Source organism: Microbacterium sp. 05N427 (assembly GCF_056397105.1).
The window spans coordinates 227,084-283,060 of the sequence record NZ_JBFTMT010000006.1 but is presented as its reverse complement, the minus strand read 5'-3'; the positions used below and the strand labels follow the sequence as shown (position 1 = coordinate 283,060).

Sequence of the window (55,977 nt, the reverse complement as noted above, 5' to 3'; positions counted from 1 at the left end):
CGGTGCGGGTGGGCAACGCCGCGGCCGAGCAGTTCCAGGCTGATGTCTTCGGCGAGGTGATGGTGACGCTCGCGGCCGCCCGTCGCGCGGGTCTCGAGGAGTCCGAGCGGTCGTGGTCGTTGCAGCGGGTGCTGCTGCGGCACGCCGAGAAGCAGCTGGACCATCCGGACAACGGCATGTGGGAGATCCGCGGGGATCCGCAGTTCTTCACCCACTCCCGAGTGATGCTGTGGGCCGCGTTCGACCGCGGGGTGCGCGCGGTCGAGGAGGACGGCGCGCACGGCTCCGCGGAGCGCTGGCGGGGCGTGCGCGACCGGCTGCGCTCCGAGATCGACGAGCACGGGGTGCGGGACGGACGCTTCGTGCAGCACCGCGGCACGGATGAGGTCGACGCCGCGCTGCTGCTCATCCCGCGCACTGGATTCTGCGCGCCCGACGACCCGCGCATGCTCGCGACGGTGGAGCGGATCGAGCAGACCCTGATCCACGGCGGCCTCGTGAACCGGTACCGCACCGGCTCGGGCGTGGATGGTCTGCCCGGGGGAGAGAACACGTTCCTCGCCTGCTCGTTCTGGCTCGTGGAGCAGTACGCGGTCACCGGTCGCATGGCCGAGGCGCGGGAGCTCATGGACCGGCTGTGCGCGCTGCGCAACGACGTCGGCATGCTGAGCGAGGAGTACGACCCGGTGGAGCATCGGCATGCCGGGAACACCCCGCAGGCGTTCTCGCACCTGTCGCTGGTGCGTGCCGCGGACGCGCTCGCCGCAGGCCTGCACCGCAAGCGCTGACCCCCTCGGAGCACCCCTCCACATGCGCTGCCCCGCTCTGGCGCACCCTCGCCCCGCCGGAGCACCCCTCCACATGCGAGTCGTCCCCGTCAGCGGGGCCTATGGCGTGCGCTGGCGGGGACGACTCGGAGGTGGGGGATCCGGGGTGGGGGATCCGGGGTGGGGGATCCGGGGATCAGGCGTTGACGAGGAGGGTGTCCGCGATCGGGCGGCGCTCGCGGGGGGCGTTCTCGCGCTGCTGCAGCTCCTCGGGAGCGGTGCGGATGTCGCCCAGCTCGCCGACGGCCATGACCGCGATCGGGGTGAAGTCGGCGCTCAGGTCGAAGGCGGCGGAGATCGCGTCGCGGTCGAAGCCGCCCATCTGGTGGGTGGAGAGGCCGTTCGCGTGCGCCTGCACGGTGAAGTGCGCGGCCGCCTGACCGGTGTCGTAGAGGGCCCAGGTCATGGGCTTGCCGTCGCGCGTGGTCTCGGCCACGAACACCACGAGCAGGGCGGCGTCGCCCGCCCAGGCGCTGTTGAACCCGGCGAGCGTGCCGAGGACCTTGGCGTGCTCCTCGGATCCGCGGCGGACGACGATCGCGCGCCACGGCTGCGTGTTGGCGGCGGTCGGCGCCCAGCGAGCGGCCTCGAGCGCGCTGGCCAGGGCCTCCTCGTCGATGGTCGAGGTCGCGTCGAAGATGCGGGTGCTCCAGCGCTCGGCGAGCACGTCGAGGATCGGGGCATCGGTGACCGCGGTGCGGTCGGTGGCGGGGGTGCTCATGGCGATGAGGCCTTTCGGGTCGGTGATCTGCTGCCGGACCCCATCGTCCGCACCCTCACCGCAACAATCCATGCACCTGAATATTCCCGCGGTCCGGATCCGGGTCCCGCGCCCTCGCCCGCGCCCGCGCCGTCGCCCGCGCCGTCGCCCTCGCCCCGTTGGCCGCGAAACCGAACCTGCGTCCCGAGACGCACGATCATTTCGTCGGTCTCGGGACGCAGGTTCGGTTTCGCTGTCGACGGCTTGCGGCGCGGAGCCGGCGCGGCGCGGGCGCGGAGCCGGCGCGGGGCGGCTCAGCGTCCGGAGAGAGCCTCGGACAGCTTCACGCGCGCCCCCATGCGCAGCAGGGAGTTCTCGTAGATCTTCGCCGCCACGAGGATCGCGGCCACGCACGCGACGAGCAGGATCGCCAGCGACGCCAGCGGCTCCCACCACTGCGCCTCGCCGACGAACAGTCGTACCGGCATCGCGACCGGCGCCGAGAACGGGATGTACGACAGGATCGTCATCACGACGGGGTTGTCGTTGAAGATGATCACCAGGATGTACGGGGCCATCACGAGCATCGTGATCGGCATGGTCGTGGATCCGATGTCCTCCTGGCGCGAGACCAGGGCCGCGGCCGCGGCGAACAGCGAGGCCAGCAGCACGAAGCCGAACAGGAAGAACACCGCGAACCACACGAGCGGGGATCCGAGCCCCTGCAGCACGGTGTTCTGTCCCGTCACGATGAGTCCGACCACGGCGATCGCCGCCAGCAGCAGGATCTGCGCCATCGCGAGCACCGTGTTGCCGATGACCTTCCCGGCCAGGAGCACGCGGGCGGGGATCGCGGCGAGCAGCAGTTCGACCACGCGCGTGGACTTCTCCTCGACCACGCTCTGCGCCATGGTCGCACCGAACGTCGATGCGGCCATCAGGAAGACCACGCCGAAGCCGATCGCGACGAGGTAGCGCAGGAGGGGATTGGTCGTGTCCGGTTCGAGGATGGTGACCTTCGGCGTCTTCGCGAGCAGGCTCTGCAGGCTGTTCGGCGCGCTCTTCAGGGCCACGATCTCGAAGCCGAACGCGCTGTCGCCGGGGGCGGGGATGAGGGCCGCCTCGACCGTCCCCTCGCGGACCAGCTTCTCCGCGGCGGTCGCGTCGGCGACCTCGGTCGGCGCGAGTCCCGGCAGGCCGTGCACGGCCTGGGCGGTTTCCGCGGTCACCGCGATCTTCGTCTCCGACGTGTTCTTGCTCATGAACCCGCCGATCAGCACGCCGGCGAGGGCGATGAGCAGCAGGATGCCGGTCGAGATCAGGAACGCCTTGCTGCGCAGCTTGGATCCGATCTCGCGCTCGGCGACGAGGAAGATCCCGCTCGATGCGGAGAGCGCCCCGTTCTGGGCGGTCGAAGTGCTCACTGGATGACCTCCTTGAAGATCTGGGCGAGGGACGGATGCTGCGGGCTGAAGGCGTGCACGACGCCGTGGCCGAGGGCGGTGCGCAGCACGCGCTGCGCGTCCTCCGGGGTGTCGGCGTCGAAGACCGCGGTCCCTCGTTCGAAGTCCACGACGGTGATGCCGGGTTCGGAGCGGATCCATCCGGCATCGGCGTCGGAGACCAGCTCGTAGCGCGGGGCGGAGTGCTGCGCGCGCAGCTGCTCGCGGGAGCCGGCGGCGCGGATGGTGCCGCCGGCGATGATGACGAGGTCATCGCAGAGTCGTTCGACGACGTCGAGCTGGTGCGAGGAGAACAGGATCGCCGCCCCCTGCGCCGCCCGCGCCTGCAGCACGCCGGCGACGACGTCGACCGCGAGCGGATCCAGCCCGGAGAACGGTTCGTCGAGGATGAGCACCTCGGGGTCGTGCACGAGCGCGGCGGCGATCTGCGCGCGCTGCTGGTTGCCGAGGGAGAGCGACTCGATCGAGTCGTGCAGCCGCTCGCCGAGTCCGAGCTCGGCCAGCAGCGCCTCGCCGCGGGCCGTCGCCTCGGTCTTGCCGAACCCGTGCAGCCGCGCGAGGTACGCGACCTGCTCGAGCACCTTCATCTTCGGGTACAGGCCGCGCTCCTCCGGCATGTACCCGAAGTGGCGCCGGTCGGTGGCCGCGACATCGTGCCCGCCGAGGCGCACGGTGCCGCCGTCGGAGCCGAGCACGCCCAGCACGATCCGCATCGTGGTGGTCTTGCCGGCGCCGTTGCCGCCGACGAAGCCCGTGAGCCGGCCCGGCTCGACGCGGAACGAGACGTCGTCGAGAACGCGCCGGGTGCCGTAGCTCTTGGTGAGGCCCTCGAGTTCGAGCAGCCCCGTGGTCGTGGTGCGGGTGAGCACTGTGGTCATGGCTCCACGGTATTCAGCCCCGCGGCCCGGGGCATCCCCCCTACGGCGGATCCCGGACCGCCCTTGCGGCGGATCCGGGGGCTCTTTGCGGTGGGTCCGGGGGGAGCAGCCCTCCATTTTCGGGTCGTCCCCGTCAGCGGAGCCCGTAGCGTGCGCTCGCGGGGACGACGCGGAAGTGGCGGCCGTTGGCCGTGGGAGCGTCCCTCCATTTTCGGGTCGTCCCCGTCAGCGGAGCCCATAGCGTGCGCTCGTGGGGACGACGCGGAAGTGGCGGCCTCCGTCTTCGGGTCGTCCCCGTCAGCGGAGCCCATAGCGTGCGCTCGTGGGGACGACTCGGAAGTGAGGGGGGCCGGAAGCGGTGGGAGAGCGCGGGAGGGCGCGGGACGGGAGGGAGCGGGGTCAGCGGCGGCCGAGATGCAGGACGGCGCGGACGAGCAGGCCGGCCAGGAGCGCCCAGAACGCGGCGCTCACGCCCCAGAACGCCATGCCGGAGGCGGCGACGAGGAACGTCACCACGGCCGGGGTGCGCTCGCCCGGGTCGTCGATCGCCTGCTGGACGGCGGATCCGAACGCGCCGAACAGCGCGAGACCGGCGACGGCCGGGATCACGGCGACGGGGGCGAGCACCACGAGCGCGGCGAAGGCGGCGGAGAACCCGCCGAGCACCAGGTACGACGCCCCTGTCGAGACGCCGGCGATCCAGCGGCGCTTCGGATCCGGTTCCGCATCGGGGGCGGCGGCGAGGGCCGCGCTGATCGCGGCGAGGTTGATCGCGTGCCCGCCCGCGGAGGCGCCGAGGGCGCTGCCGATACCGGTCGCCAGCATGGCCGGGCGCCAGGGCACCTCGTAGCCGAAGCTGCGCATCACGGCCACGCCGGGCACGTTCTGCGACGCCATGGTCACGATGAACAGCGGCAGGGCGATGCCGACGAGCGCCCCGACTGTGAACGTCGGCATCGTGAGCTCGAGGTGCGGCAGGAGCGCGACCGGATCCAGGGTCGTCCCCGAGCCCGTCGAAGCGCCGCTGGTCACGATCCCGATGACGATGACGACCGTCGCCGTGAGGAACGCCAGCGGCACCGCCCACCGTGGCGCGAGCCGGGCGAACACCAGCCACGTGAGCATCACAGGGATCACGGCCCACGGGTTCTTGCCGAGCCCGGTGATCGGGGCGATGCACAGCGGCAGCAGCACGCCGGCGAGCATGGCTTGCGCGATCGATGGCGGGATCGCGGCGATGAGGGATCCGAGCTGAGGCACCAGAGCGGTGAGCAGGATCAGCCCGGCCACGATGAGGAAGGCCCCGACCGCGGCGGGCCAGCCTCCCTCGATCGCGCCAGAGGCAGCGAGCAGCGCCGCGCCCGGAGTCGACCAGGCGGAGGTGATCGGCATGCGGTAGCGCCAGGCCAGCACGATGCCGGCGACGCCCATCGTCAGGCAGAGCGCGAGCAGTCCGCTTGCGGCCTGAGCGTGGGTCGCGCCCACCGCTGCAAGGCCGGTGAGCACCACCGCGAACGAGCTCGTGAACCCGACGAGTGCCGTGACGACGCCGGCCATGATCGCGCGGGACGGCGACGTGCGAGGGCGGAGTGCCGGAGGGCTCGGGATTTCGGGCATGGGGAGAGGCTAGCGGGGACCGCGGGTGCGCCGGGACGCGGGTTAGCCGGTCAACTCGGCAGGACGTTTGCAACTCCGCAGGACGGAGAACGCCGGATCCTCCTGCAGAGTTGCGAACGTCCTGCGAAATGGAGCCCCGCGACCGGGCGCGCCCGCGCCCCGACTAGGCCAGACCCAGCCGGTGCGCCAGCACGACGGCTTGCACGCGGTCGCGCGCGCCGAGCTTCTGCAGGATCCGCGACACGTGCGTCTTCACCGTCGCCTCGCCGATGAACAGCTCCGCCGCGATCTCGGCGTTGCTCCAGGCCTCGGCCACGAGCCGCAGCACCTCGGCCTCCCGGTCGGTGAGCGGCTCGGGAAGTTCCGCGCTCGGCAGGGCGACGGATCCGGCGACGGGAGCGGATCCCCCCGCCGGAACGGCCCCGCCTGCCGGAACGGATCCGCCTGCTGGAACGGATCCGCCGACCGGAACGGATCCCCCTGCCGGAACGTATCCGCCCGAGGAAGGCGACCCGCCCGCGGGGTCCGTGCTCGACGCAACCGTCCCCGCGCTTCGCACCGCGAACCGCTGCAGCACTCGGCGGGTCACCTCGGGCGCGAGCATGCCGTCGCCGGCGGCCAGCGCGCGCACGGCGGCGACGAGCTCTTCGGGGCCGGCGTTCTTCAGCAGGAATCCGCTTGCGCCGGCATCCAACGCATCGAACAGGTAGTCGTCGCGGTCGAAAGTCGTCACGATGGCGATCGACGCGCAGATCCGGCCATCCGCCCTGATCCGCCGGGTCGCTTCGAGCCCGTCCATGTCGGGCATCTGCACATCCATCGTGATCACGTCGGGCAGCAGGGATGCGGCGAGGTCCACCGCCTCGGATCCGGTGCCGGCCTCGCCGACCACCTCGATGTCGGGCTGCAGATCCAGGATCGTGCGGAATCCCGCGCGGAGCATGGCGTGGTCGTCGACGATCAGCACGCGGGTCGGAGCGGTCACGTCGACTCCCTCGGGTCGCTTGTCGCCGTGGCTGGCGGGCCTGGAGGCCGCGAAACCGAACTTGCGTCCCGAGACCCACGGAACGATCGTCGGTCTCGGGACGTGGGTTCGTTCTCGCGGTCCCCCGCGCCGTCCGCGAGCAACGCGCCCGCGCCGCCGTCCGCGAGCAGCGAGCCCGTGAGCAGCGAGTCCGCGCCCAGCGAGCCCGCGGGCTGCGTCGCGGCCAGGGGGAGCGTCGCCCGCACGCGGTATCCGCCGGCCGGCCGGGCCACGAGCTCGATCGACCCGCCGGACGCGGTCGCCCGCTCGCGCATGCCGAGCTGGCCGAGGCCGGGCCGAAGCCCGGTGACCACCCGCCCCGTGTTGACGACTTCGAGTTCGACGGATCCCTGTTCGTAGCGGATCCGCACGTCCGCGACGGCGTCGGGGCCGGCATGACGGCGGGCGTTCGTCAGCGACTCCTGGGCGATCCGGTAGAGGTTGACCGCGGTCACGCGCGGCACCGGCACGGCTTCGCCGACCACCTGCAGCCGCGTGGGCAGGCCCGCCGCCGTCGACGCTGCGGCGAGGTCTGCGATGTCGTCCATCCCGACGGTCGAGGAGTCGTCGTCGCTGTCGCCGGGGGCGCGCAGCGTGTCGAGCAGCTGATGGAAGTCGCGGATGGCGTCGCGGGCCGCGGTCTCGATGCCGGCGACGATCGCGGTGGCGGCCTGCGGATCCTGCGGGATCATCATGCGCGCGGCACCCGCTTGCACGCCCATGACCGACACGTGGTGCGCGACCACGTCGTGCAGCTCGCGGGCGATGCGCACCCGGTCCAGGGCGACGGCCTGGGCGGCGCTGAGCGCGCGCTCGCGCTCGAGTTCGGCGGTGCGCTGCTCGAGTGCGGCGCGTTGACGGGCCGCACTCCAGCTGCGCTCGCCGAAGTAGTACGCGCCGCCGAAGTACAGCACGTTCAGCAGCACCTGCAGCATGAGGAACGCCACCAGCGGCGAGAACATCCCCGCCACGACCTCCGCCTTGTGCGCCTGATCGATCGCCTGCCGGTACATCTCGATGACGAGCCACACGGCCATCGCCACGATGATCCCCGCGCGCACCAGGAACGCCCTGCGGCGCGCGTTCATCCACGCGCCAACGGTGTACAGGGCGATGAACATCGCGATGTTGCCGGCGTAGATCTCCGGGACGTGCAGCGAGGTCGCCACCACGAACGCGAGGGACACCACGACGGCGACCGCGGCAGGCCACCGCCGTCGCATCGCGAGCGCCGCCGAGATGACGACGACGTACGGGATCGCCGTCCACAGCTCGGCCTGCGCGGTGCCGTAGACCTTCGCGATCGATGAGAGGCCGGCGCTGAGGATCCCGCCCACGAGCACGACGCCGGCCAGGAGCACGTCCTGCCGCAGTTCGCGCGAGGTAGGGGTGCGGAGGAACGGCGGCATCCCTCCACCGTAGGGCGGCTGTCGCCGGACGGCATCCCCCGCACGACGGATGGGCCGGAAAGCGACGGATGGGTCGGAAAGCGCCGGATGGGCCGGATGCGACACTGGAGCGTGCCCTCGCCGCGCCCGCGCCTCGCCCCGCTGTATCTCGCCGGATTCACGACCGCGTTCGGCGCGCACGGGATCGCCGCCGCCCTCGGCGCGGAGACCGAGGACATCGGCTGGACCCTGCTCGCATTCGGTTTCACCCTCGCGCTGTACGACCTGGCAGAGGTGCTGCTGAAGCCAGTGTTCGGCGCGCTCAGCGACCGGATCGGCGCGCGCCCGGTCATCGTCGCGGGGCTCCTCGCGTTCGCCGTGTTCTCCATCGTGGGCGCGCTCGTGCCCGGCACCGCCGGACTCATCGTGGCGCGGTTCGGGCAGGGGGCGGCGGCTGCGGCGTTCTCCCCTGCCTCGTCCGCCGCAGTCGCACGGCTCGCGGACGACACCTCCCGCGGCCGCTACTTCGGGCGCTACGGATCATGGAAGGCCCTCGGCTACGCGCTGGGCCCGCTGCTCGGTGCCGGACTGGTCGTCTGGGCCGGCCTGCCCGCCCTGTTCTGGGCGCTCGCCGCGGTGGCGCTGGTCGCCGCCGCCTGGGTGCGGTTCGGGGTGCCGGTGGTTCCCGTGCTGCCCCGCAAGCGAGTGACGGTCGCCGACCTCGCGCGAGAGCTCACCGCACCCGGATTCCTCGTGCCGACCCTCGTGCTCGCCGCAACGACCGGCGGCCTCGCTGTGGCGGTCGGCTTCCTGCCCCTGCTCGGCCGGTCCAGCGGCATCGGAACGGTCGGGAGCATGGCGCTCGTCACGGTGCTGGCCGTCGTCAGCAGCATCGTGCAGCCGCTCGCCGGATCCCTGCATGACCGCGGCCGCCTTCCTGTGCGGCTCGGCGCCGTCGGCGGGCTGGCGCTGCTGGCGGGCGGGATCCTGGTCGCGGGACTGTGGCCCGAGCTGCCGACGCTCGTGGTCGCGGCCGTGCTCATCGGCGCAGGGGTGGGACTCGCGACGCCGGTGGCGTTCTCGCATCTGGCCGCATCCACGCCTCCGGAGCGGATGGGACGCACGATGGGATCCGCGGAGATGGGGAGGGAGCTGGGGGACGCCGGAGGGCCTCTCGTCGCCGGTGCCGTAGCGACCGCGACGCTCCCCGGTGTGGGACTCGTCGTGGTCGCGGGGCTCACCGCCGTAGCCGGGGTCCTCGCCGTCTGGGGGCTGCGGACGCCGCGGGCGGACTGAGTCGAGGGCGAACAGTTGCTTGCTATTGACAAGCGAGCTTGTTAAAAGCAAGCTGTTTCGCAACGGACCCGACGGAGGGCCCACCGACAGAGGAGTCATCGTGACGAACGTCTTCATCAGCCTTCCCACGTCCGACCTCGAGCGCGCGAAGGCCTTCTACGTCGCTCTCGGCTGCGAGATCCGACCGGAGTTCTCCGACGAGAACGGCACGTGCTTCGCCTGGGACGACAATGTCTTCCTGATGCTGATCACGCGCGAGTTCTTCGCGACCTTCACCGACAAGCCGATCGTGGATCCGAACACCGCGGTGCAGGTCTCGATCAACTTCTCCCGCGATTCGCGCGAGGAGGTCGACGCGATGGTGGCCAAGGGCCTCGCCGCGGGCGGCGCCGAACCGCAGCCGGCGCAGGACTACGGCTTCATGTACATGCGCGATCTGAACGATCCCGATGGCAACGCCCTCGGCTTCCTGTACTCCGTGCCGGAGGGTGCGGAACAGGGCGCCGAGACGCAGCCGGCGACCCAGGCCGCCGGGGCCTGATGCGGGGCCGGTGCTGACATGGCCGCACGAAGTTACGGCCAGTACTGCGGCGTCACCACGGCCGTCGAGCTGATCGGCGAGCGCTGGGCGCTACTCATCGTGCGCGATCTGCTCGTCGGACCGCGTCGCTACACGGATCTCAAACAGGGGCTGCCGCGCATCCCGACGAACATCCTGTCCACGCGGCTCAAGGAGCTGCAGGAGGGCGGGGTCGTACGCCGGGTGCCACTGCACGGCTGCGGGCTCGTGTACGAGCTCACGCCCTACGGACAGGCGCTCGAACCGGTGGTGCTCGCGCTCGGGCGCTGGGGCTTCCAGACGATGGGCGACCCGGGCGAGGGCGATGCGATCACACCGGATTCGCTCACGATGGCGCTGCGCACCGCGTTCCGCGCCGAGCACGCCCGGGGGCTGGATGTGGAGCTGCACGTCGGAGACGTCGCGCTGCGGGCGATCGTCCGTGACGGCGTGCTCGCGGTCACGCAGCTCGCGCCACCCGCTCCGCCGGTCGGCGGGGCGGTGCCGTCCGGTGACCCGGAGGCGGTCATCGTCGCCGGTCCCGGCATCCGGCATCTCATCGCCGGGGACGTCACCCCGGCGGAGGCGATCGCCCAGGATCTCGTCGCAGTCGTCCGCGGCGACGAGCGGATCCTGAACGACTTCGCGAAGACCTTCCACATCGCACCTCTCGCGGCGTAGCGTCGCCGTGGGCGCGTGCGCCACGGATCGTGCGCCGCGCCCCGCGAAACCGAACACTGACCGCGAAACCGAACCTGCGTCCCGAGACCGCAGAACAGAACTGCTGTTTCGGGACGCGCCTTCGGTCTCGCGGTCAGCTGAGCGAACTCGAATCATGAACGACCGAACCGGATCCGGGATCCACGAGGAGCAGACATCATGACCGGACGCATCATCATCGACCTGTTCACGACGCTCGACGGCGTCGCCCAGGCCCCGGGGGGACCGGAGGAGGACACCAGCGATGGATTCCGCTTCGGCGGGTGGCAGGCGACGCTCCCGAGCGAAGCCGTCATGCGCAGCGTGACCGAGGGGATGGAAACCCTCGACGCGTTGCTGCTGGGGCGACGCACGTACGACATCTTCGCGGGCTACTGGCCGGAGCACACCACGGGACCGGAGGGCTTCATCGGTCAGCTCTTCGACCGCGTGCCGAAGTATGTGGCGTCCCGCGATGCCGGGATCGCACTGGACTGGCAGGGCAGCAGCAGGGTCGGCGCAGACCTGCCCGCGGAGATCGCCGCGATGCGTGAGAACCATAGGGACGTGCACGTGATCGGGAGCGTCGATTTCGTGCAGACCCTGCTCTCCGAGCAGCTCTATGACGAGCTGCAGCTCTGGGTGTATCCGATCGTGCTCGGCCAGGGCAAGAAGGTGTTCCCCGACGGTGCCCGCCCCGCGAACATGCGGCTCGTGCACGCCGAGTCCGGCGACGGCGGCACGCTGCTGCTGCGCTACGCGCCGCTTCCGGGGGAGCCCACCACCGGCACGATGTGACGACGAGCGCCGCCGTGATGAGCAGGGGGCGCACCGTGTCGGATTCGTGACCGGAATATCGCGTATCCGTCTAGCTGACGGACCGCCGCGAAACTACAGTCGTCGGTAACGCGCGGGGACGCTGACGCGAACAGCCGCACCCAAGGGTGCGGCTGTTCCCTTGTCGGGATCCGGTCCCGGAGATTGCCACTTTCCTGAGAGAACCCTATGCCGATAGATTGCATCGACGCCTGTTCCTCAGGCTCCGGTCCGACCCTATGGAGGGCGGCCGCTGACCCGATGGGGGGACAAGGATGTCTGCAGGTGTGTCAAGGCGCCGACGCTGGAAGGGAGCGCTCACCGCGCTGCTCGCCGCGGCGCTGATGTTCACAGGGGTAGGGGCTGCGAATGCCGACCCGACGCCCGGGGCGGGAGGCTCGATTTCGGGCGTCGTCACGAGCGACGTGGACGGCTCCCCGATCGCAGGTGTCTACGTCGAGGCGCAGAACGATGATGCGTCGTCCCTCGCCGGAGCGACGACCGGCCCGGACGGCACCTACCGCATCGACGGATTGCTCGCGGGGGCGCATCGCGTGCATTTCCTGACCTCTGGCACGCCGTACATCTCCGAATACTGGAACAACTCGACGGACTACTTCGGCGCGACCACCGTGGACGTGCAGGACGGCGCGGTCGCCACGGGCATCGACGCGGGGCTCAGCGTGGGCGCATCGATCAGCGGGGTCGTCACTCGCGACGACGGATCACCCGTGACGCAGGCTTTCGTCGCTGCGAGCGGCACAAACGGCGGGTTCGGCAATGCGGTGACGGATTCCAACGGCGCCTACACGCTTCAAGGCCTCGCCGCCGATAGCTACACCGTGCAGTTCTCGGCGAGCAGGGACGGCCTCGTCAGCGAGTACTGGGACAACGCGCCCGACTACTCGACCGCGACGAAGGTTCCTGTGGCATCCGGTGGCGCTGTCACGGGAATCGATGCCGTGCTCACGGCAGGCGGGTCGCTCCAGGGCGTGGTCACGCTCGCCTCCGACGGCTCCGCGGTCACCAATGGCGGGGTCTCCGTGCTGGACGCGGGCGGCAACTTGGTCGCAAACGGATGGCTCGCCCCCGACGGCTCGTACCGGATCGACGGTATTCGTCCCGGCGACTACACGGTCAGGTTCGTCTCGTACGACCCGAAGGTGCTGAGCCAGTACTGGGACGGGGCTGCCTCGGCGGCCGACGCCACCCCCGTCACGATCGTCGCGGGCCAAACGGTGAGCGGTATCGACGCCGCGCTGCGCGCCATCTCGTCGCAGATCAGCGGCACTGTGACGCGCGCATCCGATGGCCTCCCCGCAGTGGGCATCTCCGTGAACGTAGAGGGCATCAGCGGGGACTTGTCCGCGGTGACCGATGAGGCGGGTATGTACCAGATCCCTGCGGGCCCTGGAACGTACACGGTCATGTTCCGCGATCCGTCGGAAAAGCTCGCCACCCAGTGGTGGAGCGGCGCGTCGAACGCGAATGACGCGACGCCGGTCACCGTCGTCGACGGCGCGGACAGCACGGGAATCGATGCGCAGCTCGCCGCGAACGTCACCATCAAGGGCTCTGTGCTCATCGACGGCTCGACGGACCTGCGCGGACGCTCCTCGAGCATCGCGGTGATCGCCGCGGTGGGCAATGAGAACGTCGGCATGTCGTACGTCCACCCGGACGGGACCTACAGCATCACGGTCAGCCCCGGCACCTACACGGTCAAGGTCGAGCCCACGGAGGGCCTGGAATACGCGATCGCACCGCAGTACTACTCGCACGCGAGTTCGGCGAGCGATGCGACCCCGGTCGTCGTTTCGGACACGGCCGATACCACGGGAATCGACTTCGACCTGTCGTCGCGCAGGGCGGAGGTCACGCTCGCGGCGGCCACCGTCCAGCCCGGCGGTGCCATTCACGTGACCGGGTCCGGTTTCATACCGGGAGAGTCCGTCGCGGTCGAGCTGCACTCCACCCCGATCTCCCTCGGGACGGTCACAGCCGGCGCCGACGGTGTCGTCGATACCACCGTCACGATTCCGGCGGATGCGCCCGCGGGGGCGCACCGGATCGTGCTCACGGGGCAGATGTCGACGCTGACCGGCGATTCAGCGCTGACCGTGGCCGGCGCGACCACTCCCGGCGGATCCGACGGACCAGGAACGGGTGGCACGGGGCAGGGATCGGGCTCGACGCCTGCGACCGGCTCGGGCACCGCGCAGCTCGCGGCGACCGGCGCGGAGTTCCCGGAGGCGGCGCTGCTGCTCGGGGCACTGATGCTGCTGATCGGCCTCGCCGCGGTCCGCATTCGTCGTCGGGCCTGACCCGACGCGCGACGAGGCCGGATGGGAAGACCCGTCCGGCCTCGTCGTCGTTCAGCCCGCGAGCACCCGCTCCAGCACGACCGCGACGCCGTCGTCGGCGTTCGAGGGGCTGATCTCGTCCGCGGCGGCGAGGRCTTCGGGCTCGGCGTTCGCCATCGCGACGCCGCGGCCGGCCCAGCGCAGCATCTCGACGTCGTTGAGGGCGTCGCCGAACGCGAGGACCTCGCTGCGGTCGATGCCGAGCCGGTCGCACAGGTGCGCGAGCCCGGTGGCCTTGGTGACGCCCTCCGCCATGACCTCGACGAACGGTGCGCCGGACAGAGTGGCTTCGAAGCCGTTTTGGTCCAGGGTGCGGAGGGCGTCGAAGATCTCGGCCGGGGTGATGTCGGCGTGCCGGATCACGAGCTTCAGGCTCGGCGCGCCCAGAACCTCGGCGAGCGGGACCGCGCCCATCGACGCGGGATCGCGTTTGTGGTCGCCGTGCGCAGCGACGTCGGCATAGCCGGCCTGAGCGACGAAGACCTCACCGGCCTCGCGCACGCTCGCGAACAGCAGGGAGTCGATCCGCGCGTCCAGCTCGCGCGCGATCCGTTGCTGCACCGGCACGGCGATCTCGGTGGCGAACAGTTGTTCGTGCGTGTCCAGGCGGATGCCGTACGCCCCGTTGCCGCACAGCGCCCAGCCGTCGAAGCCCGCTTCCGCGGCGATCGCGCGCAGGCCGATCGGCTGGCGCGCGGTCACCGGCACCACGACGATGCCCGCGGCCCGTGCGGCGTCGAGGGCGGCGCGGGTGCGCGCGCTCACGCGGCCCGCCGGATCCAGCAGGGTGCCGTCGAGATCCGTCGCGATCAGCCGGATCCGGGATCCTGATGCCTCCGGGGCAGCGGATCCCGCGAGCGGACTCGCCGAGCGCACGGGATCCTGCCGCGTGTACGGCTTGTTCATGCCGGCATCCGGTGTGCTCGACAGGTTCCCGTGCGCTCGGCGGGACGCGCTGCGGCCGTGCTCATCAGGCGAAGATCATCGGCATGTCGCCGTCGTCTTCGGCACTGCCGAGTTCGAGGTCGACGACCACCGGCACGTGGTCGCTGGGCTGCTCGCCCTTGCGCTCCTCGCGATGGATCGAGGCGCCCTTCACGGCGTCGGCGAAGGTCGTGGATCCGAGCACGAAGTCGATCCGGATGCCCTCGTTGCGCGGGAACTTGAGCCGCTGGTAGTCCCAGTACGTGTAGCCCTCGGGGAGCAGCGGTCGCACGACGTCGTGCACGCCCGCCGACTCCAGCGCGAAGAACGCCGCGCGCTCCTCGGGGGAGACGTGCGTGGAGCGTCCGACGACGATGTCCGGATCCCCGTTGTCGTGGTCGAACGGGATGATGTTGAAGTCGCCGACGAGCGCGAGGGGCAGGCCGGGCGAGGTGGCGAGCTCGGCCGCGGTCGACGTGCGCAGCGCGTCGAGCCAGTGCAGCTTGTACGCGAGGTGCGGGTCGTCGAGCGAGCGCCCGTTGGGTACGTACAGGCTCCAGACGCGGACGCCGTTCACGATCGCGCCGAGCGCCCTGGCCTCGAGCGGTGCATCGGGGCCCTCGTGGCCCTTGGCGAAGCCGGGCATGCCGTCGAAGGACGTGCGCACGTCGGTCATCGGCTCGCGGCTCGCGATCGCGACGCCGTTCCACTGGTTCAGGCCGTGCACCTCGACGTGATAGCCGGCCTCCTCGAAGGGCGCGTACGGGAACTGCTCCGGCTTGCACTTGATCTCCTGCATCGCGAGCACGTCGATGTCCTCGCGCACGGCGAACTCGACGGTGCGGGCGACGCGGGTGCGGATGGAGTTGACGTTCCAGGTGGCCAGGCGCATGGATCCAGCCTACGGGCGGGCGACGACATCGCCGGTCGTGGGGCGGTTCCAGGAGGTGCCGGCCGCGGACGTCCGAGCGCCCCCCTGGGTAGCCCGATCTCAGAGTCGTCCCCGTGAGCGGACCCCATGGGGTCCGCTCACGGGGACGACTCGGAAGTGGAGGGGTCAGACTCGGGCGAGCTGGGCTGCCTTCTTTTCGCGGCGCAGGCCGTGCAGCAGGGGCTCGGTGTAGCCGCTCGGCTGCGCGGCGCCCTCGGTGATGAGGCGGCGGGCGGCGGTGAACGCGATGCCGGGCTCGGATCCCTCGGCGAACGCGAGCGGCTCGTAGTTCTCATCGCCCGCGTTCTGCGCGTCGACGACCACGGCCAGGCGGCGGAGGCTGTCGTCGATCTGCGCCTCCGTGATCACGCCGTGCTGCAGCCAGTTGGCCAGCAGCTGGCTCGAGATGCGCAGCGTGGCGCGGTCCTCCATGAGGCCGACGTCGTGGATGTCCGGCACCTTCGAGACGCCGATCCCCTGATCGATCCAGCGCACGACGTAGCCGAGGATCGACTGCACGTTGTTGTCCACCTCCGTCGCGACGATCTCGGGCGTCAGCGAGCCCTCGGGAGCGAGCGGCGGGACCAGCAGGCGGTCCAGTGCCTCGTCCGAGACCGCCGGCAGCGCGGCCCGCGCGGCGAACGCGTCGACCTGGTGGTAGTGCAGGGCGTGCAGGGTCGCGGCGGTGGGCGACGGCACCCAGGCGGTCGAGGCCCCGGAGCGCGGGTGCGCGATCTTCTTCTCGAGCATGTCGTGCATGAGGTCGGGCTCGGCCCACATGCCCTTGCCGATCTGGGCGCGTCCGTTGAGGCCGCTCGCGACGCCGATCGCGACGTTGCGGTCCTCGTACGCCTGCATGAACGGCTGCGCCTTGATCCCGGCCTTCGGCAGGAACGGGCCGGCGTGCAGCGAGGTGTGGATCTCGTCGCCCGTGCGGTCGAGGAATCCGGTGTTGATGAAGACCACGCGGTCGCTCGCGGCGGCGATCGAGGCGGCGAGGTTCGCCGATGCGCGGCGCTCCTCGTCCATGATGCCGATCTTCATCGCGCCGGCGGGCAGGCCCAGCAGCTCCTCCACGCGGCCGAACAGCTCGGCGGCGAATGCGACCTCCTCCGGCCCGTGCATCTTCGGCTTCACGATGTACATGGATCCGGTGCGCGAGTTGGTTCCCTTGTTCGCGCCCTCGAGCTCCGGCAGGGATCCGAGCGCGGTCATGATCGCGTCGAGGATGCCCTCGAAGACCTCGTCGCCGTTGCGGTCGAGCACGGCGGGGGTGCGCATGAGGTGGCCGACGTTGCGGACGAAGAGCACGGCGCGGCCGGGGAGGGCGACCTCGCCGCCGTCGGCCGTGCGGTACACGCGGTCCGCAGCCAGCGAGCGGGTGAACGTCTTGCCGCCCTTGGTGACGGACTCCGTGAGGGTGCCGTCCATGAAGCCGCGCCAGTTGCGGTAGCCGAGCGCCTTGTCGTCGCCGTCGACCGCGGCGACCGAGTCCTCCAGGTCGAGGATCGCGGTGAGTGCGGACTCGAGGATGATGTCCTGCACGCCCGCCGCGTCGGTGCGGCCGATGGGGCCGGTGCGGTCGACGAGGATCTCGGCGTGCAGGCCGTTGTGCACAAGGAGCACGGTGGCGGGCGCCCCGGCCTCGCCCGTGTAGCCGACGAAGCGCTCCGGATCGGCGAGCCGGCGGTCGCCGGACGCGGTCGGCACGACGAGCCCGTCGGCGTCCACGCGGTAACCCGTGGCGTCGCGGTGCGACCCCTCGGCCAGCGGCGCGATCTCGTCGAGGAGCTCGCGTCCGAACGAGACCACGGCGGCGGCGCGCGCCGGATTGAACTCGGTGCCAGGGGCGAGCTCGCCCGTGCGCTCGATCGCGTCGGTGCCGTAGAGCGCGTCGTACAGGGATCCCCAGCGGGCGTTCGCCGCGTTCAGGGCGAAGCGGGCGTTCAGCAGCGGGACGACGAGCTGCGGGCCCGCCATGGTGGCGATCTCGGGGTCGACGTTCTCGGTGGTCACGGAGACCTGCTCCGGCACCGGGACCAGGTAGCCGATCTCGGTGAGGAAGGCGCGGTAGGCGGCCGGATCCGGCTGCCCGGGATTCCGGCGGTGGAACTCGTCGATCTGCTGCTGCAGCTCATCGCGCCGGGCGAGCAGCGCGGCGTTGCGCGGCACCAGGTCGTGCACGATCTCGCTCACGCCCGCCCAGAACGCCGTGGCGTCGCGACCGGAATCGGCAAGCGACGCTTCAGCGAACTCGACGATCGGCGCGGCGACCGACAGGTCTGCGCGGGAGAGGTACGAGGTCATAGTTCCATTCCTTCTGTGCGGGCGCCGAGGCGCTTGAGGGTTTCCAGGGCGATCTCCGCGTCGATTGCGGGGGGACCTCCGGCGATGCCGAGGCCGCCGACGTGGTGCTCGCCGAAGAAGATCGGCACGCCCCCGTCGATCGTGGTCATGGCTCCGCCCGTGCCGAGCGGCAGGGTCGCCGAGAGCGCCTCGGCGATCTGCCCGGTGCGGCGGCGGATCGAGGCGCTGCTCTTCGCCTTGCGCTGGGACGTGTCGGCGCTGTGCGGGGTCGAGCCGTCGGCCATGCCGTAGGCGATGAGCGTCATCGACGGATCCGCGACAGCGGCCACGGTGGGCAGGCCGCGCTCCGCACCGATCTCGAGGGCGAGGGCCACGGCGCGGGCGGCCGTCTCGTACGTGATCGTGACGGTCTGTCGGTGCGTGGACATCGGCGTCTCCCTGGGCGTGATTTATCTCGATGTCGAGATTACCTTCGCGAGGAGGTTACCACAATGTGAAGCTTAAGTTCCACATGTCGAAAGAAAGGGTCGCGAGTTGGTATCCCTTCCGGACCGCTCAGCGCTCGGAGGGATCCGCCGTGCCGACCAGGATCCCGCGCGCCAGCACGTGGAAGTGCCGGTTGAAGCCGAGGTAGGCGGGCGTCTCGTCGCCGTCCAGCTCGATCTCCTCGATATCGAGCGCATCGACCGTGATGACGTAACGGTGCACGCCGGTGCCGGCGGGCGGAGCGGCGCCGATGTAGCGCTGCAGCCGGGCCTCGTTCGGCACGGTGATCGCCGGGGCGGGGAGGGATCCGGGTTCGCCGTCTCCCGCTCCGGCGGGCAGCGAGCGCACGTCGACGGGGATGTTCGCGACGGCCCAGTGCCAGAAACCGGATCCGGTCGGGGCGTCCGGGTCGTAGACGGAGAGGGCGAAGCTCTTGGTGCCGGCCGGCGGCTCGCCCCACACCAGGGCGGGGGAGCGGTCGTCTCCGCCGCGGGATGCCGACCACGCCCAGACCGGCAGCGGCCCGTCCGCGTCGAAATCGGGGCTGGAGAGCTCCAGCGGGGGCACCGGCTTCAGCCGGGCGAGGGCGGCGTAGGTGTCGACATCGAGCATGCGATCCTCCTCTGAGCGCGGACACGGCCACTCTAGGCCGCGCATCCCGTGCTGTCGCCTGCCTGAGCGCCGTTCTCCTCTGCTCGGGCCGGAAGGGTGCGCCCTAGACTTGAGGCGTGACGCTCAGCACCCCCGAACTCGAAGCCGACCGCCAGGCCCTCATCGCCCTGATCAAGGACGAGGCGGTGTTCCACGGAGACTTCACACTGGCCAGCGGCAAGCAGGCGACCTACTACGTCGACATGCGCCGTCTCACACTCGACCACAGGGCCGCGCCCGCGATCGGGCGCATCGTGCTCGATCTGATGCAGGGGCTCGACGGCATCGCCGCCGTCGGCGGTCTCACCCTGGGAGCGGACCCGATCGCGAACGCCGTCCTGCACGAGTCGGTGCGCGCCGGATCTCCGGTCGACGCCTTCGTGGTGCGCAAGGAGCCCAAGGACCACGGTCGCGGACGCCAGATCGAGGGCGCCGATGTCACGGGCAAGCGCGTGGTCGTCGTCGAGGACACGTCGACCACCGGTGGGTCCCCCCTCAAGGCCGTCGAGGTGCTGCGCGCGGCCGGCGCCGAGCCGGTCGCCGTGATCTCGATCGTCGACCGCAAGACCGGTGCGCAGGCGGCGATCGAAGCCGCGGGTCTGCAGTGGCTCGCCGCGATCGATCTCGAAGACCTCGGACTCGACCCGCAGTGACCGATTCGTCTCGGGACGTCTGCACGATGCCGCGACGACTGCACGATCGGATCCAGGATTCCGTCGTGCGTCCGGCTCTCGATCGTGCATCCGTCCCCGATGTGAGGAGTGCCGCATGACCGGATCCGCAACGGAAGATCGTCGGGTCGCGCTCGCCGTCGACGTGGGCGGGACCAAGCTCGAGGCCGCCCTGGTGCGCGCCGACGGGACCGTCGTGGACGGCACCCGCAGCCGTCGCCCGACCGGGCCCGATGCGACCTTCGACTCGCTGCGCGCGGCGATCGGCGAGGTCGTCGCCCATGCGCTCGCCGGACGCGGATCCGAGGATGAGCTGGTCGGCGCCGGCATCGGCAGCGCCGGTCCGGTTGACCGGGAGCAGGGCACGATCGTGCCGGTGAACATGCCCGGCGCGCACGGCTTCGGGCTGCGCGACGCCGTGCGGTCCGCCGCCGAGGCGGAGTACGGGGCTCCGGTCGAGACGGTGCTCGCGCACGACGGCGGCTGCCTCGCTCTCGCCGAGGCCCGGTACGGCGCGGCGCGCGGCGCCGCGGCATCGCTCTCGATCGTGGTGTCGACCGGCGTCGGCGGCGGGTTCGTCGTGGGCGGCCGCTACCTGCCCGGATCCTCGGGCAATGCCGGCCATCTCGGCCAGGTGCACGCGACGCCGGAACTCACGGTCGAACAGGTCGCTTCCGGTCCCGCGAGCGTGGCCTGGGCCCGCACCCAGGGCTGGACAGGGCAGCAGGGCGAGGATCTGGCCCGCGACGCGAAGGCGGGCGACGCGATCGCGCGCGCTGCGATCGAACGTTCTGCCCGCACGGTGGGCGCGGCGCTCGCCGACGCCTCGACGCTCGTGGACCTGGAGGTCGTCGCGATCGGCGGCGGCTTCTCTCGCGTCGCGGACGACTACATCGAGCTCGTTCAGGCGGCGCTCACCGAGAGCGCGCAGCACGACTACTCCCGCCGCACCCGCGTGGTGCGCTCCGGGCTCGGCGACGAGGGGCCGCTCATCGGCGCCGCGGCGCTCGTGCTGCGGTGACCATGCGCGTCCTCGGTCTGCAGTCCGGCACGTCCCACGACGGGATCGACGCCGCCGTCGTGGAGTTCCGCGTCGACGGCGTCGACCCGCACGGCGCCACGCTGCGGGGGACTGTGCTGCACACGGCCGAGACCCCGTACGCGCCGGAGCTGCGTGCGCGCCTCGTCGCCGCGCTGCCTCCCGCCGCCACGACGCTCGCCGAGGTGTGCGAGCTCGACACCCTGATCGGCCAGGCCTTCGCGGAGGCCGCGGCCGCGGCGGCGGATGCGGTGGGCGGCGTGGACGCCGTGTGCTCGCACGGGCAGACCGTCTTCCACTGGATCGAGGAAGGCAGCGCGCGCGGCACACTGCAGGTGGGCCAGCCCGCGTGGATCGCGGAGCGCACAGGCGCTCCAGTCGTCTCCGACGTGCGGATCCGCGACATCGCCGCAGGAGGACAGGGCGCCCCGCTCGTGTCGCTCCTCGATGACCTCCTGCTGCGGAACGCGCTGCCCGAAGGCGGCGTCGCCGCCGCGCTCAACCTGGGCGGCATCGCGAATGTGACCGTGGTCGGATCCGGCCCGGTGCAGGGCTACGACATCGGTCCCGCGAACGCGCTCATCGACGCGGTCATCCAGGATCGTGGGCTCGACGAGCGCGGCTACGACCCCGACGGCCGGATCGCCGCGTCCGGCCGGGTGGACGAGGACCTCCTCGCCGCGCTCCTGGACGATCCGTACTACGCGCTGCCCGCGCCGAAGAGCACCGGCAAGGAGTACTTCCACCTCGCCTACGTGCGGGACCACGTCGCGGCGCAGGGTCGCAGCATCGCGGACGCCGACCTCGTGCGCACGCTCACCGAGCTCACGGTGCGCACGGTCGCCCGCGACATCGCGGCACGGGGCGCGGCCTTCCTCGCGGTCTCGGGCGGCGGGGCGCACAACCCGGTGGTCATGGACGGTCTGCGTGCCGCGCTCCACGGCGTCGAGGTCGTGTCGGCCGACGCGCTGGGCGCTCCGGCCGACGCCAAGGAGGCGATCCTGTTCGCGCTCATCGGCTGGTGCACGCTGCACGGCGTTCCTGCCGTGCTGCCCGGGGCCACCGGTGCGAATGCGCCGCGGATCCTCGGCACGATCACGCCCGGATCCGGCCCGCTCCGGCTGCCGGAGCCCGTCGCAGGGATCGCGTCGCTCACGCTGGACCAGGTCGGCGGTCAGGTCGGCTGAGGCCGGCGACCGAGGCTGACGGGCGGTCAGCGGTTCGGCTCGTCCTCATCCCAGGGGCCTTCCCACCATGGACCCCGGCCGTCCTCGCGGCCGCGACGGCGTCGGCTGAGCACGATCTGCACGATCCATGCGGCCAGCGTGCCGAGTGCGATGACGGCGGCGACCCAGATGATCGGGTTCGATGTCATGGCCGCTTCCCCTCCGCTGCATCGGCGACGATCTTCGCGATCCGCGCTGCCCTGGTCTCGGCCCGCTTCGCCATCGCGATCTGCGTCAGGCCGACCTTCTTCGCGGATGGGGGGAAGGCATCCCATCCCGCGCGTCCGGCGGGGGAGGCGTCGAGGGCCGCGATGAGGTCGTCCGGCTCGATCCCGGCTTCGGGGCCGTCGAGCACGGACCACGCACCGTTCGCCTTGGCCACCTCGATCGCGCGGATCCCTGCGGCCTCGAGCAGACCGGCTTCCTCGAGCAGCGCGACCCTGGCCTTGTTCGTCGCGGCCCAGCCGCTGGACGCGCGGCGAGGCGCGAACCACAGGCCGCCGATGCGCTCGTCGAAGCTGCGCACAGGGCCGTCGATCCAGCCGAAGCACAGCGCCTGCAGGATCGCCTCTTCGTAGCCGATGTGCAGGTCGTCGTTGCCGGGGCGCGGCCGCACCAGCCAGGCGCCGTTCGCGGTCGCGTGGTTCTCCGCCAGCCAGGCGCGCCAGCTCGCCGCGTCGGCCGCGGTGACCCGTACGCCCTGATCGAGTGCGCCCATGGATCAGCCCTTCGTCTTCGGCGCCTTCTGCGGAATCGTCCGGATCGTCTCGGTGATACGGGGGAGCAGATCGGCGACGGACTGCACGACCTCGTCCGGGCGGAACGGATACTTCTCGATCTCCGCGGTGTCGCTGATCCCGGTGAGCACGAGGATCGTGTGCAGACCTGCCTCGATGCCCGCGACGACGTCGGTGTCCATGCGGTCGCCGATCATTCCGGTGCGCTTGGAATGCGCGCCGATCTTGTTGAGCGCCGAACGGAACATCATCGGATTGGGCTTGCCGACGACGTAGGGGTCCTTGCCGGTCGCCTTGGTGATGAGTGCGGCGATCGCGCCGGTGGCGGGCAACGGCCCGTCCGCGCTCGGACCCGTGGCGTCCGGGTTGGTGACGATGAACCGCGCACCGTCGTTGATCAGGCGGATCGCCTTGGTGATCGCCTCGAACGAGTAGTTGCGGGTCTCGCCGACCACGACGAAGTCGGGATTCGTCTCGGTCATGATGAAGCCCGCGTCGTGCAGGGCGGTGAGGATCCCGGCTTCACCGATCACGAACGCCGATCCGCCGGGGAGCTGCTGCTTCAGGAAGTCCGCCGTCGCGAGCGCGGAGGTCCAGATGCGCTCCTCCGGCACGTTCAGCCCGCTGGTGCGCAGGCGAGCGGACAGGTCTCGCGCGGTGAAGATCGAGTTGTTCGTCAGCACGAGGTAGGGGATGTCGCTGCGCTCCCAGCCGGCGAGCAGCTCGGATGCTCCGGGGATGGCATCGTTCTCGTGGACCAGCACACCGTCCATGTCGGTGAGCCAGCATTCGATGTCGTCGCGTTGTGCCATGCGCCCAGCCTAGGACTCCCGCGTTACGTGCGGATGACGGCGGAGGTCAGGCCGACAGCCAGACCACCTCGGACGCTGCTTCGGGGAGGGCGACGTCGGCGCCGCCGATCCGCAGGCCGCCGGGGATCACGACGACCTCGCCGCCGATCGCCACCCCTGCCGACTCCAGGGCGCGCAGAAGCTCCGGATCCCGGTCGTCCACGCGCAGCACTCGGCCCGAGTGCCCTGCCGCGGCGTCGGCGAGCAGTACGAAGGGCTCGCGTTCGATGCGGCCGGCGGCATCGGGGATCGCATCGCCGTGCGGGTCGAAGCGGGGCCGGCCCAATCGGGCGTCGATGCCCTCGAGCAGGCGGTCGCTGATCGTGTGCTCGAGCACCTCGGCCTCGTCGTGCACCTCGTCCCAGGCGTAGTCGAACTCGCGCACGAGCCAGGTCTCGATGAGGCGGTGCCGGCGGATGATCGCGAGTGCGCGCTGCTCGCCGTCGTCGGTGAGCCGGACAGCACCGTAGGGAACGTGCGAGACGAGGCCCGCCGCCGCGAGCTTCTTCACCATCTCGGTGACACTGGACGGGGCGATGCCGAGCTTCGCGGCGAGCTGCGACGGCGTGATCGGCGTCGGCTGCCATTCGGTGTGCGCGAACACCGTCTTCAGGTAGTCGTCGGCCGCGGGGGATGCCACAGCTCCACCCTAACCGCCGCCGTTGTCCTTCCACCGTCCGCGTCGTCCCCGTGAGCGCACACTATGGCGTCCGCTCACGGGGACGACTCGGAAGAGGGGGGGCGGGGTCAGTGGGTCATCGCGGAGATGACGGCGAACGCGGCCTGGCCGGCGAAGAACATGATCGCGAATCCGGCGAGAGCGCCCAGCAGGGACAGGCGTCCGTCGAAGCCCTCGATGCCGCGCATGCCGATCGCGCGGGCGCGGAAGGACAGGATCAGGGTCAGCGCGCCGAGCGCGAGCTGCACCCACGGGCTGCCGACCGGCAGCAGCTTCGGCAGGGCGAGGAGCAGGATCCCGAGGGCGGCGGTGACGAGCGACGCCCAGGTGCAGATCCGCACGGATCGGCGGGCGGAGGCCTGCGCTTCGGCCTTCTCGGCGGCGCGCTGCGCGGCGGACGGGCGGCGGGATCTGGCCATCCCTCGAGCCTACCCGCGGCCGCTGTGGGCCCAGCGCGCCGCCGAGGAGCGGAAGGGTGACGCGCGAGACTGGATCCGGGCCCGGCGATGACGCGGGCACGAGGGAGCAGAACCTGCCGAGGGAGAAGGCCATGTCGATCGAGAACCTCAACGCGTTCCTCCACGAACTCCCGAAKGGCAGCGCGCGACCGCTGCCCGAGAGCACCTGGCACGAGCAGGCGAAGGAGCGGCTCACCGTGGGCGAGCGGTATGCCGATCGCCTCCGCAACGGGATGGGCAGCTGGGCGTTCGTCGGCGGATTCCTGCTGTTCATGGCGATCTGGTGGATCCTCAACACGGTCAAGACCACCGCCTGGGATCCGTATCCGTTCATCCTGCTGAATCTGTTCCTCAGCATGCTGGCCGGTCTGCAGGGCGCGATCCTGCTCATCGCCGCGAAGCGCCAGGACGCGATCTCGGCCGCACTCGCCCAGCACGACTTCGACACCAACGTCGCGGCCAGGATCGACATCGAGGCGCTGCTGGAGATCAACCGGCGTCAGCTCGAGATGATCGCGGAGTTGCAGGGGATCGCCCGCGCGCTGGTGCCGGCCCAGACCGGGGGTGCCGATGCGCCGGCTGTCGACGCGCAGGACGTTGCGACGGAGGTCGCCGCCGCGAAGGATTCCGCGCGGGCCGCAGAGGCGCAGGCCGTCGTCCAGGCCGAGGCGCACGGCGGTGCACCGGATGTCTCAGAGAGCGGATCCGCCCCCGACGACTCCTCGGAGAGCTAGACGCCGAGGCGTCAGGCGCCGGTCAGCAGCAGCCAGAGCAGCACGGTGTTGAGCGCGATCAGCAGTGCGGCGGCGACGATGCCGGCGATCGTGGTCCACAGCCGGTTCGCGTAGCGCCCGAGCGTGCGCTGCCGAGCGGTGAGGGCGACGAGGGGGATGAGAGCGAAGGGGATCCCGAAAGACAGCGCCACCTGGCTGAGCACGAGCGCGAAGGTGGGATCCACACCGAGGCCGAGGATGAGCAGCGCCGGGATCAGGGTGACCAGGCGCCGCACCGGCATCGCGATGCGCACGCGCAGCAGCCCGTGCATGATCTCCGCGCCCGCGTAGGCGCCGACCGCGGTCGATGCGAGGCCCGAGGCCAGCAGGCCGACCGCGAACAGCGTGCCGATGAGCGGGCCGAGCTGCGCGCTGATCGCGGCGTGCGCGCCCTCGAGGGAGTCGGTGCCGCTCACGCCGGGGAGCGTGGCGGCGGCGAGCAGCAGCATGCCCAGGTTCACCGCGCCCGCGATGACCATCGCGAGCGTGACGTCCCATCGGGTGGCGGTGAGCAGTCGTGCGATCGGGGTGCGCCTGGCCGGCTCGGGGTCTCCGCCGGGGTGCACGGGGGCGGATCCGAACCGGTCCCTGGCGAGGGCGGAGTGCGCGTAGATCGCGTGCGGCATGATCGTCGCGCCCAGGATCGAGGCGGCCAGCATCACGGACCCGGAGTCGGCGAACCGCGGCATCAGCCCGCCGATCGCGGCGGACGGATCCGGCGGGGCGACGACCAGGCCGGCGAGGAACCCCACGGTGACGACGGCGAGCAGGCCGATCACGACGAATTCGAACGGCCGTGCGCCACGACGCCCCTGTACGGCGAGCAGGACCATCGAGACCGCGCCCGTGATGAGGCCGCCGAGAAGCAGGGGGATCCCGAACAGCAGCTGCAGCGCGATCGCGCCGCCGATCACCTCGGCGATGTCGGTCGCCATCGCGACGAGCTCGGCCTGCACCCAGTACGCGCGACGGGCGAACCGGTGCTTCAGACGGTCGCCGAGCAGCTCGGGCAGGCTGCGCCCGGTGACGACGCCGAGCTTCGCGGACAGGTACTGCACGAGCCACGCGATAACGTTCGCCACGACCACGACCCACACGAGCAGGTAGCCGTAGCCGGCGCCCGCGCTCATGTTGCTGGCGACGTTGCCCGGATCCACATAGGCGACTCCGGCCACCAGCGCAGGCCCGAGCAGCGCCGCGCCGCGGGCGGAAGCCGGGGCGTCGGAGCGCGGAGGTGCGATGGTCACCATGGTTTTAGGCACACCGAAAACCTACTCCATTTTTAGGCATACCGAAATATCCGGATGCCCGGACGAGGGGAAGCGTGGGCTGCGCCTTTCGCACGAGCTGCGCCGGGCCACGCGGAACGTCGGTGCCCGTTCCCGCGGCTACGCTGGCGGGATGCAGGATCCGGTGCCCGAGAGCGAATCAGCGACGACGGCGGAGGCGCCGGCGGAGCCCGTCGAGCACGGTGTCGGCCCCTGGCCGGGCGGCCCCGACGCGTGGCCCACCGGGGAGCATCTCGATCCCGACCTGCTCGCGCAGGGCGACCGACGCAACGTCGTCGATGCCTACCGCTACTGGCGTATGGAGGCGATCGTCGCCGACCTCGACTCCCGACGGCACGCGTTCCATGTGGCGATCGAGAACTGGCAACACGACATGAACATCGGCTCGATCGTGCGCAGCGCCAACGCGTTCCTCGCCGACACGGTGCACATCATCGGGCGGCGGCGCTGGAACCGCCGTGGTGCCATGGTCACCGACCGGTACCAGCACGTCGTGCACCACGAGACGGTGCAGGCGTTCACCGCGTGGGCGGAGGCCGAGCGGATCCCGATCATCGCCGTGGACAACCTCGACGGCGCGGTGCCGGTGGATCGTGCGGAGCTGCCGGAGCGCTGCGTGCTGCTGTTCGGCGCGGAAGGTCCAGGACTGTCGGAGGAGGCGCTCGCCGCGGCATCGGGGCACGTGGAGATCACGCAGTACGGATCCACCCGCTCGATCAACGCCGGCGCCGCGGCGGCCGTGATCATGTACGAGTGGTGTCGGAGGCACGCCGGCTGACAGCGCGATCCCGAATGCGGGTCACTCGCGCGGGTGAGGACGCGCGCGCGGCCGCATGCCAGCATGGGGACGTGCGGACAGGGAAGGCGCGGATCGGCGCGCGCGGCGGCGGCGCCGTGCTGATCGTGGCGCTGGCAGCCCTTGTCGTGCTGCTGCCGATCAGCCTCGCCTCGCTCGCGTGGTCGACCCCGCACCGCGCGCTGCCGGTCGTCCTCGGTCTCGCGCTGGGCTTCGTGGTGCTGCACGGCGCCTCGCTGCTGTCGGTGCGGCGCCCGGCCATGGGCTTCCTCGTCGCGAGCGCGGTGATGCTGCTCCTCGTGCTGATCCCCGCGGCGCGCGATGCCTCCGCTGTCATGCACCCGTCGGCGATCGTGTATCTGCTGTGCCTCGCGCAGGTCGCCGCGCGCGAGCGGGTGCGGCTCTCCGTCGTCGCCCTGGGTGTCGGACTCGCCGGCGCGGGGATGATCGCGCTCGCCGAACCGGCGTTCGGGTACGCGGCAGGCATCGACGTCGCGTTGCTGCGGCTGGGCGCCTTCCTCGGACTCGCGGCCAGCGCGACCGCCGCGTGGGCGTGCGGTCTGCTGGTGCGCTTCGCCACGAGCCGCGCCGAGGAGCGCACGGCGGTGCGCGTGCGTCAGGCGATCGCGGACGAGCGGATGCGCATCAGCGGAGAACTGCACGATGTCGTCGCGCACGCGATGACTGTCATGATCGCGCAGTCCGAGGTGGCGCGGGCGCTCGTGCGCGAGCGCCCGGAGGTCAGTGAGCGGGCGCTCGGCGTGGTCGTGGACACGGGCCGCGACGCGCTGCGCGGCATGCGCGCGATCGTCGCGGCCGAGGGGGACGCCCCGAAGGAGCCGCTGCCGACGGCGGAGTCCCTGGCCGAGCTGGTCGCAGCGGTGCGCAGCCCCGCCTGCGCGGCCCGGCTCGTGGAGACCGGAGCCCGCCGCGCGCTCGCGCCGGCGTCGGCGCTCGCGCTGCACCGCGTGGTGCGCGAGGGGATCACGAACGCCATGCGGCACGCGCTGCCGCCTGTGCGGATCGAGGTGCGCCTCTCCTGGTCCGAGCAGCGGGTCGAGGTCGAGGTCGAGGACGATGGCGGATCCGGGCGCAGCGGATCCGATCTTGGCACCGGGACCGGGCTGGTGAGTCTCGGCGAGCGGATCCGGCTGGCGGGCGGGTCGCTCGTGTCGGGAGCGGTTGCCGCTGCGAACCCGGAATCGGCCCCGTCTGCGGGCTCGGGATCGCGGGGCTGGCTGCTGCGGGTCGAGCTGCCGGTGCTGCCGGTGCTGCCGGCGGAGGCGGAGGCCGCGGCGGGCATCGCCCCTTCGATCGCGGCGGGGCGCACGGCGGACAAGGCGGAGGGCGCATGACGATCCGGGTGCTGCTCGTGGACGACCAGGAGCTGTTCCGCGAGGCTGTCGCGATCATGCTGGGCCGGGATCCGCGCATCGCCGAGGTCGCGACCGCGGCCGATGCGCACGGAGGCATCGCGCATGTGCGCGGCCATGCCGTCGACGTCGTACTGATGGACATCCGCATGCCGGGGATGGACGGCATCGCAGCGACCCGCGAGATCCTGCGGCTGAAGCCAGGGGTCCGGATCCTCATGCTCACGACTTTCGACCTCGACCAGTACGTCGTCGAGGCGATCCGTGAGGGGGCGAGCGGGTTCCTCACGAAGGACGCCGCTCCGCAGGACCTCGCCGACGCCGTGGTCGCGGCCGCTGCCGGGGACGCGGCCATGTCGCCGCGCGCGACGGCCGCGCTGCTCGGTTTCGTGCGGGAGGGAGGGTCTGCGGCCGATCCCGATGCGGCGCTCGCGCCGCTGAGCGGCCGGGAGCGCGAGGTCGCGCAGGCGCTCGCGACCGGGGCCTCGAACGACGACATCGCGCGCACTCTGTTCCTCAGCGAGAACACCGTGAAGACGCACGTGAAGGCGATCCTCGCGAAGCTCGGGCTCGCCGACCGCCTGCACGTCGTGATCTGGGCCTACGAGAACGGCGTCCGCCGCCCGGGCCGGTAGGCGCAGGCGTCCAGGGATCATCCCTGCGGGTGATCCGGAACCGTCCTCGGGGGCGACGCGGAGGTCGGATCCGGATCCGTAGCGTTCGGGACATGAGAAACAGAACGCGTGTCGTGCTGCTGATCGTCGGCCTTGTGCTCGGAGTGGTCGTCGCCCTTCTCGGCGCGATCGGACTCCTCGTCACGGGCGTCGTCTCCGCAGGCGCGGCTCCGAGCCTCGTCGCCGCGGTCGTCGGGGCGCCCGTGGCCGCGGCCGTGTCGATCGCGGCGGGGCTCGCCGCAGTGGCCGTCGGGGTGCTCGGGCTGCGCGGACAGCGGGGAGGTGCCGGTGCTGCCGCGGTGGTCGTCGGTGCTCCGTCGGGCGGGCTGCGCATCACCGCGGTGATCGTGGCGCTGCTGGTGGCTGCGCTGATCCCCGGAGGGATCATCCCGGTCGCCGGCTATTCGTTCGTGCTTGTCGTGGCGGGGCTGGTCGTCGTGGGACTCGTGCTGCTGACGGTGCGGAGGCCCGTGATCGGCGTCGTCGGGATCGCGCTCGTCGTCGGCGTCGTCGTGCTGGCGGCGCTCCGGCTGCCGCTGACGACGTTCACACCGCGCGTGCTGGAGGCGCTCGCTCCGCGGCTCGGCGAGCTGGCGGTCTCCTTCGCGCACCTGGTCGCCGCGGGCGCGCTCGCCGCCTGGGCGCTCGGCGAGCCCGCCGTGCGAGGCCGGTTCGCGGCGGGCGTGCTGCGGCATCGGCGCGTGATCACCATCGCGGCGGCGCTGTGCGCGTTGCCGTACCTGTTCTGCCGCCTCACGTGGCTGACGCCCTGGCCGCTGTTCGCGCCGAGGGGCGCTCTGGCGCCGGACATCCTCATGGTGGGCCTGCTGCTCGGCGGCGCGATGCTTGCAGCGGGTCTGCTCACGCTCGCGCTGTGCCTGCCGTGGGCGGACCGGTTCCCGCAGTGGATGGGCGGTGTGGGGGGCCGTCCGGTGCCGGTCGGGCTCGCGGTGATCGCGGCGTCGTTCGTGGCGGTGATGTTCACGGTGGGCGGGGTGGATCTGGTGCGCGTCGTCTCGTCGAGCGGCGGTGCGCTGGCCGGGGGCGTGTGGGAGCTGATGCTCGTGCTGCCCTTCTGGCTGTGGGGGCCGCTGCTCGGCTTCGCGACCTGGGGCTACGCGATGCATCGCGGCCGGCCCGAGGAACGCCCCCGGGTGCCGCGGGCGATCGGCGACCACGGGCTGTCCGACACGCTGCGAGCGCGGGCGACGGCGGAGCTCGACGCGATCGAGGAGCGCGAGGTGCACGGCAGGGGACGCTGAGTGCGGGCGGGCGGTGGCGCTCAGTGCGCCATGCTCTCGCGGCTCCGAAGTGCGAGGACTGCGGGAAGCGGTCCGATCGTTCGTCAGTCGTGGTCGATGCCGAAGGTGTGCTTCATGAGTGCGCTGACATCGCGGTCGATGGTGCGGACCTCGCTGCGCAGCCCCGCGATCTCGCCTTTGAGGTCCGCGCGCAACTCGGAGAGCTCGCCCTTGAACTCCGACCTGAGTCCGCCGATCTCGCTCCGAACGACGCGCGTGAACATCGTCGTGACGATCGTGATCATGCCGAACATCCCGGCCGCGAACACTCCGATGAGTGTCCATACCTGCGGTTCGTTCATGGTCAGCACCCCTTCAGTGTCGCGTGGATCCGCTCAGAATGCCAGGACTCACGGTCTCGTCAGACCTCGACCGCCAGCCAGCGTCCGGTCCGGACGCGTAGACCGAGCGTGGCGAGCCGCGCGCACAGGTACACGCCGAAGAACGCGACGGCCAGCCAGACCAGGCCAGCGACGCCGTTGACCCCGGTCGCGGCGATGAGGGCGAGCGCGGGCAAGAACGGTACGAGGTTCAGGCCGCCGGCGATGGCGAGGTAGCGCGCGTCGCCGGCGCCCATGAGCACTCCGTCGAGGACGAACACGATGCCCGCGATCGGCTGGGCGATGGCGAGCACGATGAGGGCGGGCTGGATCAGCGCCGCAAGGGCCGGATCGCCCGTGAAGGCGAGACCGATGATCGCCGACAGTGCGGCGATGAGCACTCCGACGATCACCCCGAACCAGGCGCCCCAGGCGACGGTGCGGGCGAGCACGTGCCGCGCTCCGTTCGGATCCTCGGCGCCCAGGCTCTTTCCGATGAGGGCCTGCGCGGCGATCGCGAGCGCGTCGAGAGCGAAGGCCGCGGCGGAGAAGATCGTGAACACGACCTGCCATCCGGCGAGCTCGCGCGTGCCGATGCCGGTCGCGATGCCCACGGTCGCGAGCAGTGCCACCCGGAGGCTTACGGTGCGCAGGAACAGCCAGCCCCCGGAGCGCGCGGATCCGCGGATTCCGCTCAGCTCAGGGGCGACCGAGGCCTCGTGCCGGCGTGCCAGGCGCCCGATCACGAGCACGTAGGCGCCGACCATGCCCCACTGGGCGACGACGGTGCCGAAGGCGGATCCGGCGATGCCCCAGCCGAATCCGTAGATGAAGAGCCAGTTCAGCAGCGCGTTCGCGGCGAAGCCGATGCCCGCGATCCACAGCGGGGTGACGGTGTCCTGCATGCCGCGCAGCAGTCCCGTCGCGGCATAGACGACGAGCATCGCGGGCAGCCCCCACATGGACGGCGCGAGGTAGTCGGCGGCTTGGGCCGCGACCTCCGGAGTGGCGCCGAACAGCGGGATCACGGCGGGGGTGAGGAGGGAGCCGATCACCGCGAGGACCGCGCCGAGTCCGAGTGCGAGCCACATGCCGTCGATGCCGACCGACACGGCATCGCCGTGGTCGCCCGCGCCGAAACGCCGCGCCACCGCGGGCGTGGTCGAGTAGGCCAGGAAGATCATCAGCCCGACGATGGTCTGCAGGATCGCCGATGCGATGCCGAGCCCCGCCAGCGGCGTGGTGCCGAGGTGCCCGACCAGCGCCGCGTCGACCATGAGGAACGCGGGCTCTGCCACGAGTGCGCCGAGGGCGGGCACGGCGAGGCGGATGATCTCGCGATTCAGGGTCGGTGCTCCGCTCGGGCGTGGTCTGTCACCCGGGCTCGGGCTCGGCGTCGCGGAGTGCACCGTATGAGCCTAGGGGCGGCCGGGGACACCGTGTGCCGCCGGCGGCGGAGTCCGATCGATGCGCTTTGCGCTCCGGTGCTCATCCCGGCGGGGCGAGGGCCGTGGTGACGAGCCTTCGGACCGCACCGCGGGTGCCGGCACGGGTGCGAGGGCGGTGCCAGGTGCGGGTGCGATCCCACCAGGCGGGGCCGCGGATCTCGGGCACGCCGAGACGCATGCGGATCTCCCATCCGGACACATCGAGCGTGCGGTGGTGATGCCAGCACAGAGCGACGCCGTTACTGGTGTGGGTGGGTCCGCCGTCGGCGTGCTCGCGAACGTGATGGATCTCGCACCAGGTCGATGGGGTGTGGCAGCCGGGGATCAGGCACTCCCTGTCGCGGAGCAGGATCGCGCGGCGTTGCGCCGCGTTGAAGATGCGGGCTGTGGTGCCGATCGAGACGATCTGCCCGTGTTCGTCGAACAGGACCCGTTGGATCCCGCCCGCGCAGGCCGTGTGCTGAGCGACGCTGAGGGGCACATCGATGCCGGAACCTTCGACGAACGCCCGCCCTGTGCCGTTCGCGTAGTCTTCGGCGGCCACCGACACCACGAGTGTCGGGGCTGCGCCGCCGAGGGCGGGCATCGCGGAATGTCCGGCCGCGATATTCAGGATCGCCGCGAGGTTGTCGTGATTGCGCTGCGCGCGCGTGCGTGTGTCGATCGGGGCGCTCGGGCCGCCGGCGAAGACCGGCTCGAGAGACTCCGTGTCGTCCTCGACGAACCGGACCGCGCCTTGCGCGTCGTGCGTCGCCGTTCCCTCGGATCCCGGGTCGTCGAGGACGACACCGTCCGTCTCGCGGAGGCGCTCGGTGAGGTTCGGGGCATCCGTCGCGGCAGGGTTGTTGAACGCGTCGAACAGACGCTCCAAGGCCCCCGCGACTTCGGGCAGCAGCCCGCCGCGCACCGGACGCACCCCGTCGCGCAGCCGGCCGATCGTGAATCCCCGGTTCCGCTCCGCCTTCCGGTCGTCGGGTTCGGCTCCGTCCGGATCCAAGGCGAGCATGAGGGCCTGCGCATGATTCGCAAGCTCGTCCGTGGACGGCGCAGGGCCAGGCCTCCCGTGGTCGTCGGGCAGATCGAGGCCGCGCGCCATCGTCGCGAGGATCTCGTCGACGGCGCCCCGGGCGTCGGCGCTGATCCGGTTCCCGGATCGCTCCACCGGCCCGATCGCGGCGAGCAGCCCGGTCGTCGAGATCTCCCCGTCGCGCAGTACCTGCGCAAGCGCCTCATACCGCGCAGCCCCGTGCTCGCCCGAGGAATGCAGGAAGTCGCGACCGACCGCGTTCGCGGTGCGCAGATACCGGCGGGCGGTGCCCACGTCCACGCGCAGCGCCCTGCGCAGCAACTCGGTTACATCTGCGCACCCTGCCGCGGTGGTGATCGTGGTCGACGCGGCTCCGGCGTCGCGCTGCACGGCATGCACGGTCGCGGTCGTGATCGCGCCGTCGAGCAGCCGCTGCATCCGGCCCAACGTCTGCAGGATCCGAATCGCGTCGTCATCGGAGACCCCGTCGAACTGGCCGGCCATCTCGCCCGACGCGCACACCCTCTGGAGCAGGTGCTCGACCTGCTCCAGAGCCTCGCGCGGGGTGGATGCCATACCTCCATCCAACAGGGGGCCACCGACATTCGAACACCCAGATCAGAGATCATTTCTGTTCTGTGGAGAACTTCCCCGGATCGGCTCTTGTGGAGGACGAGTAGTCCCTCTTTCCGAGGGCTCGAACGGCGCCCCGACCGCCGCGCCGTCGAGCAGCCGCATAGGCTGGCAGCACCCGAGGCGATCGACCGGAGGAGGCGCGATGAAGGATCCGGACCGCGTGCGCCGCGCGCATGACGCCGCACGGAGCGTGCACGACGCGGAGGCGAACGCCCACGGGCGCGGCAGCACGCAGACCGCAGCGGACCAGCACCACCAGACCGCTCCGCCCGCCGCCCTGAACGCCGAGACGATGCCGGCGATCGTCGAGACCGCGATCCAGGTGGCCATCCGTCAGGGGCAGTTCGACGACCTCCCCGGTGCGGGCAAGCCGATCCCCGGCCTCGGCGACCATCACGATCCGGACTGGTGGATCCGCCGCAAGATCGAGCGGGAGAACCTCACCGGTCTCGGCCCTCCCGCCCTCATGCTGCGCGTGGAGGACCGCGAGCTCGACGCCCACCTCGACGCCCTGCGGCGGGAGAGCGACGTGCGCGCGGTGCTGGAGGACTTCAACCGGCGCGTGATCGAGGCCCGCCGCCAGCTGCTCGGCGGGCCGCCCGTGGTGACGAAGCCCCGGGACGTGGAGGTCGAGGTCGAGGCGTGGCACGGGCGTCGAGCCGCCGCCGCAGCGGAGGAGCCCCCGCCGCCGGAGCCGAGGAGGCGCTGGTTCCGAAAGCCCTGACGAGCGTCCCGCCCGCCCGGCTTCACCGCGTGCGCACCCCGCCCGCCGTCACCGGCTGCGCCCGCCCGCCGTCACCCCGTGCGCGGTGACCGGGCCCGCCGTCGCCCCCACCACCACGCGACGCCGATACGCCCGGACTGCGGCAGCACCAGCACGACCGCCGAAAGCAGGACCATCACCGGGTACTGCGCGATGAGCTGATCCGATGACCAGTACAGCATCAGTGTGGCGATGGATCCGAGGGCGGCGATCGCGGTCAGCACCCTCCCCAAGCCGAGCACGAGCAGCACTCCCAGCCCCACCTCGAGCGCGGGGATCGCGAGGCCGAACAGAGCAGGTGCCGCCTGCATGAGCGTGCCGAAGGGGCGGAAGAAGAACGGTACCCGGCTGTTGCCTCCGGCGCTCTGTGCGACGAGCAGGATGTCGGCGGATCCGAACCCCGCGCGGTACTTCAGGATCCCCTCGTTCAGCCACAGCAGGCCCGCCGCGATCCGGGCCGCTGCGCCGAGAATCGCGGAGGCGCGCAGCCAGGGCGCGGTGCGGGCAGGCTCCCCACGGCCGACCCGCACCGCCGTCGCGGTCATGAGAGCGCGGCGGCCCCGAACACCGCCTTGGCCTTGTCGCAGTGGATCACGACGTCGGTGTACTTCGAGAGGTCGACGCCGCTCAGCATGAACGTCTGCGACGCCTTGTCGAAGGCGACCGTGTCGATCTGCGTGCCGGCGGAGACGGCGGCCTCGTCGGTGCCCTTCGTCAGGTACACGTGCAGATCGGGCCCCTCGTCGGAGGAGAAGCCGCTGAGCACGAGCTCGGATCCGGACACGGTCACGGAGCCCTGCACCTTCTTGCCGTTCAGGCCCATGAACGTGCCGGTCTTGTGCATGGCGTCCATGGACGACATCGGGGACGAGCTCGGCTGCGATGACGAGGTCGACATCGTGTCGGACGACGGAGAGGATCCGCCGGGTGTCGAGCTGCAGCCCGCGAAGGACAGGCCGAGGGCGAGGACGGCCACGCCGAGCGTGGCCGGGACGAAAGCGATCTTGCGCATGAGTGCTCCATTCCGTGGATGCGCCGGCGACGGATGTGCCGGCTGTGAGTACGGAATCGACGGTAGATACGGGGCGAGAGCCGTGGGGGAGTTCTTTCAGGGCCGTAAGGAACCCGCCTCCCTTCTGCGCACCGGGATTAGCCTCTGAACATGGAGACGTCAGCGATCGCGCCGCCCCGCGTGGTGGTCGTCGAGGACGACCCCACCGTGCGCGTCGCGGTCGAGCGCTACCTCGGCGCGAACGGCTACGTCGTCGAGGCGTTCGGAGACGGGATCACGGCGCAGCGCTCGGTGCGGGCGGATCCGCCTGATGTGCTCATCGTCGACCGCATGCTGCCGGGCCTCAGCGGTGACGAGGTCGCGCGCGACGCGCGGGAGCGCTCGGCCGTGCCGATCATCATGCTCACGGCGCTCGGCGAGGTCGAGCAGCGGATCGAGGGGCTGGAGACCGGCGCCGACGACTACCTGGTGAAGCCCTTCGCGCTGCGCGAGCTGCTGCTGCGGGTCGGGGCGCTGCTGCGCCGGTCCAGGGCGGCGGCGGCGCCGACGCGCGAGATCGTGCGCGGCGACTTCCGGCTGGATCCGGCTCGCCGCCGGGTGCACGTGCGGGGCGAGGAGGTGCCGCTCGCCGCGCGCGAGTACGAGCTGCTGGCGCACCTCGTGCAGCACGACGGGGAGGTGCTGTCCCGCGACGACATCCTGCGCGAGGTCTGGGGCTGGTCGTTCGGCGAGGCCAGCACGGTGACCGTGCACGTGCGCCGGCTGCGGGAGAAGATCGAACAGGATCCGCGTCGTCCTCTGCATCTGCTCACGGAGTGGGGCGCCGGCTACCGGTTCTCGGCGGACGGATCCGGCGCGTGATGCCCCTCGGCGTCGCGGACGTCCTGCTCATCCTGCTCACCGCGCTCGTCTGCGCGGCGGTCGTCACGTGTGCGGCGGTACTGGTGCTGCGTCGTGCACGGCGAGCCGGGCTGACGCTGCGACTGGTGGTGGTCGGGGTCGCGTCGGTGCTCGCACTGGCGACGGGCGTGCTCGCGATCTCGGCCGAGATGTATCTGTCGGCGCACGACTTCACGGTGCTGGTGTGGGTGCTCGGTGCGGCGCTGCTGTGCGCGCTCGCGACCGCATGGATCACCGCCCGTGCGGCGCGGAGCTCGGTGCGGGGGCTCTCGGCCGCCGTGCGCCGGGTCGGCGAGGGCGACGTCGTGGACGGCGGATCCAGCGGCTGGCGCGAATTCGACGACCTGTCGGGCGAACTCGCCGAGGTGTCGGCGAAGCTCAGCGAAGCGAGGGCCGAGCTGGAACGGCTGGACTCCGACCGCCGACGCTTCCTGGCCTGGATCTCGCACGATCTGCGTACTCCGCTGACCGCGATCCGCGCCCTCGCGGAGTCCGCCGAGGCAGGGCTCGCGGACCCGGAGGCGTTCCCCGGTCAGGTCCGTGCTCAGGTCGAGACGATGGGCCGGATGGTCGATGACCTCTTCGAGCTGTCCCGCATCACCTCGGGCTCGTTGCGGCTGCGGGCGGAGCAGGTCGATCTGCTCGACGTGGTCTCGGATGCGGTGACCGACGTGCGCACCGCAGCGGGGGAGCATCGGGTCCGCATCGTGCAGCAGGGCATCGACGGGCACGTGCTGTGGGCCGATCCGCATCAGCTCACCCGCGTGATCGTCAACCTGCTCACGAACGCCGTGCGGCACGCGCCGGAGGGGTCCGAGATCCTCGTCTTCGCGGAGTCGCCGTCGCCGCACCGGCTGGTACTCGCCGTGCTCGACCATGGCAGCGGCGTGGCCGTGGAGGACCTGGACCGCATGTTCGAGGTCGGCTGGCGTTCGGATCCGTCCCGCACGGGCGGCGCCGCGCCGGATGCGGTGGCGTCGGGCGCGGGGCTGGGGCTCGCGATCGCCCGCGGGCTCGCCAGGGCGCACGGCGGAGACGTTTTCGCCGAGTACACCGACGACGGCTTCTGCCTGAAGGTGCTGCTGCCGGTGACGCCCGGATCCTGAGGCCGTCACCGGGGTCTGGGGCGGCGCGAACTTCCGGTCCCCGTGGGCTCGAACGGTCGTGCTTGGTATCCCGAAATAGCGGTTTTGGCTTTTCTCTTGCGCATGTGCTAAGAGAGGTCCATCCTTTTCCCAGGATGAGAGCTCTGGGACAGCTCGAGTCCGAATCTGGGGACCGGGACAACTCGGCATTGATTGATGGGCGCAGGGACGCGCCGGTTCGCAGAGTGCGTTTTTACCCGAAACGACTCTCTGAAATGGGGACAAGAAATGCTCGTTATTCGTCGCGCCCTCGAGGCAAAGAAACAAGCACGTGAGAACGGCGATGAGGCCGGTTTCTCACTGATCGAGTTGATCATCGTCGTGGTGATCCTGGGGATCCTGGTCGCGATCGCGATCCCGATCTTCGCCGGTATTCAGCAGCAGGCCAAAGACAATTCGTTGAAGTCGATCGCGGCCAGCGCGGCGTCGGCGGTTGCGGCCGACCTCGCGAAGACGACGCCGCTGATCACTGCAGCCGGGGCGGTTCCGGCCACGGTCTACAACTCGTCCGGCAACTCGACGGTCACCGTCGCAGGACCCCTGACGCTGGACGGCTTCTGCGTCTCGGCCGCCGGTGCCGGATCCACGGCCGGCGGTGTTGTGGGCAAAGCCGGACCTGGCTGCTGACGCTGAACGTCGTGCTCAGCTCGGGAGCGGTGCGCGCCACCCCCTGAGCTGAGCCCGACAAGGGGGTGAAGAACCATGGTGAACGACAGACGACCAGGTTCCGACGACGGTCTGGGAATCGTCGAGGTGGTCATCGCGATGTTCCTGCTCGCGCTCATCGCCGTGTCGATCCTTCCCGCCCTGGTCAACGGCCTGCGGTTCTCGGCGCAGCAGTCATCCGTCGCGACCGCGACCCGTCAGGTCAACGGCCTCATCGATCAGGTCAGGCAGACGCCGGATTGCGCGACGATCGGCTCGATCCTCGGAACGGCGGCGACGCCTCGCTCGTTCCTCGACGGCCATGGAAACACCTTCACGACGCAGGCGACGATCGGATCCTGTAGCAAAGGGGCCACCGTGTCGATCCGTGTCATCGCGGTGCAAAGCGGAAGCACGCTCGCGACGGCGGACGCACTCGTGATCATCCCCCCGGATGCGGTGACCTCGCCATGAAGCGTCGCAGTCCGGACGAGCAAGGCGTCTCCCTCATCGAACTGGTCGTGGTCGTCGCCATCCTCGGCGTTGTCGGCCTGGTCATGGGGACGCTGTTCAGCAACGTGTGGCGCTCGCAGGAAGCGGTCAATGCGCAGAGCCAGGCGACGACCCGCGGGCAGCTCATCGCCTCGGAGGTGGAACGAGCCATGCGCAACGCCATCGCCTTCGACGTCTCGGCCGACGGGACGATGCTCCGAGTGAACACCGCGCTCGGCGGCGGGCTTCGTTGCCAGGCATTCCAGCTCGCGGCCGACGGCCTGCACATGACCGTCGCCTCCGCACCCGCGGCGGCCTCGGGCTGGCCGCTCTGGCAGACGGATGTCACCGTCGCCTCGGGCTCGTTCATCACCAAGAGCGGCACCAGCATCAGCTACAGCTTCGACGCGCTCAGCAAATCGGGCTCGCGGGCGGTCGCCGCTCCGGTGCGCTTCCAGGGCACGGCGTACATGCGCAACTCCGCAGCAGGGAGCCTCGGCCCATGCTGGTGATCCAGGACTCCCTCGACCCCGACCGCCGCGATCGCGGGGCGGCGCTGGTGGCCGTGCTCATCGTGATGCTCGTGGGGGTGATCGCCGCGGTGATCGTGGCCGCGACCGTCATGTTCACGATTCAGGCGAACTCGAGGAACAAGAGCGCCACGCAGGCCTTCGTCGCCGCCGAGTCGGGTCGCGACCAGATGCTCGCGACGGTCCTCGCCAGCCCGTGCACCAAGTCCATCTCGAACGCCGTGTCGGCCCCCTTCTACTCCTCGGTGAGCGCGCTGTTCGGCCCCGACAAGGACCATCTCACCGACGCGTGCCTGAGCACGACGACCGCGGCCACGATCCAGATCACGGCCAGCGGCAAGGGGCCCGACGGTTCGACCACCAAGATCGTCGCGCTCTACCAACGGCCGATCTCCCTCTCGAACACGCCGGGCGGGACGATGTCGTACTTCGACGGATCGTTCCTCGCCACGCATGCCAACTACACCGGCGACCTCGTGATCCGCAGCGGCGATTACGCCTGCAACTCGTCCTCTGTGATCACCGGTGATCTCTGGGTGCCCAATGGTGCGGTCGATCTCAGCGCGAACTGCACCGTCAACGGCAGCGTCTACGCGCTCGGTGACATCACCGCCAGCGGAGGAAACGCCGCGACCGTCAAGGGCAACCTGATCACCGCCGGGAATGTGAACCTCGTGGCGAACGGGTTCACGCTCGGTGATGCCGCGGTGGCGACGTCCGGGTTCGTGTACGCCGACGGCACCTTCACGCTCGGCAACAAACCCGTGATCCTGGGCGGGTATTCGATCGGCATGGGGTTCAGCGGTGCCGGCATCGTCGGGAAACCCGCCCAGACGGTCGCGAACTGCTCCACGGCGCCCTCGCCCGCGGCCAACGCCGCCCTCTGCGGCACACCGGCGGCGAAGCCGGGCACCAACCGTACGAACCCCACCCTTGCCGCGGTCACGGCGATGACGACGTGGCGCAACCTCGGCTCGGCTCGGGCGGCATGGGGATCGAGTGTCCAGTGGACCACAGGGCCGTGCAACGGCGCGAGCATCAGCAGTCTGCTGACCGCGACGCCAGTCGCCCCCAACACGCGCATCGGCATCGACTTCAGCTCGTGCACCGGCACGGTCGCCGTGAACATCGGGGCCACCGCGCTCGTCAACGACGCTGTCATGTTGATCGCCTCCGGGTCGCCCATGAACGTCAACGCCTCAGGGCCGCTCACCTCGAGCGCCCCGACGCTGGCGACCGCGCCGCAGCTGTTCTTCATCCACGCCGACTCAAACCTCAACGACACCGCGCCGAGCTGCGGATCCGGATCGGCGAGCGATGCGCTCGGCCTGCCGAACACCGTGCAGGCGCGATTGATGTTCTATACGCCGTGCGGCCTCAACAACAGCTCGCAGAACGGGCTCATCTTTCAGGGGCAGTACTACGCCAACAACGATGGCACTCCGCACTGGGTGCACCCTGACTTCACCTGCACTCCGATGACCTGGAGTCCGACCATCGACCTCGGCTGCAAGGTGGCGGCGTCGGCGGGCAATCCCGGGAGCACCATCACGACCATCCTGCCGCCGACCCTGACATCCGAGACGGAAGTCGCGCCATGAACGCCGTGCTCCTCGTGCTCGCCGGCGTCTACGGCCTCGTCATCGGATCCTTCCTCAACGTCGTCGCGTATCGCGTGCCTGCCGGGATTCCACTCCGCAGGGAGAGCCGATGCCCGCACTGCGAGGCGCCGATCCGATGGTGGCAGAACGTGCCGGTCGTGTCGTGGATCGTGCTGCAGGGACGATGCGCGCACTGCAGGGCTCCGATCGATGCCCGCTACCCGCTGGTCGAGGCGCTCACGGGGGTGACGTTCGTCGCGGTGATGTGGGGCACCCTCCCTCACGCGCAGGACCAGGCGGCGAGCGCCCCTTGGGTCGCGCGGGGATCCGCCTCGTGGGTGACGGACCCGGTGCTCTGGATCGTGCTGATCGCGTTCCTGTTCTTCGCCGCGGTATCGATCGCTCTGACGCTCGTCGACCTCGACACGAGGCGGCTGCCGGACGCGATCGTGCTTCCTTCGCTCGGGGTCGGGATCGTGCTGCTGGGAGGCGCGGCGGCCGTGGGTGCAGCTACCGGATCGACGATCGCCGGATGGGCGGCGTTCTCGCGTGCGCTCACCGCGGGAGCGATCCTGTTCCTCTTCTACGCCCTCGTACGTGCGATCAGCCCGCGCGGGATGGGCGGCGGCGATGTCAAGCTCGCCGCGCTGGTCGGGCTGTATCTGGGTTGGTGCGGGTGGTCAGCGCTCGCCGTGGGGGCCTTCACGGCCTTCGTGCTGGGCGGGGTCTTCGGCATCGTGCTGCTGCTGCTGCACCGGGCCGGACGCAGGACGGTGATCCCCTTCGGGCCCTGGATGATCGTGGGCGCCTGGGTCGGGATCGCCATAGGGGATCCGCTCGGGCGCTGGTATCTGGGGCTGTTCGGGATCGGCTGAGGCACGACACGATCCGCGGAGCAATCACACGCGGGAAGGGGAAGGACATGGCGAAGAGTCACGTCGGGGTCGAGATCACGGAGGAGAGCGTCCGCGCCGTCGAGGTGAGCAACGAGCGCCAGCCGCAGGTGCTCGCCTACGGCGAAGTCGCGCTGCCGCCCGATGCGGCGCGTGACTCGGAGGTGCTCGACCAGGGCGTCGTCGCGGTCGCGATCCGCCAGCTCTGGGGCGCCGCGAAGATACACGCCAAGTCGGCAACGCTCGGTATCGCCAGCCGACGCGTTCTGGTGCGGGAGCACACGACGACGGCGATGGCTCCTGAATTGCTGCGCCAGGCGCTGCCGTTCCAGGTGCAGGACCTGCTCCCGGTACCGGTCGCGCAGGCCGTGCTCGACTACTACCCGATCTCGCAGCAGGGCGACCAGCTGCACGGCCTGCTGGTCGCTGCCGTCTCCGAGACGATCGAGGCGATGATCGCCTCCTTCGCTCGGGCGAAGATCCGCGTCGACGGCGTCGATCTCGCCGCTTTCGGGCTCGCCCGCGCGGCGGCTCTCGTCGCTCCCACCGGCACGACGGCAGCGATCCACATCGGCGATCACACGACGCAGATCGTGGTCCTGCGCGATGGGATCCCCGACTTCGTCCGGATCACTCCTGTCGACCTCGAGACGGGTGCCGTGCGGCGCCGTGCTTTTCAGATGATCGCTCCCGATGGCATCGGGGACGGCACGTTCGTGACGGACGGCGCGGCGGATCCGACGCGCGCGCTCGGCGAGGACCTCACCGGAACCGCGGGGATCGTCGCGCGAGGCGCGCTCCGCGTTGATGTCGCCCTGCGGCCCGTCACGGATGTCATCAACCGGATGCGGAGCACTCTCGCGTTCTATCTGAACAAGCCGAGCTCGTCACCCATCGAGCAGGTTCTGCTCTGCGGCGCCGGATCGACCATCGACGGCGTCGCGACCGGCCTCGCGGACGCCGTCGAGATGCCGGTGCGCACGCTCAGCCTTCAGAGCCTGCTGCCGGCGCGCGGCGTCGCCCCCACCGGTGAGCTCGCGCTCAACCTCGTGAGCGCGGCAGGGCTCGCCCTCGGAAAGGACCGATGATGGCTCGCATCGTCGTTGCGTCCCCGGGCGGTGCGCCCCGGGTCGATCTGCTGCCCCGTTCCGAGGTCGAACGTCGGGAACGCGAGAAGCTGTCCGCGCTGTGGGTGCGCATCGGGCTGTTCGCGATACTCCTCGCGGTCCTGCTGGTCGGTGCGGCGTTCACCTGGAACCAGATCACGCAGCAGCAGCTCGCCGCCGAACAGGCTCGTTCGACCCAATTGATCGGCCAGATCGGCCAGATGCGCGATGTGTCGAGTGCTCTCGCCGCCGAGAGCGAGCTGAACGCCTTCCGCAGCGAGGCGATGGGTGCCGACCTCGTCTGGAGCGGGGTCTTCGATCACGTGCGCAGCGCCCTTCCGCCTGATGCTGCGGTGACCGGGTTCGTGCTCACGCCCGGATCGGCGCCGGATCCCGCAGCGACCGGGAAGGACGCGGCGCAGAAGACCGTGGGACTCACCGGCACGCTGAGCATCGACAGCCCGAGCGCGGTAGACCTGGGTGCCCTTTCCCGCGCTCTGCGCGCGGTCGACGGTGTGCTCGCCGCGGACGGAAATGCGGACGTCGCCAGCCAAGCGAGCCCCGGTCGCTACACCTACACGGTCGACATCACGTTCGATCAGACGGTCTACTCCGGCCGGTACGCCAAGGAGGTCGCGAAGTGACCAAGCAGCTGATCACGCTCATCGGAGCGGTCGTCTCGATCGCGATCGTGGCTCTCGCCATCGTCTTCGGCGTGCTGCCCTTGGCCGGGCAGTCGTTCACCGCCCTGGGGAGCACGAGCCAGGTCGCGGCCACCAACGTCGCATACCAGTCTCAGATCGAGGAACTGCAGAAGCAGAAGCAGCGCAAGAACGAGATCGACGCCTCGGTCGAGGCCCTGCGCGGTCAGATCCCCGCCTCTCCTGAGCTCGATCAGGTGTTCGACATCGTCGCCAGGTCGGCGCAGGAGTCCGGGGCGACGCTCACCAGCGCCACTCGCGGCGACCTCGTCGCCTTCGCCCCGCGTCAGGCTCCGGTTCCGGCGGGCCCCGGTGCGGCAGCGCAGCAGCAGGCGCGCTCCGCGCCGCAGGCGCAGCCCACGCCCCAGCCGTCGGCCGGGTCGGGGTCCATCGACGACGCGAAGAAGGTCGCGGCCCAGGCCGATGTCAACGCGGACCAGACCTCGAAGGCGGGGGCCGGCACGACCGTGCAGAGCGGAGCGGGCGCGCTGGGATCCTCCGCGAACGGCGCCGCCGCAGCGGCCCGCGAGCAGATCCCCATCGCGGTGGTCGCGAGAGTCCCGGATGCGGCCTCCGCACAGGCCTTCCTCGATGGACTGCGCGGCTCTGCCCGACTGCTCGCGGTGGACAAGGCGACGCTCGCGCCCGGCAGTGGCGGGCTCGATCTCCACGTCGATCTGCTGGCGTTCCTCGCCGCGGCCCCGACCGCAGGAGCCTCGAAATGAGCGCAGCGGAGCTCACCCGCATCCTCGCGATCGGCGCCCGCGCCGGGGCCAGCGACGTGCACATCACCGCGGGCGCGGCACCGCTCATGCGCGTCGACGGCGACCTCGTGCCCGTGCCGCGGCATGAGCAGGCACTGAGCGCCGACTGGGTCGAGCAGGCCGCCTACGAGCTCATGACGCCCGCGCAGCGCGAGGAGTTCGCGACGCACCACGAGGTCGATCTGGCCCATGCTGTGGTGGAGATCGGGCGGTTCCGCGTGAACGTGTTCCGCCAGCTCGGTGAGATCGCGATGGCGCTGCGCTTCATCCCCGACCGCGTGTTCAGCCTCGAAGAGCTCGGCGCCCCCGCGATCGCGCACGACCTGGCCCTGCGCACGCGGGGGCTCGTGCTGCTCACGGGTCCCACCGGATCCGGGAAGTCCACCACGCTGACGGCGATGGTCGACATCATCAACGCGACCCGCCCGGTGCACGTCGTGACGATCGAGGATCCGATCGAGTTCCATCACTCGAGCCGGCGAGCGCTCATCCACCAGCGCGAGGTCGGATCCGACACCGCCTCCTTCGCAGAGGCGCTGCGACGGGTGCTGCGACAGGATCCCGACGTGATCCTCGTCGGGGAGCTGCGCGATCCGGAGTCGATCTCGACCGCGCTGTCCGCCGCGGAGACCGGGCACCTCGTGCTCTCCACGCTGCACACGCAGGGCGCGGCGAAGTCGATCAACCGCATCGTCGATGTGTTCCCCGCCGATCAGCAGCACCAGATCCGCACCCAGCTCGGCGACACGCTGCAGGGCATCATCAGTCAGACGCTGCTCCCGCGCGCCCAGGCGGTCGGACGCACGATCGCGACCGAGGTGCTGATCAACACTCCGGCGGTCGCGAACCTGATCCGCGAGGGACAGGTGTCTCAGCTGTACTCGACGATGCAGTCGAACCAGTCCGTGGGGATGCACACCCTCGACCAGGATCTGCGCCGTCTGGTCGGCGAGGGCGTGATCGCCGCGCACGTGGCGCGCACGTTCGCGGTGGATCCGAAATCGATCGACGGTGTGCACGTGAAGCCCGCCGATCTGGACGCCGAGTCGTGGTCGACCTTCGCCGCCGGCCGCCAGCTCGAGGAATGGGGATCCTGATGGCCGGTGTCCAGGAGTACGAGTACCAGGCGCTCGACGGCGTCACGGCGCAGACGGTCAAGGGCACGATGGACGCATCGAGTGACAGCGCGGTCGCCGCGAAGCTCCGCGCGCAAGGACTCACACCGCTGCGCGTCGAGCCTGTCGCGAAGACGGGCCTGCATCGCGAGATCACGCTGCCGTCCCTGCGCAAGGGGGTCTCGGCGAAGACGCTCGCGATCTTCTCCCGCCAGATGGCCGCGCTCATCAACGCCGGCCTGCCGCTGCTGCGCACCCTCACCGTGCTGGCGGAGCAGGCCGACGACAAGAAGCTGCAGCAGGTGCTCGTCATCGTGCAGACCGACGTGGAATCCGGGTCCTCCCTGTCGGCGTCGATGGGACGGCACCCGCAGGTGTTCCCGCCGCTCATGGTCTCGATCATCCGCGTGGGCGAGGCCGGCGGCTTCCTCGGCAAGGCCCTCACCTCGATCGCCGAGACGTATCAGAAGCAGGCCGACCTGCACGCGAAGATCCGCGCCGCCACGACCTACCCGCTCGTGGTGCTGATCATCGCCGTGCTCGGCGTCACCGCGATGCTGGTCTTCGTCGTCCCGGTGTTCAAGAACATGTTCGCGGGACTTGGCACCAGCCTGCCGCTGCCGACGCAGATCCTGGTCACGGTCTCGGAGAACATGAGGTGGATCGCGCCGGTGGTGGCCGTGCTGCTGATCGCGCTGTGGATCTGGTGGGCGCGCAACCGGTACACGGACGCGTATCGCAAGGTGGTGGATCCCTTCCTGCTGAAGCTGCCGATCTTCGGCAAGCTGCTGACGAAGATGGCGGTGGCGCGCTTCACCCGGAACCTGTCGATGATGCTCGACGCCGGCGTGCCGATCATCCAGGCGCTCTCGATCGTCGGGCAGGCGTCGAACAACTGGAAGATCGAGCAGACCGTGCGCGACATCCAGGAGTCGATCCGCGGAGGGCGCTCGTTCGCCGCTCCGCTGGCCGCAGCCGCGGTGTTCCCGGCGATGGTGTCGCAGATGGTCGCCGTCGGCGAGGAGTCCGGCACGCTCGCCGAGATGCTCGGCAGCATCGCCGACTTCTACGAGGACGAGGTCGAGACCGCCACCGAGCAGCTGTCGTCGCTCATCGAGCCGGTGCTGATCGTCGGGCTCGGCGTCGTCATCGGCGGCATGGTGATCTCGCTCTATCTGCCGATCTTCACGCTCTACGGAGACCTCGCGAAGCAGCACTAGACGGAGACGCGCAGCACCTCTTCGATCGTCGTGATGCCCTGAGCCACCTTGGCCCAGCCGTCGTCGCGCAGCGGGATCATCCCCTGGTCGAGGGCGATCTCGTGCAGCTCGCCTCCCGTCGCACGCCCGACGAGCGCCTGCTCGATGCGGTCGGTGACCTCCATCGCCTCGTGCAGCGCGACCCGGCCGCGGTAGCCCGTGCTGGAACAGGCCGCGCAGCCCACGGCGCGGTGCACCGTGGCGCCATCGATGAGGTCGAGCGGCATGCCGACGGCCTCGAGCATTGCGCGGTCGTCGTCGATCGGCTGACGGCACTTGACGCAGAGCCGCCGTGCCAACCGCTGCGCGATCACCGCGCTCAGGGCCGTCGCTACGAGGAACGGCTCGGTGCCGATCTCGACGAGCCGCGTGAGCGCGCTCGGAGCATCGTTGGTGTGCAGGGTCGACAGCACGAGGTGCCCGGTCAGCGCCGCCTCGATCGAGATCGCCGCGGTCTCGCGGTCGCGGATCTCGCCCACCAGCACGACATCCGGATCCGCCCGCAGGATCGACCGCAGCGCGGTCGCGAACGTGAGGCCGGCCCGCGGATTGACCTGGATCTGATTGATGTCCGGGATCCGGTACTCGACGGGATCCTCCACGGTGATCACGTTCACGCGCGGGTTCGCGACGGCCCGCAGCGCCGTGTAGAGCGTCGTGGACTTGCCGGATCCGGTCGGTCCCGTCACCAGCACCATTCCGTGCGGGCGGGAGATCGCCTGCGTGAAGCGCTCCGCGTTGCGCTCGGAGAACAGCAGATCCGACATCAGCATGACCTGCCCGCTGTTGTCGAGGATGCGCATCACGATCTTCTCGCCCCACACCGTCGGCAGGGTCGCGACGCGGAGGTCCACGCTGCGCCCCTCGTGCAGCACCGAGATGCGCCCGTCCTGCGGCACCCGCTTCTCGGCGATGTCGATCGACGACATGATCTTCAGTCGCGAGATGACGCCGTCCTGGATGCTGCGGTCCGCGCGCTGCATCTCGTGCAGCACGCCGTCGATGCGGAACCGCACCGTGAGCCGGTGCTCGCCCGGCTCGATGTGGATGTCGCTCGCACGGTCGTTGATCGCCTGCGTGATGAGCAGGTTCACGAAACGCACCACGGGCGCATCCGCGTCCTGATCGTCGAGCTGCTCGGTGAACACGATGTGCGCGGAGGTCGACGCCTCGCCGATCTGCTCCGACAGGTCGGTGAGCTCCTCGTCGGAGCGCAGGAACCGCTCGAACGCCTGGTTCAGCGCCTCGCCCGTGACCACGACGGGGCTCACGCGAAGGTCCGTGATGCTCGCGACGTCGTCGAGGGCGATGATGTCGGTCGGATCCAGCATCGCCACCGTCAGCTGATCGCGGTAATGTCGCAGCGGCAGCAGGCGGTAACGTCGGCACATCACGCCAGGCACGAGCGAGATGACCTCGGGATCCAGCGGGTACGCGGAGAGATCCACGTAGGGCGTGCCGGTCGCCACCGACACCGCCTCCGCCAGCTGCGTCTCGTTCACCAGCCCGTGCCGGAGAAGGTATTCCGGCAACGCGTCGCCGTCGCCGACCGCCGAGACCGCGGAGGTCATGTCCGCGGCGCGCGCAGCGCCGGTCAGCACGAGCATCTGCCCCAGGCCGCGCATGGGATCCCCATCCCGCGACGCCCCACACGCCGCTCCTGTGCTCATACTAGGACCGCGCGGCCGTTCGCGGCAGGGTCGATATTCCGGTCGACACGATGAGCCCGCCGAGGCGCGCCGACGCCCTTCCGGATCCCGCTGCTTCTGCCCCTTTTCGCGCAACGTGCTCCCGTTCCTCCGCCCGATCGGCGAGTCCGTCGGTTCCGCCGCATAGGCTGGGCCCCATGACCGACGTTCTTCCCTCCGGCCTCGCCATCGGCGACTTCGACCCCGCGATCCGCCCTCAGGACGACCTCTACCGGCACGTGAACCATACGTTCCTCTCTACGACCGAGATCCCCGCCGACAAGGCGCGCTGGGGATCCTTCCACCTCCTCGCCGATCAGTCCGAGAAGGACGTCCGCGCGATCATCGAGGAGGCGCAGGACGCAGAGCCCGCCACAGAGGCGCGCAAGATCGGCGACCTGTTCACGAGCTTCATGGACACCGAGCGCATCGCCGCGCTCGGCACGGCTCCTCTGGCCGAGCCGCTGGCCGCCGTCGATGCGATCACCACGATCGACGAGTTCCTCGCGACGGTCGGATCCTTCGACCGTCAGGGCATCGCCGCGCTCATCGGGGTGTTCGTGGAGCCGGACCCGGGTGATCCAGAGCGCTATGTGCCGTTCGTGGTGCAGGCGGGCATCTCGCTGCCCGACGAGAGCTACTACCGCCTGGACAGCTTCGAGGCCACGCGTGCCGCGTATCGGGCGCACCTCGAACGGATCCTGACCCTGGCCGGTGTCGCGGACGCCGCAGGTCAGGCCGACCGCGCCTTCGCGCTCGAGCACGACATCGCGGGGAACCACTGGGACAACGTCGAGAGCCGCGACGCCGTCAAGACATACAACCTGAAGAGCTGGGACGAGTTCCAGGCGCTCGTCGGCGTGGACCTCGCGCCGTGGCGCGACGCGGTCGCAGGCCCCGCCGGCGCGGCCGCCTTCGCCGAGGCCGTCGTCTACCAGCCGAGCTTCTTCTCCGGGCTCGGATCCCTGCTCACCGCTGAGCGCCTGGACGACTGGAAGGCCTGGCTGCGGGCCAAGGTCGTGCACGGCCTCGCCGCCTACCTGACGGATGACATCGTGCAGGAGAACTTCTCGTTCTACGGCACAGAGCTCACCGGCGTCCCCACGATCCGCGATCGCTGGAAGCGCGGCGTCTCGCTCGTCGAGGGCGCGCTCGGCGATGCGGTCGGCAAGGTCTACGTCGAGCGGCACTACCCGCCGGCGGCGGAGCAGGCGATGGGCGAACTCATCGGCAACCTGCTCGAGGCCTACCGGCAGTCGATCATCACGCTCGAGTGGATGAGCCCGGAGACCCGGGAGAAGGCGCTCGCCAAGCTCGACACGTTCACGCCCAAGATCGGGCACCCGAAGGTGTGGCGCGACTACTCGACCGTGACGGTCGACCCGGGCGACCTCATCGGCAACGCCGGCCGCGCCGCGCAGTCCGAGCACGACCGCACGATCGGCAAGGTGGGCAAGCCCATCGACCGCGACGAGTGGTTCATGCCGCCGCAGATGGTGAACGCGTACTACAACCCGCTCATGAACGAAATCGTGTTCCCTGCGGCGATCCTGCAGTATCCGTTCTTCGACGCAGAGCGCGACGCGGCGGCCAACTACGGCGGGATCGGATCCGTCATCGGCCACGAGATCGGGCACGGCTTCGACGACCAGGGCAGCCGCTACGACGGCGCAGGCAAGCTGCAGGACTGGTGGACCGACGACGATCGCGCCGCGTTCGAGGAGCGCACGAAGTCGCTCATCGCGCAGTACGACGCACTCGTGCCGGAGGGGCTGGACGCCGAGCACCACGTGAACGGCGCCCTCACGATCGGCGAGAACATCGGCGATCTGGGTGGCCTCGGCATCGCGCTGAAGGCGTACGAGATCGCTCTCGGCGGCGCCGAGGCACCCGTCATCGACGGCCTGACCGGCGTGCAGCGCCTGCTGCTGTCGTGGGCGCAGGTATGGCAGCAGAAGAGCCGCGAGGCCGAGACGATCCGCCTGCTCACGATCGATCCGCACTCGCCCAACGAATTCCGCTGCAACCAGATCCTGCGCAACATCGGCGCCTTCTACGAGGCGTTCGACGTGACCGAGTCGGACAAGCTGTGGCTCGCCCCCGAGGAGCGCGTCACGATCTGGTGACGCGCTTTCCGTGACACGACGCCCGCCCCTGGCCTGTGCCGGGGCGGGCGTTCCGTTTCGCCCGCCGTCCCCGGTTCCCGAGCGAGCGGAGCGAGACGAGGGACGTGCGTGCCACGTCGGTCGGGGATTGCCGGCCCCGGTTCCCGAGCGAGCGGAGCGAGACGAGGGACGTGCGTGCCACGTCGGTCGGGGATTGCCGGCACCGGTTCCCGAGCGAGCGGAGCGAGACGAGGGACGTGCGTGCCACGTCGGTTAGGCTCGCCGGATGATCCCCGCAGACTGGACCCCGCATCGCCGTGAGGACGGCGAACTCCTGGGCTGGATCCGCCCCGAAGGCGCCGACTGGCTCGCCGTCGACGTGCTCGGCCGCGAGCTCACCGGCGAGATCGACTGGCTCGACGCCGAGGCCGCGCTCGAGGAGCATGGGATCCGATGGCTCGCGGATCCGTGGGTGCTCGAAGGCGAAGCCGAGGGGCCGTTGCGGGTGCAGATCGTCGAGGTCGTGCCCGAGGGGGAAGGGCGGATCACGGTCAAGGTCGACGACTTCGGCGACATGCAGCGCCCGCCGACGCAGCGCTACACCCTGACGTGGCCGGTCCCCGCGCGTCTGCGGCCGCACGGCCCCGGCGACCCCGACGGCCGCACGATCACGCGGTAGGTCCCGCGTCGGCTCTGCCTTGCTGGGTTTGGGGCGCACCCTGTCGGTTTGGGGCGAGCGTCGCCGCTCATCTCGGTTGTACTGCGCCCCAAAACGAAGGGACCCGCCCCAAACCGGTTCCGACGTCGTCCGAGCGCGAGGATCCCACCATGTTCGGGGGCGCAGGCTAGCCTGAGCGGGAGTGGACGAGGTCGTCTCCGAGGAGGTCTCATGGTCGGTGCTGTCGCTGCTCCGGATGACCCGGCCGCTGCGCGCGGGATCGCGCGGCGAGCCCAATCCGACGTCTACCGTGCGGGCGTGAGCGGCGCCCGGCCCGCGGTGCCGACCCAGCCGGGCGCGCTCGAGGAAGCGGCCCGCGCGGCGCTCAGCCCCGAGGCGTTCGCCTACATCGCGGGCGGAGCAGGAGCCGAGCGCACCGTCGCCGCGAACCGCGCGGCGTTCGCGCGCTGGCAGGTGTGGCCGCGTCCGCTGCGGGACGTCTCCGTGCGCGACCTCGGCACGCGTTTCCTCGGTGTCGACCGGCCCACTCCGCTCCTGCTCGCCCCGCTCGGGGTCATGGAGCTCGCGCACCCCGACGCCGATCTGGCCGTCGCCCGGGCGGCCAACGCGATGGGCGTGCCGTACGTCCTGTCGAACCAGGCCTCGGTGCCGATGGAGCGCGTCGCGGCGTCGGTGCCAGGGGCTGCGCGGCTGTTCCAGCTGTATTGGTCCGCATCCGACGAGCTCAACGCCTCGCTGCTTCATCGCGCCGAAGCCGCCGGCGCCGAGGCGATCGTGGTCACCCTCGACACGCATCTGCTGGGCTGGCGCACGCGCGACCTCGACCTCGGTTACCTGCCGTTCACGCGGGGCATGGGCATCGCCCAGTACACGTCGGATCCGGTATTCCGGGAACTCGTCCGCGCGAGGGCGGGATCCTCGACCGGCGGATCCAAGGTGCGGGTCACCCCGAAGACCATCGCCGCGGGGATCTCGATCGCGCGCAACGGCGCCGCGGTCACCGGATCCCCGAGCCTGCGCGGGAACCTGCGTTCGCCGCTGCCTCGGCTGGCGGTCGAGACCTTCCTCGACGTCTTCTCGACCCCGGCCCTGACCTGGGACGACCTGGCGAAGGCGCGAACGTGGACCTCGCTTCCGCTGATCCTCAAGGGCATCGTGCATCCCGACGACGCCGCGCGCGCCGTCGATGAGGGGTTCGACGGCGTGTGGGTGTCGAACCACGGCGGCCGCCAGATCGACCAGTCCGTGCCGACGCTGGACGTGCTGCCGGCGATCGTGGAGCAGGTCGCCGGACGCGTCCCGGTCATCTTCGACTCCGGCGTGCGCGGCGGGGCGGACGCCTTCATCGCCCTCGCCCTCGGCGCGACCATGGTCGCGCTCGGACGCCCCTACGCGTACGGACTCGGGATCGCCGGGGAGACAGGCGTGCGCGAGGTCATCCGCAACGTGCTCGCCGAGCTCGACGTCACGCTGGGTCTCGCCGGGCTCACGGCCGTGCGCGACGTGGATACCGCGGCCCTCCGTCGCGTGGACGGCTGACGCCCGACAGCCGACGGCCGACAGCCCGACCGCGGGCAGCGGATCCGAATCCGGGAATATCCGCGCGGGCGCGGCGTTCGCGAAAGGCATGAAGGTTCTTCTCACCGGCGCGACCGGCTACATCGGCACTTCCGTCCTCGACCGGCTGCTCGCGGAGGGCCACACCGTGACCGCCCTCGTCCGCGACGCGGCGAAGGCGAGCGTCGTGGAGGCGGCCGGGGCGACCGCCCTCATCGGCGACGTCGCGGATTCCGCGCGCGTGGGGCAGGCCGTGGCTGCGGCGGACGGCGTCATCCACACGGCATCGACCCCCGAAGGCGACGCCGCGTTCATCGACGCTGTGCTGGGCGCGCTCGAGGGCACGGGCAAGCCGTTCGTGCACACGGGCGGGATCTGGAGCTACGGCACCGCGAGCGACATCACGGAGCAGACCCCGATCGACCGGCCGGCCCTCACGGCCTGGCGCGATGCGGGCGAGGCGAAGGTGCTCGCCGCCTCCGGCATCCGCGGCACGGTCGTCGCACCCGCCATGGTCTACGGCCGAGGCGGCGGCCTGGTGCGGATCCTCACCGACGCGACCGACGGGGGAGTGCTCCTGATCGGCGACGGCAGCCAGCACTGGACCACGGTCGATGTCGACGACCTCGCCGCGCTGTACGTGCTCGCGCTCGAGAGCGGTCGCGCGGGGGAGACCTACATCGGCGCCTCCGGTCAGAACCCGACCGTCCGCGAGCTGGGTGAGGCGGTCGCATCCGGATCCCGCGTGGCAGAGGGCGTCCGCGCTGAGAGCATCGAGCAGACACGGGCGCGGCTCGGCGAGGCGTTCGCCGACGCGCTCCTCCTCGACGAGCAGGCCACGGGGGCCAAGGCACGGGCCGAGCTCGGCTGGACTCCGACCGCGCGCCCGCTCCGGGATCAGCTCGCCGACGGCACGTATCTGGAGAGCGTGGCCGCGCGGGTCTGAACCCGAGGCGCGGGCTTGATCCCTGAGGTGGGGTCGGGTTCGGGGCGTACCTCGCCGGTTTGGGGCGCGTTAGGCCGGGAATTCCTGACAGGACGCGCCCCAAAACGGGAGAGTGCGCCCCAAACCGACACCACAGCCCCGGATCCGGGACTGTGGTCGGTGGGGATCCGACGCGCTGGTCGACGGGAATCTGAGGCGCAGGCTGCGGTTCGGGGCGCACCTCGCCGGTTTGGGGCGCGTTAGGCCGGGAATTCCTGACAGGACGCGCCCCAAAACGGGAGGGTGAGCCCCAAACCGGGAGGGGGCGCTCCGAGGCCGCCCAGCCAAGACGGGAGGGGGCGCCCCAAAGCCCAGGCTCTGCACCGAAACGGATGAGCGCGCCCCCGAACCCAGGCTGCGCCCTGAATCGGAGGAAGCACGCCCGCCGGTCACGTCGTCAGCGCACGCCCTTCATGAGCGCGAGCACGGGCTTGGCCGACACCAGCAGGCCGATGCCGACGACGATCGCGATCGCGCCGAGGATCGAGAAGTACGGGACCTCGTTGTGCGGGTCGTAGAACCGCACAAGCGAGCCCGAGATCGCGGTGCCGAGTGAGACCGACAGGAAGAACAACGCGACCATCTGCGTGTGGAACGCGGTCGGTGCCAGCTTGGTCGCCGCGGACAGGCCGATCGGCGACAGCAGCAGCTCGGCCACCGTGAACACGAAGAGGATCCCGATGATGGCCAGCAGCGGCGTGGAGTTCGCGGCCCCGCCGGCGAACGGCAGGAACAGGAGGAACGCCGCGCCCATGATGATCGCGCCGAGGGCGAACTTCACCGGCGTCGACGGCTGGCGGGCGCCGAGCTTCGTCCAGATCGCGGCGAACACCCCGGACAGCACGATGATGAAGACCGGGTTGATCGACTGCACCCACGACACCGGCATCTCCCAGCCGAACAGGTCGCGGTTCAGCCGCTCGTCCGAGTACACGGTCAGCACCGTGAACTGCTGCTGGTACAGCGACCAGAACGCCACGCTCGTGATGAACAGCGGCAGGAAGCCCCACACCCGGGACCGCTCCGTCGCGTCGATGCGGCTGCTCGTGAGGATCACCGCGAAATAGGCGATCGCGGCGACCGTGGCGGCGATGATCACGACCGTGGCGAGGTTGTCCGCCGTGATCACCCCGGTCAGCACGAGCGCGACGAGGATCAGGATCCCGGCGATCGCGATGACGACCGCCGTCGCGTAGCGGTTCCGCGGCAGCGGGTTCGCGATGCGATGCGCCTCCGCAGGCAGGCCGCGGCGCCCGAACGAGTACTGCGTCAGGCCGGCGGCCATGCCGATCGCGGCGAGGCCGAAGCCGAAGTGGAAGCCCAAGGTCGACTGCAGCAGGCCGGTGAGGATCGGTCCGAAGAAGCCGCCGAGGTTGATGCCCAGGTAGAACAGCGAGAATCCGGCGTCGCGCCGCGGATCGTCGGCCGTGTAGAGGGTGCCGACCACGGAGGTCGCGTTCGCCTTGAGTCCGCCGGACCCGATCGCGACGAGCACCAGGCCCACGCCGACGCCGACCACACCCGGCAGCAGCGCGAGGGCGATGTGCCCCGCCATGATCACGATCGCGCTGTAGAACAGCGTGCGCTCGGATCCGAGGATCCTGTCCGCGACCCAGGCGCCGAGGATCGTGGCCAGGTAGACGGATCCGCCGTAGGCGCCCACGATTCCGCCGGCCACGCCCTTGTCGAGCCCCAGCCCTCCGTCGGTGACGGAGTAGTACAGGTAGATGAGCAGGATGCCCTGCATGCCGTAGAAGCTGAACCGCTCCCACATCTCCACCCCGAACAGGTGGGCCAGGGCCCACGGCTG

55 protein-coding genes (2 of these 55 only partly in view) are annotated in these 55,977 nt (G+C 70.7%); 31 read left to right on the top strand and 24 right to left on the bottom strand.

Annotated features, from left to right (window positions below; translation table 11 throughout):
* Positions 1-788, top strand: the end of a protein-coding gene (locus tag AC1DG4_RS08035; RefSeq protein ID WP_477375512.1) for a glycoside hydrolase family 15 protein. Its footprint begins 1,042 nt before the window's first position; 788 of the gene's 1,830 nt are visible here — the last part of the coding sequence; its start codon lies beyond the left edge, outside the window; the stop codon is at positions 786-788.
* Positions 789-963: 175 nt separating this feature from the next.
* Here AC1DG4_RS08035 and AC1DG4_RS08030 read toward each other — a convergent pair whose 3' ends face one another.
* The 6 genes from AC1DG4_RS08030 to AC1DG4_RS08005 all read right to left on the bottom strand — a co-directional run bounded on the left by AC1DG4_RS08030 (position 964) and on the right by AC1DG4_RS08005 (position 7,918).
* Positions 964-1,548 carry a nitroreductase family protein gene (locus AC1DG4_RS08030; protein ID WP_477375513.1) on the bottom strand — a complete coding sequence of 195 codons (585 nt, stop codon included), beginning with the start codon at positions 1,546-1,548 and terminating at the stop codon, positions 964-966.
* A 293-nt stretch (positions 1,549-1,841) separates the two neighbouring features.
* Positions 1,842-2,951: an ABC transporter permease gene (locus tag AC1DG4_RS08025; RefSeq protein WP_477375514.1), complete on the bottom strand. Its 1,110-nt coding sequence runs from the start codon at positions 2,949-2,951 to the stop codon at positions 1,842-1,844.
* Complete coding sequence (locus AC1DG4_RS08020) at positions 2,948-3,832, bottom strand: ABC transporter ATP-binding protein (RefSeq protein WP_477377308.1); 885 nt, start codon at positions 3,830-3,832, stop codon at positions 2,948-2,950. The genes AC1DG4_RS08025 and AC1DG4_RS08020 overlap by 4 nt, the downstream gene beginning before the upstream one ends.
* Positions 3,833-4,267: 435 nt before the next feature.
* On the bottom strand, positions 4,268-5,485 hold the full coding sequence (locus AC1DG4_RS08015; RefSeq protein ID WP_477375515.1) for a benzoate/H(+) symporter BenE family transporter: 1,218 nt from the start codon (positions 5,483-5,485) through the stop codon (positions 4,268-4,270).
* A gap of 163 nt (positions 5,486-5,648) precedes the next feature.
* Positions 5,649-6,470 carry a response regulator gene (locus AC1DG4_RS08010; RefSeq protein WP_477375517.1) on the bottom strand — a complete coding sequence of 274 codons (822 nt, stop codon included), beginning with the start codon at positions 6,468-6,470 and terminating at the stop codon, positions 5,649-5,651.
* Complete coding sequence (locus tag AC1DG4_RS08005) at positions 6,467-7,918, bottom strand: sensor histidine kinase (RefSeq protein ID WP_477375519.1); 1,452 nt, start codon at positions 7,916-7,918, stop codon at positions 6,467-6,469. The genes AC1DG4_RS08010 and AC1DG4_RS08005 overlap by 4 nt, the downstream gene beginning before the upstream one ends.
* A gap of 111 nt (positions 7,919-8,029) precedes the next feature.
* On the opposite strand from AC1DG4_RS08005, the gene AC1DG4_RS08000 reads away from it, so the two are divergent.
* The 5 genes from AC1DG4_RS08000 to AC1DG4_RS07980 all read left to right on the top strand — a co-directional run bounded on the left by AC1DG4_RS08000 (position 8,030) and on the right by AC1DG4_RS07980 (position 13,591).
* On the top strand, positions 8,030-9,193 hold the full coding sequence (locus AC1DG4_RS08000) for an MFS transporter (RefSeq protein WP_477375521.1): 1,164 nt from the start codon (positions 8,030-8,032) through the stop codon (positions 9,191-9,193).
* A gap of 100 nt (positions 9,194-9,293) precedes the next feature.
* The gene (locus AC1DG4_RS07995; protein WP_477375523.1) at positions 9,294-9,734 is read left to right on the top strand and encodes a VOC family protein; all 441 of its coding nucleotides are present in this window, start codon (positions 9,294-9,296) and stop codon (positions 9,732-9,734) included.
* A gap of 18 nt (positions 9,735-9,752) precedes the next feature.
* Entirely contained in the window at positions 9,753-10,433 is a 681-nt protein-coding gene (locus tag AC1DG4_RS07990) for a winged helix-turn-helix transcriptional regulator (RefSeq protein WP_477375525.1), read from the top strand.
* A 198-nt stretch (positions 10,434-10,631) separates the two neighbouring features.
* Entirely contained in the window at positions 10,632-11,249 is a 618-nt protein-coding gene (locus AC1DG4_RS07985) for a dihydrofolate reductase family protein (protein WP_477375527.1), read from the top strand.
* Positions 11,250-11,554: 305 nt separating this feature from the next.
* Entirely contained in the window at positions 11,555-13,591 is a 2,037-nt protein-coding gene (locus AC1DG4_RS07980; protein WP_477375529.1) for an MSCRAMM family protein, read from the top strand.
* A gap of 51 nt (positions 13,592-13,642) precedes the next feature.
* On the opposite strand, the gene AC1DG4_RS07975 is transcribed toward AC1DG4_RS07980, so the two are convergent.
* The 5 genes from AC1DG4_RS07975 to AC1DG4_RS07955 form a co-directional block, all read right to left on the bottom strand.
* Positions 13,643-14,536: an HAD family hydrolase gene (locus tag AC1DG4_RS07975; protein ID WP_477421168.1), complete on the bottom strand. Its 894-nt coding sequence runs from the start codon at positions 14,534-14,536 to the stop codon at positions 13,643-13,645.
* Between the two features lie 64 nt (positions 14,537-14,600).
* Positions 14,601-15,446 carry an exodeoxyribonuclease III gene (locus AC1DG4_RS07970; protein WP_477375533.1) on the bottom strand — a complete coding sequence of 282 codons (846 nt, stop codon included), beginning with the start codon at positions 15,444-15,446 and terminating at the stop codon, positions 14,601-14,603.
* 165 nt (positions 15,447-15,611) lie between these two features.
* Positions 15,612-17,792, bottom strand: coding sequence for a malate synthase G (locus AC1DG4_RS07965; protein WP_477375535.1), 2,181 nt, complete (start codon positions 17,790-17,792; stop codon positions 15,612-15,614).
* Complete coding sequence (locus tag AC1DG4_RS07960) at positions 17,789-18,220, bottom strand: GlcG/HbpS family heme-binding protein (protein WP_477375537.1); 432 nt, start codon at positions 18,218-18,220, stop codon at positions 17,789-17,791. Before AC1DG4_RS07960 ends, AC1DG4_RS07965 begins: the two co-directional genes overlap by 4 nt.
* A gap of 127 nt (positions 18,221-18,347) precedes the next feature.
* Positions 18,348-18,890, bottom strand: coding sequence for a YbhB/YbcL family Raf kinase inhibitor-like protein (locus AC1DG4_RS07955; RefSeq protein ID WP_477375539.1), 543 nt, complete (start codon positions 18,888-18,890; stop codon positions 18,348-18,350).
* A gap of 116 nt (positions 18,891-19,006) precedes the next feature.
* On the opposite strand from AC1DG4_RS07955, the gene pyrE reads away from it, so the two are divergent.
* The 3 genes from pyrE (at position 19,007) to AC1DG4_RS07940 (ending at position 21,826) form a co-directional block, all read left to right on the top strand.
* On the top strand, positions 19,007-19,582 hold the full coding sequence (gene pyrE, locus AC1DG4_RS07950) for an orotate phosphoribosyltransferase (protein WP_477375541.1): 576 nt from the start codon (positions 19,007-19,009) through the stop codon (positions 19,580-19,582).
* Between the two features lie 115 nt (positions 19,583-19,697).
* Positions 19,698-20,621: an ROK family protein gene (locus tag AC1DG4_RS07945; RefSeq protein ID WP_477375543.1), complete on the top strand. Its 924-nt coding sequence runs from the start codon at positions 19,698-19,700 to the stop codon at positions 20,619-20,621.
* 2 nt (positions 20,622-20,623) lie between these two features.
* Complete coding sequence (locus AC1DG4_RS07940; RefSeq protein WP_477377310.1) at positions 20,624-21,826, top strand: anhydro-N-acetylmuramic acid kinase; 1,203 nt, start codon at positions 20,624-20,626, stop codon at positions 21,824-21,826.
* A gap of 26 nt (positions 21,827-21,852) precedes the next feature.
* Here the strand turns inward: AC1DG4_RS07940 and AC1DG4_RS07935 are convergent, their stop codons facing one another.
* From AC1DG4_RS07935 to AC1DG4_RS07915, 5 genes are all read right to left on the bottom strand, one after another.
* Positions 21,853-22,014: a hypothetical protein gene (locus AC1DG4_RS07935; RefSeq protein WP_477375545.1), complete on the bottom strand. Its 162-nt coding sequence runs from the start codon at positions 22,012-22,014 to the stop codon at positions 21,853-21,855.
* Positions 22,011-22,583, bottom strand: coding sequence for a YdeI/OmpD-associated family protein (locus AC1DG4_RS07930; protein ID WP_477375547.1), 573 nt, complete (start codon positions 22,581-22,583; stop codon positions 22,011-22,013). The genes AC1DG4_RS07935 and AC1DG4_RS07930 overlap by 4 nt, the downstream gene beginning before the upstream one ends.
* 3 nt (positions 22,584-22,586) lie before the next feature.
* A complete protein-coding gene (locus AC1DG4_RS07925; RefSeq protein WP_477375549.1) occupies positions 22,587-23,414 on the bottom strand; it encodes an HAD-IIA family hydrolase in 828 nt (275 codons plus the stop codon).
* 46 nt (positions 23,415-23,460) lie between these two features.
* Complete coding sequence (locus AC1DG4_RS07920; protein ID WP_477375550.1) at positions 23,461-24,093, bottom strand: metal-dependent transcriptional regulator; 633 nt, start codon at positions 24,091-24,093, stop codon at positions 23,461-23,463.
* Between the two features lie 107 nt (positions 24,094-24,200).
* Positions 24,201-24,551: a hypothetical protein gene (locus tag AC1DG4_RS07915; protein WP_477375552.1), complete on the bottom strand. Its 351-nt coding sequence runs from the start codon at positions 24,549-24,551 to the stop codon at positions 24,201-24,203.
* Between the two features lie 56 nt (positions 24,552-24,607).
* Between AC1DG4_RS07915 and AC1DG4_RS07910 the strand changes: the two genes are divergently transcribed.
* Complete coding sequence (locus AC1DG4_RS07910) at positions 24,608-25,324, top strand: DUF1003 domain-containing protein (RefSeq protein WP_477421167.1); 717 nt, start codon at positions 24,608-24,610, stop codon at positions 25,322-25,324.
* An 11-nt stretch (positions 25,325-25,335) separates the two neighbouring features.
* Here AC1DG4_RS07910 and AC1DG4_RS07905 read toward each other — a convergent pair whose 3' ends face one another.
* Positions 25,336-26,613, bottom strand: a complete 1,278-nt coding sequence (locus tag AC1DG4_RS07905) for an Nramp family divalent metal transporter (RefSeq protein WP_477375556.1) — start codon at positions 26,611-26,613, stop codon at positions 25,336-25,338.
* A 151-nt stretch (positions 26,614-26,764) separates the two neighbouring features.
* Between AC1DG4_RS07905 and AC1DG4_RS07900 the strand changes: the two genes are divergently transcribed.
* The 4 genes from AC1DG4_RS07900 to AC1DG4_RS07885 all read left to right on the top strand — a co-directional run bounded on the left by AC1DG4_RS07900 (position 26,765) and on the right by AC1DG4_RS07885 (position 30,757).
* Positions 26,765-27,430: a TrmH family RNA methyltransferase gene (locus AC1DG4_RS07900; protein WP_477375558.1), complete on the top strand. Its 666-nt coding sequence runs from the start codon at positions 26,765-26,767 to the stop codon at positions 27,428-27,430.
* A 71-nt stretch (positions 27,431-27,501) separates the two neighbouring features.
* Positions 27,502-28,803: a sensor histidine kinase gene (locus tag AC1DG4_RS07895; RefSeq protein WP_477375560.1), complete on the top strand. Its 1,302-nt coding sequence runs from the start codon at positions 27,502-27,504 to the stop codon at positions 28,801-28,803.
* On the top strand, positions 28,800-29,456 hold the full coding sequence (locus AC1DG4_RS07890; RefSeq protein ID WP_477375562.1) for a response regulator transcription factor: 657 nt from the start codon (positions 28,800-28,802) through the stop codon (positions 29,454-29,456). The genes AC1DG4_RS07895 and AC1DG4_RS07890 overlap by 4 nt, the downstream gene beginning before the upstream one ends.
* Positions 29,457-29,548: 92 nt before the next feature.
* The gene (locus AC1DG4_RS07885) at positions 29,549-30,757 is read left to right on the top strand and encodes a hypothetical protein (protein WP_477375564.1); all 1,209 of its coding nucleotides are present in this window, start codon (positions 29,549-29,551) and stop codon (positions 30,755-30,757) included.
* 83 nt (positions 30,758-30,840) lie between these two features.
* On the opposite strand, the gene AC1DG4_RS07880 is transcribed toward AC1DG4_RS07885, so the two are convergent.
* The 3 genes from AC1DG4_RS07880 to AC1DG4_RS07870 all read right to left on the bottom strand — a co-directional run bounded on the left by AC1DG4_RS07880 (position 30,841) and on the right by AC1DG4_RS07870 (position 34,167).
* Positions 30,841-31,098: a hypothetical protein gene (locus tag AC1DG4_RS07880; RefSeq protein ID WP_477375566.1), complete on the bottom strand. Its 258-nt coding sequence runs from the start codon at positions 31,096-31,098 to the stop codon at positions 30,841-30,843.
* A 59-nt stretch (positions 31,099-31,157) separates the two neighbouring features.
* The gene (locus tag AC1DG4_RS07875; protein ID WP_477375568.1) at positions 31,158-32,525 is read right to left on the bottom strand and encodes an MATE family efflux transporter; all 1,368 of its coding nucleotides are present in this window, start codon (positions 32,523-32,525) and stop codon (positions 31,158-31,160) included.
* 79 nt (positions 32,526-32,604) lie between these two features.
* The gene (locus AC1DG4_RS07870; RefSeq protein ID WP_477375570.1) at positions 32,605-34,167 is read right to left on the bottom strand and encodes an HNH endonuclease signature motif containing protein; all 1,563 of its coding nucleotides are present in this window, start codon (positions 34,165-34,167) and stop codon (positions 32,605-32,607) included.
* 202 nt (positions 34,168-34,369) lie between these two features.
* Between AC1DG4_RS07870 and AC1DG4_RS07865 the strand changes: the two genes are divergently transcribed.
* Positions 34,370-34,951: a DnaJ family domain-containing protein gene (locus tag AC1DG4_RS07865; protein ID WP_477375572.1), complete on the top strand. Its 582-nt coding sequence runs from the start codon at positions 34,370-34,372 to the stop codon at positions 34,949-34,951.
* A 71-nt stretch (positions 34,952-35,022) separates the two neighbouring features.
* Here AC1DG4_RS07865 and AC1DG4_RS07860 read toward each other — a convergent pair whose 3' ends face one another.
* A complete protein-coding gene (locus AC1DG4_RS07860; RefSeq protein ID WP_477375574.1) occupies positions 35,023-35,535 on the bottom strand; it encodes a hypothetical protein in 513 nt (170 codons plus the stop codon).
* Positions 35,532-36,002 (bottom strand): DM13 domain-containing protein, encoded by a 471-nt coding sequence (locus AC1DG4_RS07855; RefSeq protein WP_477375576.1) that lies wholly within the window; start codon positions 36,000-36,002, stop codon positions 35,532-35,534. The genes AC1DG4_RS07860 and AC1DG4_RS07855 overlap by 4 nt, the downstream gene beginning before the upstream one ends.
* Positions 36,003-36,152: 150 nt before the next feature.
* Here AC1DG4_RS07855 and AC1DG4_RS07850 point away from each other — a divergent pair, with 150 nt between their 5' ends.
* From AC1DG4_RS07850 to AC1DG4_RS07795, 12 genes are all read left to right on the top strand, one after another.
* The gene (locus tag AC1DG4_RS07850; RefSeq protein ID WP_477375578.1) at positions 36,153-36,863 is read left to right on the top strand and encodes a response regulator transcription factor; all 711 of its coding nucleotides are present in this window, start codon (positions 36,153-36,155) and stop codon (positions 36,861-36,863) included.
* Positions 36,863-38,008, top strand: coding sequence for a sensor histidine kinase (locus tag AC1DG4_RS07845; RefSeq protein ID WP_477377312.1), 1,146 nt, complete (start codon positions 36,863-36,865; stop codon positions 38,006-38,008). The genes AC1DG4_RS07850 and AC1DG4_RS07845 overlap by 1 nt, the downstream gene beginning before the upstream one ends.
* A 195-nt stretch (positions 38,009-38,203) precedes the next feature.
* A complete protein-coding gene (locus AC1DG4_RS07840) occupies positions 38,204-38,674 on the top strand; it encodes a type IV pilin protein (RefSeq protein ID WP_477375580.1) in 471 nt (156 codons plus the stop codon).
* Positions 38,675-38,749: 75 nt separating this feature from the next.
* Positions 38,750-39,166, top strand: coding sequence for a type IV pilus modification PilV family protein (locus AC1DG4_RS07835; protein ID WP_477375582.1), 417 nt, complete (start codon positions 38,750-38,752; stop codon positions 39,164-39,166).
* Positions 39,163-39,696: a prepilin-type N-terminal cleavage/methylation domain-containing protein gene (locus AC1DG4_RS07830; protein ID WP_477375584.1), complete on the top strand. Its 534-nt coding sequence runs from the start codon at positions 39,163-39,165 to the stop codon at positions 39,694-39,696. Before AC1DG4_RS07835 ends, AC1DG4_RS07830 begins: the two co-directional genes overlap by 4 nt.
* Positions 39,687-41,315, top strand: a complete 1,629-nt coding sequence (locus AC1DG4_RS07825; protein WP_477375586.1) for a type IV pilus modification PilV family protein — start codon at positions 39,687-39,689, stop codon at positions 41,313-41,315. Before AC1DG4_RS07830 ends, AC1DG4_RS07825 begins: the two co-directional genes overlap by 10 nt.
* Positions 41,312-42,190 (top strand): prepilin peptidase, encoded by an 879-nt coding sequence (locus tag AC1DG4_RS07820; RefSeq protein ID WP_477375588.1) that lies wholly within the window; start codon positions 41,312-41,314, stop codon positions 42,188-42,190. The genes AC1DG4_RS07825 and AC1DG4_RS07820 overlap by 4 nt, the downstream gene beginning before the upstream one ends.
* A 47-nt stretch (positions 42,191-42,237) precedes the next feature.
* The gene (gene pilM, locus AC1DG4_RS07815; RefSeq protein WP_477375590.1) at positions 42,238-43,296 is read left to right on the top strand and encodes a pilus assembly protein PilM; all 1,059 of its coding nucleotides are present in this window, start codon (positions 42,238-42,240) and stop codon (positions 43,294-43,296) included.
* On the top strand, positions 43,296-43,958 hold the full coding sequence (locus tag AC1DG4_RS07810; RefSeq protein WP_477375592.1) for a hypothetical protein: 663 nt from the start codon (positions 43,296-43,298) through the stop codon (positions 43,956-43,958). The genes pilM and AC1DG4_RS07810 overlap by 1 nt, the downstream gene beginning before the upstream one ends.
* A complete protein-coding gene (locus AC1DG4_RS07805) occupies positions 43,955-44,740 on the top strand; it encodes a hypothetical protein (protein WP_477375594.1) in 786 nt (261 codons plus the stop codon). Before AC1DG4_RS07810 ends, AC1DG4_RS07805 begins: the two co-directional genes overlap by 4 nt.
* Positions 44,737-45,876 carry a type IV pilus twitching motility protein PilT gene (locus AC1DG4_RS07800; RefSeq protein ID WP_477375596.1) on the top strand — a complete coding sequence of 380 codons (1,140 nt, stop codon included), beginning with the start codon at positions 44,737-44,739 and terminating at the stop codon, positions 45,874-45,876. Before AC1DG4_RS07805 ends, AC1DG4_RS07800 begins: the two co-directional genes overlap by 4 nt.
* The gene (locus AC1DG4_RS07795) at positions 45,876-47,114 is read left to right on the top strand and encodes a type II secretion system F family protein (protein WP_477375598.1); all 1,239 of its coding nucleotides are present in this window, start codon (positions 45,876-45,878) and stop codon (positions 47,112-47,114) included. The genes AC1DG4_RS07800 and AC1DG4_RS07795 overlap by 1 nt, the downstream gene beginning before the upstream one ends.
* Here the strand turns inward: AC1DG4_RS07795 and AC1DG4_RS07790 are convergent.
* Complete coding sequence (locus AC1DG4_RS07790) at positions 47,111-48,778, bottom strand: GspE/PulE family protein (RefSeq protein ID WP_477375600.1); 1,668 nt, start codon at positions 48,776-48,778, stop codon at positions 47,111-47,113. The genes AC1DG4_RS07795 and AC1DG4_RS07790 overlap by 4 nt on opposite strands.
* 221 nt (positions 48,779-48,999) lie before the next feature.
* Here AC1DG4_RS07790 and AC1DG4_RS07785 point away from each other — a divergent pair, with 221 nt between their 5' ends.
* The 4 genes from AC1DG4_RS07785 to AC1DG4_RS07770 all read left to right on the top strand — a co-directional run bounded on the left by AC1DG4_RS07785 (position 49,000) and on the right by AC1DG4_RS07770 (position 54,128).
* Positions 49,000-50,967: a M13 family metallopeptidase gene (locus AC1DG4_RS07785; RefSeq protein WP_477375602.1), complete on the top strand. Its 1,968-nt coding sequence runs from the start codon at positions 49,000-49,002 to the stop codon at positions 50,965-50,967.
* Between the two features lie 265 nt (positions 50,968-51,232).
* Positions 51,233-51,625, top strand: coding sequence for a hypothetical protein (locus tag AC1DG4_RS07780; RefSeq protein WP_477375604.1), 393 nt, complete (start codon positions 51,233-51,235; stop codon positions 51,623-51,625).
* Between the two features lie 210 nt (positions 51,626-51,835).
* Positions 51,836-53,164 (top strand): alpha-hydroxy-acid oxidizing protein, encoded by a 1,329-nt coding sequence (locus AC1DG4_RS07775; protein ID WP_477375606.1) that lies wholly within the window; start codon positions 51,836-51,838, stop codon positions 53,162-53,164.
* Positions 53,165-53,252: 88 nt separating this feature from the next.
* On the top strand, positions 53,253-54,128 hold the full coding sequence (locus AC1DG4_RS07770) for an NAD(P)H-binding protein (RefSeq protein ID WP_477375608.1): 876 nt from the start codon (positions 53,253-53,255) through the stop codon (positions 54,126-54,128).
* Positions 54,129-54,564: 436 nt separating this feature from the next.
* On the opposite strand, the gene AC1DG4_RS07765 is transcribed toward AC1DG4_RS07770, so the two are convergent.
* Positions 54,565-55,977 carry the 3' portion of a peptide MFS transporter gene (locus AC1DG4_RS07765; protein WP_477375610.1) on the bottom strand. It continues 57 nt past the right edge of the window, so 1,413 of the gene's 1,470 nt are visible here — the last part of the coding sequence; the start codon falls outside the window, past its right edge — the gene reads right to left on this strand; the stop codon is at positions 54,565-54,567.

Bases quoted from the DNA above. Each gene is read 5' to 3' on its own strand.
- AC1DG4_RS07780 (WP_477375604.1), top strand. From the start codon at position 51,233: ATGATCCCCGCAGACTGGACCCCGCATCGCCGTGAGGACGGCGAACTC.
- AC1DG4_RS07790 (WP_477375600.1), bottom strand. From the start codon at position 48,778: ATGCGCGGCCTGGGGCAGATGCTCGTGCTGACCGGCGCTGCGCGCGCC.
- AC1DG4_RS07810 (WP_477375592.1), top strand. From the start codon at position 43,296: ATGGCTCGCATCGTCGTTGCGTCCCCGGGCGGTGCGCCCCGGGTCGAT.
- AC1DG4_RS07800 (WP_477375596.1), top strand. From the start codon at position 44,737: ATGAGCGCAGCGGAGCTCACCCGCATCCTCGCGATCGGCGCCCGCGCC.
- AC1DG4_RS07870 (WP_477375570.1), bottom strand. From the start codon at position 34,167: ATGGCATCCACCCCGCGCGAGGCTCTGGAGCAGGTCGAGCACCTGCTC.
- AC1DG4_RS07850 (WP_477375578.1), top strand. From the start codon at position 36,153: ATGGAGACGTCAGCGATCGCGCCGCCCCGCGTGGTGGTCGTCGAGGAC.
- AC1DG4_RS07965 (WP_477375535.1), bottom strand. From the start codon at position 17,792: ATGACCTCGTACCTCTCCCGCGCAGACCTGTCGGTCGCCGCGCCGATC.
- AC1DG4_RS07880 (WP_477375566.1), bottom strand. From the start codon at position 31,098: ATGAACGAACCGCAGGTATGGACACTCATCGGAGTGTTCGCGGCCGGG.
- AC1DG4_RS07845 (WP_477377312.1), top strand. From the start codon at position 36,863: ATGCCCCTCGGCGTCGCGGACGTCCTGCTCATCCTGCTCACCGCGCTC.
- AC1DG4_RS07900 (WP_477375558.1), top strand. From the start codon at position 26,765: ATGCAGGATCCGGTGCCCGAGAGCGAATCAGCGACGACGGCGGAGGCG.
- AC1DG4_RS07955 (WP_477375539.1), bottom strand. From the start codon at position 18,890: ATGCTCGATGTCGACACCTACGCCGCCCTCGCCCGGCTGAAGCCGGTG.
- AC1DG4_RS07840 (WP_477375580.1), top strand. From the start codon at position 38,204: ATGGGCGCAGGGACGCGCCGGTTCGCAGAGTGCGTTTTTACCCGAAAC.
- AC1DG4_RS07825 (WP_477375586.1), top strand. From the start codon at position 39,687: ATGCTGGTGATCCAGGACTCCCTCGACCCCGACCGCCGCGATCGCGGG.
- AC1DG4_RS07770 (WP_477375608.1), top strand. From the start codon at position 53,253: ATGAAGGTTCTTCTCACCGGCGCGACCGGCTACATCGGCACTTCCGTC.
- AC1DG4_RS07775 (WP_477375606.1), top strand. From the start codon at position 51,836: ATGGTCGGTGCTGTCGCTGCTCCGGATGACCCGGCCGCTGCGCGCGGG.
- AC1DG4_RS07930 (WP_477375547.1), bottom strand. From the start codon at position 22,583: ATGGGCGCACTCGATCAGGGCGTACGGGTCACCGCGGCCGACGCGGCG.
- AC1DG4_RS07830 (WP_477375584.1), top strand. From the start codon at position 39,163: ATGAAGCGTCGCAGTCCGGACGAGCAAGGCGTCTCCCTCATCGAACTG.
- AC1DG4_RS07795 (WP_477375598.1), top strand. From the start codon at position 45,876: ATGGCCGGTGTCCAGGAGTACGAGTACCAGGCGCTCGACGGCGTCACG.
- AC1DG4_RS07835 (WP_477375582.1), top strand. From the start codon at position 38,750: ATGGTGAACGACAGACGACCAGGTTCCGACGACGGTCTGGGAATCGTC.
- AC1DG4_RS07855 (WP_477375576.1), bottom strand. From the start codon at position 36,002: ATGCGCAAGATCGCTTTCGTCCCGGCCACGCTCGGCGTGGCCGTCCTC.
- pilM (WP_477375590.1), top strand. From the start codon at position 42,238: ATGGCGAAGAGTCACGTCGGGGTCGAGATCACGGAGGAGAGCGTCCGC.
- AC1DG4_RS07935 (WP_477375545.1), bottom strand. From the start codon at position 22,014: ATGACATCGAACCCGATCATCTGGGTCGCCGCCGTCATCGCACTCGGC.
- AC1DG4_RS07945 (WP_477375543.1), top strand. From the start codon at position 19,698: ATGACCGGATCCGCAACGGAAGATCGTCGGGTCGCGCTCGCCGTCGAC.
- AC1DG4_RS07915 (WP_477375552.1), bottom strand. From the start codon at position 24,551: ATGGCCAGATCCCGCCGCCCGTCCGCCGCGCAGCGCGCCGCCGAGAAG.
- AC1DG4_RS08030 (WP_477375513.1), bottom strand. From the start codon at position 1,548: ATGAGCACCCCCGCCACCGACCGCACCGCGGTCACCGATGCCCCGATC.
- AC1DG4_RS07990 (WP_477375525.1), top strand. From the start codon at position 9,753: ATGGCCGCACGAAGTTACGGCCAGTACTGCGGCGTCACCACGGCCGTC.
- AC1DG4_RS08015 (WP_477375515.1), bottom strand. From the start codon at position 5,485: ATGCCCGAAATCCCGAGCCCTCCGGCACTCCGCCCTCGCACGTCGCCG.
- AC1DG4_RS07865 (WP_477375572.1), top strand. From the start codon at position 34,370: ATGAAGGATCCGGACCGCGTGCGCCGCGCGCATGACGCCGCACGGAGC.
- AC1DG4_RS07860 (WP_477375574.1), bottom strand. From the start codon at position 35,535: ATGACCGCGACGGCGGTGCGGGTCGGCCGTGGGGAGCCTGCCCGCACC.
- AC1DG4_RS07785 (WP_477375602.1), top strand. From the start codon at position 49,000: ATGACCGACGTTCTTCCCTCCGGCCTCGCCATCGGCGACTTCGACCCC.
- AC1DG4_RS07960 (WP_477375537.1), bottom strand. From the start codon at position 18,220: ATGTCCACGCACCGACAGACCGTCACGATCACGTACGAGACGGCCGCC.
- AC1DG4_RS07820 (WP_477375588.1), top strand. From the start codon at position 41,312: ATGAACGCCGTGCTCCTCGTGCTCGCCGGCGTCTACGGCCTCGTCATC.
- AC1DG4_RS07925 (WP_477375549.1), bottom strand. From the start codon at position 23,414: ATGGCACAACGCGACGACATCGAATGCTGGCTCACCGACATGGACGGT.
- AC1DG4_RS07985 (WP_477375527.1), top strand. From the start codon at position 10,632: ATGACCGGACGCATCATCATCGACCTGTTCACGACGCTCGACGGCGTC.
- AC1DG4_RS07885 (WP_477375564.1), top strand. From the start codon at position 29,549: ATGAGAAACAGAACGCGTGTCGTGCTGCTGATCGTCGGCCTTGTGCTC.
- AC1DG4_RS07890 (WP_477375562.1), top strand. From the start codon at position 28,800: ATGACGATCCGGGTGCTGCTCGTGGACGACCAGGAGCTGTTCCGCGAG.
- AC1DG4_RS07905 (WP_477375556.1), bottom strand. From the start codon at position 26,613: ATGGTGACCATCGCACCTCCGCGCTCCGACGCCCCGGCTTCCGCCCGC.
- AC1DG4_RS08005 (WP_477375519.1), bottom strand. From the start codon at position 7,918: ATGCCGCCGTTCCTCCGCACCCCTACCTCGCGCGAACTGCGGCAGGAC.
- AC1DG4_RS07970 (WP_477375533.1), bottom strand. From the start codon at position 15,446: ATGCGCCTGGCCACCTGGAACGTCAACTCCATCCGCACCCGCGTCGCC.
- AC1DG4_RS07940 (WP_477377310.1), top strand. From the start codon at position 20,624: ATGCGCGTCCTCGGTCTGCAGTCCGGCACGTCCCACGACGGGATCGAC.